Genomic DNA, 49,463 nt, shown 5'->3' with positions numbered 1-49,463 from the left:
TGGTGAATAGTGTTCTCTCGATTTCATTCAATACCCCCGATTGTCTCATCGTAACAATCGGGACTGTCTGTGAAAATCAGGATACCTCATTGCCAGTTACAACCGGCTGATCGGTCGCCTGCAACTGGACCAACAACAGAAAGAGGGGCAGCTGTCAGCTGTATCCCTCAGTCTGCAAGGGATGGTCAGTCAGGTTGACGAGATCCACCACAGCACCCGCACCACCGAACAGGTGGTCGACGAGAGCGGACTGATGATGGATGAGCTGAACCAGCTGGCCGGAGAGGTCCATCAGGTCGCCGCCGACATCGCCCAGCATGCCCACCATAACGAACAGGCGATGAGCCAGAGCGAAGATCTGGTGGGGAGCATGCTACACGCCACTCATCAGACAGGACTGGCGATTGACGAAAGCGATGAGGCGCTGCAAGCCCTCACCCGCTCGGTTGCCGATGTGACGGCCATTGTCGATGTGATCGGTCATATCGCTCAGCAGACCAACTTGCTGGCCCTCAACGCCGCCATCGAAGCGGCCCGCGCAGGGGAACAGGGACGCGGTTTTGCCGTGGTTGCCGATGAAGTGCGCCACCTCTCGGCCAATACCCAGCAATCCCTCAACCAGATCACCGATATTCTGGGGCGTCTGACCCAATCCGGTGAACAGCTTGGCACCGTGCTGAACCGGATCACCAGCGAATCAAGCCGCCAGCGGGCGCAGGCTGAACAACTGCGCCAGACTACCCAGGCAGTGAGGGAGATCGCCCGCAACACCGCAGTGATCGCCCTGCAGGGGGCCGACAACGCCAAAAGTCAGGAACACAAACTGGCCAGTTTTGCCGATCTGATCACCCGCATCCATCAGCATGCCCGTCAGGTGAGTCAGCTCTCGGTGCAGGTCTCCTCCCATATTCACCATCAGGCGCAGCAGATCCCCCGCATCCTCGGCCAGCAAGGCTGAACCCTATTCGCCCCACATCTTTGCCAGATCACTTTCCCTCAACCAGAGGGAAAGTTTTTTTGTGGCACAAAATTATCTGTTATCGGCAGGTTAACTGACACCTCTTCCCCCGTACCGGATGAAAACCCACACTGGCGCTGGCTGCGGTCTCAAGAAAACGCTCTCATCACCGTGATACCTGCCATGAGGCTATTTACGACCTTGCCCATGATTATTTGCACTCGGTCATACTTTTGAAACGTTGAGGGAACTTTTCATTGATATTTCGCACCGCGAACGTACTCTTGGGGTTGTCCGATAGCCAAGAATCGGAACATAAAAAAACAACATGTGATGATCAGGACTGCGAACGATGAGATGTGCCAAGACATCCGGGTTCGCAGGTAACCAAGACAAGATTTTTTGCCCTTCGGGGTTTTGATTGCAATGCCAATACCGAGCGGTAGGCCCGATGCCAACTGCCGGAAAAAAAGCTAAGTCCATAAAATCAGGAGCAATAAAAATGGAAAAAGTGATCTTCAAGCGCGCCGCTTTGAGTGCCGCTGTGGTAGCCGCTCTGGTCGCCCCCGGTATGGCGTTGGCAGCTCAGGATATGATGAGCCCTACCTATGGCAAATCCTATGAGGCCTTTGCCGATGATGCCAAGCTGACCGGCGGTCTGTTCTACTTCCAGCGTGATCGTCAGCGCATCGATGGTGACCCGACTGCAGCCAAGAAAGAAGGCAAATACCAGTCCAACCTGAGCCATGCCACCGTTCAAGCCGCTCTCAACTTCAACTCCGGTTATGCCTGGGACACCGTAGGTCTGGATCTGGGCGGCTTCGGTGCCTATGACCTGGCCGTTACCGAAAATCACCCGGTCAACCAGGAAAACGAATTCTCCTTCGCTGGCCGTTCTTGGGGCAACAACGCCAAAGATGGCTCCCCTGAAGGTGGTTTCAGCCTCTCCAACGCAGCGATGAAGCTGAAATTCCTGGACGGAGGCATCACAGCCAAGGGTGGTTATACCCAGCTGTATGTCCCTGGCCAAATCGGTGTTAACTGGTCTTATCAGCCGGGTACCTATCGTGGTGGTCAAGTTGAAGGTAACTTCGGTGGCCTCTACCTGACCTACGCCATCGCTGACGAGTACAAGGCCCCCTGGTACAAAGAGACTCAGGTCTTCTCCCGTGCCAAAGCGTGGATGGATCCGTTCGCTGACGAAAACGTCATCGACTACATCCACGGTATTGCAGCCCGTTACACCTTCGAAAATGGCACTGCTGTGACCGGTTCTTTCGGTCAGTCCGAAGGCTACATGGATAGCTACCACTTCAAACTGGCTCACAAGTTTGACGTACTGGGCGGCCTCTCCACCAGCTACCAGTTCTACGGTTCCGAGACCGAGACCTACACCAAGGGCGCTTCCCAGATCGAGACTTATGACGGTCTGGCATGGCAACAAGCTCTGACAGCTGCCTGGGGCATGGGCCCGTACGGCTTCCGTCTGGAAGGTCTGTGGACCAAAGCTGAAGGTGCGGAAGGTAACTACCTGCCCCGTCTGACCCGTGGCTACGCCAACTCCCAGGGTGCCAACGAAATTTGGTGGGACTCCCGCTCTGACTGGAACGCCAACAACGAGAAAGCGCTGTTCTTCGGCGTGACCCGTTCTCTGGATGACCTGGTTGGTGCTCCTGGCTGGTCCGTCGGTGTATCCGGTGCTTACGGTTGGGATATCGAAACCGGCCAAGGCAAGAAAGCAGCCAACGGTGAAGATACCGAATGGGCAGCCAACTTCGATGTCACCTATACCGTGCAGGATGGCAAGCTGAAAGGCACCCTGTTCAAACTGCACTACACCGACTACAACAACGACATCAGCCAGGGCGGCGGTTGGACCGATTACCCCAACATCTTCGCCTCCGAGCACGACGTCAAGTTCCACATCATCATGCCGCTTACCTTCATGTAATCAGGCAATACGATGTCAGCAAACCGGGCCACTTGGCCCGGTTTTCTTTTTGCCGGTTGGCAGGCTAACATGCGAGCCGGATAGGGATTTTATCCACTCACCAGCCCTCACGCTTTTGTCAGCAGTCACAAGGACGCCATCATGCCCCGTTTTGTTCTGATCACCGGTTGTTCCAGCGGTATTGGCCTCGCCGCCGCACAGGCGCTCGGGCAGCACGGTTTTACCGTGATCGCTTCGGCGCGCAAGGCGGAAGATGTGGCCCGTCTGCAGCAACAGGGATTGCTGGCGGTACAGCTGGATCTGGCGGATCCCGCTTCCATCGAACTGGGGGCCAGTGCGGCGCTCCATCTGGCAGGAGGGCGCCTCTATGGCCTGTTCAACAATGGCGCTTATGGCCAACCCGGGGCGCTGGAAGATCTGCCCACCGAGGCGCTCAGGGAGCAGTTCAATACCAACCTGTTTGGCTGGCACCATCTGATCCGTCAGGTGCTGCCGCCGATGCTGGAGGCCAAAGAGGGACGGATAGTGCAGAACAGCTCGGTTCTGGGACTGGTTGCCATGAAGTATCGCGGCGCCTATAACGCCAGCAAATTTGCGCTGGAAGGTTACTCGGATACTCTGCGCCTCGAACTGGCGGGTAGCGGGGTACATATCAGCCTGATAGAACCGGGTCCCATCGATACCCGTTTTCGTGCCAATGCCCGCAGCGCCTTCTTGCGGCACATCGATCCGGCCCAGAGCCGTCATCAGTCGGCCTACCGCCAGACCCTGACGCGGCTGGAAAAAGAGGGGGCCACCAGCGGCTTTACCCTCCCAAGCGAAGCCTGCATCCCGCCGCTGCTCCATGCGCTGACCCACGCCCATCCCAAGGCACGCTATCCGGTGACCACTCCGACCCGGCTGTTTGCCTTCTTGCGACGGGTATTGCCCACTCGCTGGCTCGATAAACTGCTAGCAAAATCGGCCTGATCCCGTAATTGACGGTGGGTATCAGGTGGCCCATATAGAGTTAGCTGCGTAACGGCATCACCCGTCCCGCCAACCTGGTTTGTCCCTCTCTTCAATAGTGCTCGCCATTGCTGTAGTAGGCGCTCTTGACCAAGGGAATCACCTGCACCACTACATAGGTCTGCTCCCCCAGCACCCGTTTCAAATGGCGCGTGATAAGGCGCGCGGCGGCGTCCTGCATCTCCTGCGGCCGTTCGAACCAGTGCAACTCGACAAACGGAAATCCCGCCTCTGGCTCGCCGTTGCGGATCCAGCAGCTCTCCACCCACTCCATGGTGACAAACTCCGGCTTGCCGCCGGTCAGCTCGCAAAGCTCGGCCAGCAGCGGGCCGCTCACCTGTTGCAGGGTCTCAAGCGCCACGGCGCGAAAACGAAGATGGGGCATGGCAAACCTCTTGGTTATCTGAAATGAGGACTTATCATAGGAGTTATTGTCAGCAAGAGAAGTCACCCGGCGCACATTAAGGATCCCCATGAGATTTCATCGCACCCTCTTTGCCTTCCTGCTCTGCCTGCTGCTACCACTGCACGCCTTTGCCGATCCCGCGTTCTATCGGGTGAGCAAGGGCAACCAGCAACACTGGCTGCTGGGCTCCATCCATGCGGGCAAGCCTTCCCTCTATCCTCTGCCCGAGCCGGTCGAGCGCGCCTGGCTACAGAGCCGCGCACTGGTGATGGAGGTGGACATGAACAGCATCACGCCGGATCAGTGGCAACAAACCGGCTCCCTCACCCGACTGGTGGATGGCAAATCACTCAAGCAATATCTGCCTGCCGAGCTCTATCAGCGCACCCTGATGGCAGGGGCCCGTTACGACCTCGATGAAGCAACCCTCGCCCCCCTGCGCCCCTGGTTTGCCGCCATTACCCTGACCCAGGCCGCTATGGCCCGCTCCGACTTCAACAGTGAACTCGGGATAGACCAGCACTTTGCCACCCGGGCCGCCAAAGAGGGCAAGCCGGTGGAGGGCTTTGAAACCCTGCTGGAGCAGCTCGGTTATCTGGCCAGCGTGGGTGACAACCAGACCCTGATGCTCGCCAGCACCCTGGATGAGCTACCGATGCTGGAAAGTGGTTTCGCCGCCGTGATGAAGGCGTGGCAACAGGGGGATGAGGCGACGCTGATCAATCTGCTCAAGGAGGAGATGGCTCCCCCCCCGCTGCAAAGCTGGATGGAGCAGACCCTGCTGGCCGAGCGCAACCACAACTGGCTGAAAAAATGGTCCACCCTGCCCAACGAGAGCTTTATCGTGGTAGGCGCCCTGCACCTTTACGGCGAACAGGGGTTGCTGGCGTTGCTGGAGCAGCAGGGGTGGCGCATTACGCCGCTCACCACACCGGGCCCTGTGCAGGCTCGGTAGCAAGGAGTCCAGTGAGAACGATCACAGATCGCGCTGGTTATTAAACAACCTACAAGGGAGTTGATCGGGATCATCCCGGACGGGGCAAAGAGGTATTTATCATGCCTGTCATCAACCGGGTGACAGGAGCAATAAAATGGACTTTTGGCTGAACCTGATGTTTGGCAACAGCGTGGGATTGATGTCGATGCTGGTGATTATCGGCACCTTCTTGCTCATCAGCTCTTACGCGGCCTACTTCATCTACAAGGTGATGCACTCGCAACCGCCTCATTCACAGCAACCCCATTCTCAACAACCCAAAGAGGGAAAATAATCCTCTGACCACAGGCGGCAGTTCACACTGACCGCCTGTGCTGTTTTATGGTTCGCGACTGTGATTCCCGGGCCAGACTGCACCAGTGTCCATGCTGGGTGCCCGTTATCCCCTGCCCCTTTCCCCGTTTTCTGTGCCAGTTGCGGCCGTTATAATGGCCCCCACTTTTTCTTATGGGGAGCCTGCCGTGTCTCATAACGACGAACTCTCGCTATTTATGAATGAAGTGGCCGACGTGCGGCCCATTCGCAGCGACAACATCCATCCCCATGCGGCCAAATCCGCCCCGACCGAGGCGCAGCTCGCTCGCCGTCAGGCTGCCACCGCCGAGCAACTCGCCCTCGACCACCTCACCATGGAGGCCATCGAGATGCGCGATCCGCACGAAATCGTCGGTTTCAAGCGCGATGGGGTGCAGGAGGGGGTCTACAAGAAGCTGCGGCTCGGCAAATACGAGCTGCAGGCCAGCCTGGACTTGCACCAGAAAACCCTCAACGAAGCGCGCCAGACGCTGGTGCAATTCATTGCGGATTGTGAAGTCCGGGATATCCGCTGCCTGCTGATCCTGCACGGCAAGGGGGAGCGCAGCACCCCGCGCGCCCTGCTGAAAAGCTATGTGAGCGCCTGGTTGCCGCAACTGCCCGCCGTCATGGCGATCCACAGCGCCGAGCGTCGCCACGGCGGCAGCGGTGCTCTATACGTGCTGCTGCGTAAAAGCGAACGCAAAAAAGCGGAAAACCGCGAACGGCACCAGAAGCGGCTCGGCTAATCCGCGTTTCGCCCCCACGCCTTTGGCCCGCCTGCATGAAGGTGGTCAACGATGCGGCGGCGGTGTTAGCATCGAACGGCCCCGATCATGCCAGGTACGGGGCGGCATACCATCAGGGACGATAACAAGGACAATCCCATGTCATATCAAAAGCTTGAACAACATCAGCAACAGATCCACCGTTTTAGCCACCTCGCCGCCATCTGCGGCTGGGATCAGGCGGCCATGATGCCGGAAGGGGGCAACGATGCCCGTGCCGAAGCAATGGCCGAACTCGGTCTGCTGATCCACCAGAAGCGCACCGCCCCCGAGCTCGGCGACTGGATTGCCAAGGCCGAGAGCGAGTCACTCGATGAGGTGCAGCGCGCCAACCTCGGCGAGATCAAGCGCCAGTGGCAAGATGCCAGCCTGCTGCCCGGTGAGCTGGTCGAAGCGCTGTCGCTTGCTGGCAGCAAGTGCGAGCACGCCTGGCGCAGCCAGCGCAAGAACAACGACTGGGCCGGTTTTGCTCCCAATCTCGAGGAGGTGGTGACACTCTCCCGTGACGTGGCGCAATTGCGGGCCGATGCGCTTGGCGTGCGCCCCTACGACGCCATGCTGGCGCTCTATGAGCCGGGCATGACCAGCGCACGGCTCGATCAGATCTTCGGCGATCTCGCCAACTGGCTGCCCGGTCTTATCCAGACCGTGAGCGAGCAGCAGAAGGGCGATGCCCTGCTGCTACCGCAAGGCCCCTTCCCCATCCCCACCCAGCAAGCCTTCGGTCAGGAAGTGATGGGGGTGCTCGGCTTTGATTTCGCCCACGGCCGCCTCGACGTGAGCAGTCACCCCTTCTGTGGCGGGGTGCCGACCGATGTGCGGATCACCACCCGTTACAACGAGCAGGAGTTTGTCTCGAGCCTGATGGGCATAGTGCACGAGACCGGCCACGCCCGTTACGAGCAGGGGCTGCCACGCCATCTGCTGGGCCAGCCGGTGGCCGAGGCGCGCTCCATGGCGATTCACGAGAGCCAGAGCCTGTTTTGCGAGATGCAGCTGGGACGCAATCCGGCCTTCCTGGCACTGCTTGCACCCTATATTCGTCATCACTTCGGCGAGCAGGAGGCATTTTCACCGGCGAACCTGGCCAAACTCTACAGCCGGGTCGAACCGGGCTTTATCCGGGTCGATGCCGACGAGGTGACCTATCCGGCCCACGTTATCCTGCGCTACGAGCTGGAGCGCGATCTGGTTGAAGGGAAGATCGAGGTAGCCGACATCCCCGAGCTGTGGGACGCCAAAATGCAGCAATGGCTGGGGCTCTCCACCCGGGGCAACTACCGCAATGGCTGTATGCAGGATATTCACTGGACCGATGGGATGTTTGGCTACTTCCCGAGCTACACGCTAGGTGCCATGTATGCCGCCCAACTGCGCTTTGCTCTCGAAAAAGAGTTGGGCAACATGGGTGAGCTGATCACCGCAGGCCGCCTGCCGGAGATCTTTGGCTGGCTCGGTCGCCACATCTGGTCACAGGGGAGCCTGCACAGCACCGACGAGCTGGTGCGCCGAGCCACCGGTGAAGCGCTCAATCCGCACTGGCTGCGCCAACATCTGGAACAGCGCTACCTGAAGTGATGCGTGCAACAAGCTAACAGCAGAGCGGGGCCCTTTTTAGTTGACCACTACAGGGTCCCGTTTTTATGGCGGTTCATTTTTATGACGGTGCATGGCACAGCACGCCCCACCACCATGCTGCAAAAAGAGAGCATTCAGAGAGGATCAGAGGAACCCAACAACTCGCGCAGTTGCAGGATATTGCCCTCCGGGTCAAAGGCATTGCGCACCACAAAGCCGGGCCCAGTCCACTGCTGTGGCAGCAGGCCACCGCCAAGATCCGCCGCCTTCGCTTCTGCCCAGGCGAGGCTGGAGACGGTGAAGAACAGCTTGATGGCCCCCTCTTCCCGCAGTGCCGGCGGCCGCTTGATAACGACTTGCCCGGCATAGGGCGCAGGAATGGCGTGGATCAGCAGCTGGATATCGCTGTTTTCCAGCACCACCAGCTGCTCATCCTGACTGCAGACCACCATCTGCAGCAATGTACGGTAAAACTGGGTCAGCAGGCCCGGATCCTTGGCATAGATCAGGGCACCGGCACGAGCGGGGCCTGGCATGGAGCACTCCTCAATGGTGAACGAATAGTGAACGGCTGGGTGGACAGATCTCCACCATCTCACAGTTGCGCGCCCCATTCGATCCTTTTTAGCGGCTCGCTAGCCTCACTGCACAAAGTGCCACTGCCGCAGTGCCAGTGTCGGAGGCGGCCCCTGATCTTCCCCCATATCCGCCATGCCCAGCGCCTCGTCGTAGTGCACACCGCCAGCACCGCTCTCGGTCAGATGCTTGGCCCGCACCGCCCCGTACAGACCGCCACTTCCGCTGATCTTCATCTCGGTCAGCGGGGCATAGAGGGCGGCATAGAGCGGCGTATTGCCCGACAGCTTGACCCCATCCTTGCCGCTATACGCGGAATAGATGGAGATAGCAGGCGTACCGCCAGTGGTCAGCCCCTGCTTGGCTGCCGTCACCTCGGCACCGGCACCGAGATCGATCTTGCCGCTGACGATCAGGGTCAGGCTGCTGCCCGGCTCGACGGTCAGCTGGTTGCTGCCGCCCATGGTGAAATCCTTGCCGATCAGCAGTACCACATCTCCCTTGATGGTGAGTGTGGCATCGGCCCCCATATTGAGGCTGTCGAGCTTGTAGACAGTCTGATCCTTACCAAACAACTCCCCTTTGCCAGGCAGCGGCAACCCGGGCTTGCTCTGGTTTTTGCTGGTCACCGAGCCGGTGGAGGGATCCGTGGTCAACACCATCTGCTGGGTCGCCCCGAGCGTCAGCGGGCCATTCGGCGGCAGATTGGCCAGCTTGGGGGAGTTGGGCAGTGCGGCCACATTGAGCGGGTCACACACCTGTCCGGCCACCGGTGGCAACTTGGGATCGTTGCGGTACTTGGAATCCAGATACTTCTGGTTCTCCTGATCTTTAAAAAAGCCAGCACCACCATAATTGAGCTTGCCGCTGTCGATGCTGGTTCCCCAATCCATGGAGACATTACCGTTGACCGCCACCTGACCACCGATGCGCCCCCCTTTCAGGGTCAAACTGCCGCCCCCTTTCACATTGCCGGAAACCCGGACAATCTTGTCAGAAGAGGGGGAGATAATGACGTCACTCCCGGCATTCACGTTGCCGGAGATGGGAGAAGATCCGTTGAGGGTCACGGTACCGGTCGCCCGCACATCACCCCAAATTGGCGAATTGCCGTCGAGCACTACATTGGCCTTGTCGCTAACGGTCGCCACCTTGGCATTCTGGTTAATGTTGGTGCCGCCATATTTGCCCTTGCGCGAATCATAGCTGTCGATAAGACCGCTGCCGGAGAGGCTCAATCCTTCGCACGCCACCACCGAATCCTGAAAGATCAGATTGCCCGGCTCGCGCTTGAGCGCAAACAGCGCGTTGAGGCTGGCATTGCCCTCCAGATAGCGGCCATTGCTCTGCAACGCCAGCTTGCTGTCGGCGGAGGCATTAAGCTGCTCGATGCTGAAGCGGCTGCCCGCCATCGCCCCTTCGCCCTTGCCCGGCACCTTCTGTACCAACTGATCCCACGCAATGCGCGGTTCGGCCCCGAGCGCCTGATGCAAAGCGCGATAACTGTCGTTCATCCCCTGCTCGGCACTGAGCTGAGCGTTGATCTTCTTGTGAAAATTACCGCTCAGGCGCGTCTGCAACTGGTTCTCCTGAATACTGGTAAACACCAGCAGCCTCGACAACAGGCTCACCACCAGTACCACCAGCAGCACGGCGCCCCGCTGCCCGCACAATCCCTTGTTCATCCCGCTTCCCCTGTTGTCGCTTTGGCCCCGGATGTGGCCAGCGCTGCCGCCCAGACCGCCTTGCGGCGGGCTACCTGCACCTCTACCCCCGGCTCCAGATAGCTGGGCAACCCTTCGGGCAAGATGCGGATATTGACCAGCGTCCCCTGCTGGCCGAATTCAAGGTCCTGAAGATTGGCCAGCAACAGGCGCGGGCCATCTCCGTCATCGCAACTGAGTATCGGCGGCGTGAAGCGGTACTGCTCGGTAAAATCTGCGGTTTTCTGGTTGCCAAGGCAGGAGAGCACCTGACTGCCCCCCTCTACCTTGAAGGCCAGCGTCAGGCGATCAGGGGTGACCGCTATCAGCTGATCTGCCTGCTTGATGCTGTTGGTAAAGGTGAGAGTGGCAAAGCGCAACACGTCGTTCGCCTGCTCCAGCGCCTTGCTCTGCTCGACCGTGCTCTTGATCGGGGCGTAACCGGCAAAAATCGCCAGCATCAGCATCAGACCGAGCACCATGGAGATCATCAGTTCGACGAGGCTGACGCCTCGCTGTCGGGAGGGGACGCTCAGCATAGGGGCGGAAATCCTGCGTTCAGCTCAACGCGCTTGGCACCGGAGACTCGCTCATCCTGCCACTCGACGGCGACCACAAAGTTGTCGCTATAGCGGTTCGGTAGCACCAGTCGGTGGCCATCCTGCAGGGTGAAGCGGGCAAGAAAATCGGCCTGGGTGAACCGCTCGGGCTTGCGCTGCACTTCACACAGCGAACTCCAGATCTGCTCCACGCTGTTGCTCGCCTCGATCGTGGCCAGCGTGCTCTGCAAGCTGTAATGCGCCTGCTGCAACGAGACCACCTGCCCCTTGGCGAGACCGAGAAACACCATCACCGCCAACACCATGGAGACCATGATCTCCACCAGATTGAAGCCCTGCTGGCGGGCAAGTGCGGCGTGTCTCATGAGCAGCTCCCTTGCAGCAGCTGGCCGCTCGGTGCCACACAGAGCACCCTCTGCTCACCGAGGCGATTGGCCAGAATGATCTCGGCGTGGCTGCTACTGCCGGTTGGCGCGATCTGGATGGGGTCAAACGGCTTGATCACCACTCCGCCAGCAGGTGCTGCTGCCTGACGCAGCAACTTGCTGTCAGCCATCACCTCCCAGCCACCGTTCTCGGTGCCCTGCAGTACCACCGGCAGGGTCAGCTTGACCGCTTCGCTGCGGGCAAAGCGGTAGGCTGAAGCGAGTTCGGTCGCACTGCGATCGAGCCGTTCGGCCGCGAGGCGCTGACTCATGGAGGGCAACCCGACCAATAGCAAGATGGCGGCTATACCGACCGTGATCATCAACTCAATCAGAGTAAATCCGCGCACGTTCATCTTATGATCCCCAGCAGTCATGACGATTGGCCGCGCGGTAACCGGTCTGATCGAGCGTCAGAGTGCCGCACTCATCCTGTTGTCGCGTCGTTGGAATGGCTTTGAGCAGGTAGTCGCCAGCGTCTTGCTGGCTGTAGCTGAACTGGTAGAAGTCCGTTCTGGAAGGAGTGGCAAATGTGTCGGGATAGCGGCCCTGTTGGGTATAGATACGTTCGAGGGCGAGCGCCTGCTCCAGCAATTGCTGCTGCGCTTCGTAACGACGTCCCTGTTGCAGATAACCCTGATACGCTGGCAACGCGATGGCCGCGAGAATGCTGACAACCGTCATGGCGATCAACAACTCGATCAGACTAAAGCCCCGGCAATGGGGCCATGCCTTACAGTCGTTCACTTATCATCCTTGGCAAGTGTTGTTGTTATTGGTCGGCCTAAGGCCGCAGATGTGATGACTTAATAATCATCAAAAATTAACTGACTCGATTGAACAACACAAAATCGCCACTCTCAATGTAAAAAAGATAATTATGTGATCTGTTATTAATTTTTAAGCAGTTTTCACCGCCACTAATCTCGCTAAGCAAATAAAGCTAGGCCAATCGTGCCTCCGACCCGTCCGTTATGCCCCCTTCTGTCGAGCCGCCATACATGAATAACAACGGAGCGAAGAGTGAAACCCGGCCGAGCAATGAAAGAGCAAAAAAACCTTTGGCCAATTTTTGCTATCCCTGTCCGTTTCTGGCTAGTCACGGCCCCCGAGCCCCCTTACTCTCTTGCCATCTATTCCAGCAAAGCCGCCAACACCATGAATGCAAAGCACAGCCCTGAGTCGTCACCGGATGAGGTGATCAACACCCTCAGCCGCGAACAGTGTCACGCCGCACGGCTCGCCCGCGATGCGCGCTTCGATGGCCGCTTCTTTACTGGCGTGCTCTCGACCGGCATCTACTGCAGGCCAGTCTGCCCGGCACGGCCACCCCACGAGCACAATGTGCGCTACTTCCAAAGCGCCGCGGCCGCCGAGCAGTATGGGCTGCGACCCTGCCTGCGTTGCCGCCCAGAACTGGCCCCCGCCGCCCGTGGCGATCTGCCGGTTGAACTGGCTCGTCTGCTGGCGCGTATCGATCGCGGCGAGCTGGCAGACAGCACGCTCGCCGAACTGGCAGCAGAGAGCGGTATCAGTGAGCGCACGCTACGCCGCCAGTTCGAGGCATACCTTGGCGCCTCGCCAAAACAGGTGGAGCAAACACGCCGCCTGCTGCTCGCGAAACGGCTGCTGACTGAAACCCGGCTGCCCATCACCGATATCGCGTTTGCCGCCGGTTTTGCCAGCATCCGCCGCTTCAATGACGCCTGGCTGAACGCCTACGGACTGGCCCCACGCTCCCTGCGCCAACAAGAGGATCATGCGCCAGAGCACATGAGCGCGCAGCCGCGCGGCGCAACCCTGGCGCTGCAACTGCCCTACCGCCCCCCGTATGACGTGGCGGCCATGCTGGCGTTCTATCGGCTGCGGGCGATCCCCGGGCTGGAGCGGGTAGATGGCGAGGGGTATGAGCGACGCTACCGGGTCGGCGATCAGGTCACGCTGGTGCGTATCGCGCAGGGCAAGGGGCATAGCCTGCAGCTCACCGTCCATGATCTGCCGCTCGCAGCACTGCCCGACCTGCTCTACCGGGTGCGCCGGATGTGGGATCTCGATGCGGATATGCAGCGGATCGGTGATCTGCTCGGTCAGGATCCGCTGCTCGCCCGCTTGCAGGGGCGCTGGCCCGGCGTACGGCTGCCGGGTGGCTGGGACGAATACGAGGTGATGCTGCGCGCCATCGTCGGCCAGCAGGTCTCGGTCAAGGGGGCCATCACCAGACTTGGGCGGCTAGTGGCGCGCACCGAGGCCCAATTCGGGGTGGCGCAACTACCGACCCCCGCCCAGTTGTGCGAACTCGATCTCGACGGCATCGGCATGCCCGGCAGTCGCATTCGCACTCTGCAGGTGCTCGCTGCCGCGCTCGCGAGCGGCACACTTTCCCTGACCACTGCGAGCGATGAACAACTTCTGGCGCTACCGGGCATTGGCCCCTGGACGGTTTCTTACTGGCGGCTTCGCTGCGGGATGGATACCGATGCCTTCCCCGCTTCCGATCTGGTGCTGCAAAAGGCACTCGGAGGCGGTGCCAAGCTGCCGGTAAAAGAGGTGTTGGCGCAAAGCGCAGCATGGCAGCCATGGCGCAGCTATGCGGCCAGCTGGCTGTGGCACGCCATGAGTGAAGCGCCCGATTTGCTGCGCCATGCCACCGGCAACGAACAACAACCAGATACCCAACAACAGGAGATAACCCCATGATCCGCTACGATATCCTGCCGACCCGCTGCGGCGATCTGCTGGTCGCCATCAATGAATCCGGTCTGGTGCACGTGGACTTTGTGGCGGGCCTGCGGGCGCTGCCCGATATGAGTGGCTGGCAGCAAGATCACGAGACTCTGGCCCCCTTCCTCGCCGAATTTGACGCCTATTTTGCCGGTCGCTTGCAGCGCTTCTCCCTGCCCCTTGCCGCCCGTGGCACTGCTTTTCAACAAGCTGTGTGGCAAGCGCTGTGCGACATCCCCTACGGCGAGACCCGCAGCTACAGCGATATTGCCCGAGCCATCGGCAAACCGGATGCGGTGCGGGCAGTGGGCGCGGCAAACGGCCGCAATCCGCTCTCGATCATCGTCCCCTGCCATCGGGTGATCGGCCAGAACGGCAGCCTGACCGGCTATGCGGGGGGATTGGAGATCAAAAAAGCGCTGCTGGCGCTGGAGAGTGGCTATTAAAGGAGGGTAGGCAGAGAGCCTGCGATAAAAATTGCCCCTTTCCGGACGGAGAAAGGGGCTCATTGATCAGCGTTTCAGGCTGCCCATCACATGCATTTCGCAGCGGTTGCAGTCAAAACGCAGGCGGAAGGTGTCTTTGCCCATTTTGAGCTCCAGCGGCTCGGCCTTGAGACCGGGCACCTCGTTCGGACAGAGGTTCTGGCTGTAGCGGATGCAATGCTTGGTGATCATCAGCACCACTTCCCGCTCCTCCTTGTTCGCCTCATAGGCGGGAGCAATCCGCTCCACCCCGTGTTCGCGGAAGAACTGCTCGGCCGCGCTGTTCAGCACATTGCCAAGGTAGGAGAGACGGTGCTGGGGATAGTTGATATCCCGCAGGGCGATGCGTCGCTCGGGGCGCTGGTAGCTCGCCACGCGTGCGGCCTCCAGCGCAGCGATGCCATCCCGGCGCAAGCCGTTGAGCTGTGATGCGGCGATAAATAGCGGGTGAGTGAATCCCAACTCAATCTTGCGCGCCACAAACAGGGTATTGCCGAGCTTGCCAAGTTGATCCCGCGCCTGTTGCAACGCCCGCTCCGGGTTCTCGGCAGGCTGTTTGTCGCAAGGCAGGGTCACCGCGGCGCTGATGCCCTGCTCGTCGGTGAGCGTGAGGCACAAGCCCTCATCGCACTCTGCAAGCACCATATCGACCCGGATGCGGCGATCCGCGCTCGCCTTCTCCAGCATCTTGCTGAACGCCTGATCGTGGTTGCGGTAGATTTCTGTCCCCACCTTTAGCCCCGGCATGCGTTCTGACAGGAGTAACTGCTTACCTTCGACCTTGTTGAGGCGCATACCCACCAACTCGTTATTCGGCTTGAAGAAGCCCAAACCGTCGCCGTTGTTGAGGGTGACCGGTTTGCCATCGATCTCTATACCGTCACGGGTCACCTTGGTCACGCGCCCCAGCGGTTCGCCCACATATTTCGGGCTCTTGGTGGAGTCGATCCCCTGCTGGCGGCCATGGAGGAAGTAGTCTGTGCTGCCGCGATTGAAGCTCTTTTTGGGGTCAGGCGTGAAGCCGTAGCTGCAACGACCCGCAGAGGCAGCCACCAGATCGCTGCGGCTATCCAGAATGGCGTCCAGCTTCTGGCGATACCAGGCGGTGACATTCTTGACGTAGTCGAGCCCCTTGAGGCGCCCCTCGATCTTGAAGGAGCGGATTCCCGCCTCGATCAAGGCCTCCAGGTTGTCGGTCTGATCCATATCCTTGAGGGACAACAGGTGGCTGTCGGCCACCAGCACTTCACCGTCAGGCTTTTGCAGCGAGCAAGGCAGACGGCAGAGCTGGGCACACTCACCGCGGTTGGCGCTGCGACCGGTACGGGCATGGCTGATGTTGCACTGGCCGCTGTAGGAAACGCAGAGCGCGCCGTGGATAAAAAACTCCAGCTGCACATTGGTCGCTGCACTGATCTCGCGGATCTGCGCAAGAGACAGTTCGCGCGCCAGCACCACCTGAGAGAAACCCACATCCTGCAGAAACTTCACCTTCTCCGGCGTGCGGTTGTCAGTCTGGGTACTGGCATGAAGGGCGATGGGTGGCAGATCGAGGGCCAGCAGCCCCATGTCCTGGACGATGAGCGCATCGGCACCGGCTTCATAGATTTGGTGGGTCAGCCGCCGGGCCTGTTCCAGCTCGTGATCGTGCAGCAGGGTGTTGAAGGCGACAAAGACCTGGGCTCCGAAGCGATGGGCGTGGCGCGCCAGCGCTTCGATATCCTCGATGGAGTTGCCCGCCGCACTGCGGGCGCCAAAGGCAGGGCCGCCCATGTAGACGGCATCGGCACCATGGTTGATGGCCTCGATGCCGTAGGCGAGGTTCTTGGCCGGAGCCAGCAGCTCCAACCGGTTGTTGTGGCTTAACGGGTGCTTGTTCTGGTGCATGGTCTCGGGATCAGGGCGGACAGCAAATGGGCGCTACTCTAGCCCATTCACCACCCCCGTGCCTTGATCCCGCTTAAGGTATCCGCAAAATGCAGGATTAGATAACCACCTTAAGTGCCAGTCCAAGCAGCACCAGGCCGCTCACCTTATCGATCACAAAGGATTTGGCTTTAAGCCACGCCAGCACAGGCCCGCGGGAGAGCACCAGCGCCACCAGCACGTACCAGACGGCATCGATCCCGCCCGCGGTGAGCATCATGATGCCCCCTTCGCTCCAGCCGGTATCGGCCCGCACAAACTGGCTGAACAGGGCGATGAAGAAGACCGCCAGCTGGGGATTGAGAAAGGCCACCATAAAACCTTCAAAGGCTCCCTGCCGACCACGCAGCTGGTGAACCTCTTCACTCGCTTCACCACTGGCTGGTTTTGCCAGCAGGGCTTTCACCCCAAGCCAGGCAAGAAATGCGGCGCCGCCGTAACGGATCAGATCAAACAGGATCGGGGTCTGGGTGATCAGGATGGAGAGGCCAAGCGCGGTAACCAGCGCATAGATACCAACCCCGAGGCCGTGGCCAAGCGCAGTGGCGACGCCATGCCCCTGCCCGCCCTGCACCGTGTTGCGGATGATCAGCGCCAGACTCGGCCCCGGGCTGATGGCGCCCATCACGCAGATTGCGGCGAGTGCCAGCCAACTCGTCAGTTCCATGCTTTTCCTCTTTATATGCTCGATATGATGCCCTGCATTCAGGGTACGGGCTGAGCAATTATGCCAGTAGTGAAAGTTATGAATAGATTCCATAACCAATGGCTATGGCACCACACAACTGACTGCGGCTAACCGCCGAGATCGAGCTGCTTGCGACTCTCGCCGACGGTACGTTGCAGGTGATCCCGCAGGAAGGGGTAGGCCAGCTCGCGAAACCAGCGGTGGGCCGGATCCTGATGATGGCGCTGGTGCCACAGCAGATGATACTGCTGGTCGCGGGTAACAAATGGCAGATCGACAAAGGTGAGCTCATGGCCGCAGGAGAGCTGCCAGGCGATATGAGCCGGGGTGGTCATCAGACAATCAGTGCGCAGCAACACCTCTACTGCCGCCTGAAAGAAGGGAACTCTGGCAAACCAGCGCCGACTCAGTCCCTGCGGCGCCAACACCTGCTCAACCGGACTGTCTTTGTCGCCTCCCCCGCTCACCTGCAGGTGAGGCCAGGCGAGATAGTCATCGAGATTAAGCGTCTTGCCTGCCAGCGGGTGATGACGTCCCATCAGCACCGCCAGCCGATCTTCCCCCTGATGCAGACCACGGATCTGATCCGGTACCTGTTCGGTGATGGTAGAGACCAGATCCAGCTCGGACTGCCACAACTGCGGCAGCTGACGTTTGTCCCACAGGCTGTACTCCAGCGCCGCCAACGGCGCCTCGTTGGCGAGCGCGGCACAGATATCGGGCAGGATATGCTGGGCAACATAATCGGAAGAGGCGAGCCGAAATACCCGCTCGCAGCGGCTCGGGTCAAATCCGGGCGCCTCGTAGAGCCGCTCCAGCGCACCGAGAGAATCCGCCAGTTGAGCGGCCAGCGCTTCGGCCCGGGGCGTCAGTAGCCAGCGTTGCCCCTCTCGCACCAGCAACTCGTCATCAAACTCGCTGCGCAACTGGGCAAGCTGCTTGCTGATGGAGGGCTGGCTAAGGTGCAGCAGCTCGGCGGCGCGGCTGATATTGCGGGTCTCCAGCAGTACCTTGAGGGTCGGCAACAAGTTGAGATTGGCTCTGAGCAAGGAGATCCCCTCATCGGTGGTGAAACGCCTATCTTAGGGCAGAGGAGTCCCGCGTTTTAAGCAAAATTTCCAGCCATGCTCAGCACGTTGCAGCCCTTTGCGACCAGATGGCACAGCTGAGCCCCCCGCACATAACCATGACCACAAGATGACAGTGGTTGTCTCGTACGGCATAATTGCACGATTTTCCGCCCGCGGGCGATCCACTTTGAGAAGCGGTAACAAGATGAAATACGCCAATATCACCGGCTGGGGCAAATGCCTGCCTCCCTCCGTGCTGACCAACGATGACCTCAGCACCATCATGGATACGTCAGACGAGTGGATCTATCCGCGCACCGGCATCAAGGCTCGCCGGATCTCCCACGTCAGCACCTCGGATCTCGCTACCCTGGCCGGTCGCCGCGCGCTGGCCTGCGCCGGTCTGGAAGCGAGCGACCTCGATGGCATCATCCTGGCGACCGCTACCCCGGACAACCTGCTGCCAAGCGCCGCCTCTGCGGTGCAGAAGAAGCTCGGGGCCGTCAATGCCGCCGTGTTCGACCTCAACGCAGCCTGCACCGGTTTCGTCTACTCCCTCGCTGGTGCAGACCGGCATGATGAAGAAGGTGCTGGTGATCGGCGCCGAACGCCTCACCTACCTGCTGGATTGGGCGCGCCGCGATACCGCAGTGCTGTTTGGCGATGGTGCCGGTGCCGTAGTGATCGAGGCGAGCGAGCAGGAGTGTGGCCTGATCGCCAACAAGCTGGGCTGTGACAGTGAAGCGCGGGAGATCCTGCACGTACCGAACTTCGGTACTGATCGGGTGCGTTTTGCCGATATCGACGGCCTGTTCACCTTCAACTTCGAAGGCCAGGAGATCTTCAAACGCGCCGTGCGCGGCATGGGTGAAGCCACGAGCACAGTGCTGGCGCAGGCTGGCATTGCGCCGGAGCAGGTCGAGCTGATCGTCCCCCATCAGGCCAACATCCGCATCATCGAAACCCTTGCCAAGCGGATGAACGCGCCGATGGAGAAGGTGATGGTCAACATCGAAAACTACGGCAACACCTCCGCCGCCACCGTGCCCATCGCCCTGTGCGAAGCGCTGGAGCAGGGTCGCGTCAAGCCGAACTCCTATCTGCTGACCGCCGCCTTCGGTGCCGGTCTGACCTGGGGTGCAGCCATCATCAAGTGGGGCGCTCGCGTCACCCCCCTCAAGGCGTGCGATGCCGAACTGCCCCCGTGCGACAAGAGCGCGCTGGAGCTGATTGCCCACGCGGTGGAAGGGTGCCAGAAGGCCCACGCCAACGAGGCTTGATCCTCATCAGGAGCCTGAATCGTCAGGCTCCTTCTCTCCTTTTAATCCCCACCTAGCTCTTCCCACCACTTCGCAAGCCGCTTGATACGGCAATCGCTGATACAAACAAATCCTGTTTGCAGCCAATTTGTTTTTTTCCGCTAACCTTATTGTGTCAACTATAAATAAAGAAAAGAGCTTCAAGGGGCACCATGACTGTTGCAGTCCAGCGCCTTTACCTCTTACCAAATAATTGCACAGGGATAAGCTACGTATGGCACAACACAAAAGTGGCGTGAACACACCGCTTTGGGAACCGGTTTGCTGGATTTGCTGCATCGGGCTTGCTCTGCTCAACTGCCTGTTGCTGCAACTCGCCGATGCGCTGTCACCACTCTACCTGCTGCTCAATGTGCTGGTTGGTATTGCCGCCGCGCTCTGGACATCGAGTCACTTCCACCAGCACACACTCCGACATAGTGCAGGAGAGGAACAAACCGTCGCTACCGATCATCTCGCCCACTCCATCATCGGGCTCGAACAGGTGTGCGAGAAGGCTCTACCTATCTGGTCCCAGCAGATTGAAAACTCTCGTCAACAAACCGAAGCCGCGATGATTGACCTGACTCAACGCTTCAGCGGTTTGGCCAACAAGCTGGAGGAAGCAGTCAATGCTTCTCATCTGGCAGCCGGAGAACTGGGTGATGCCAATTCCCGTGGCATGGCAGGAGTCTTGAGCGAGAGCCAGCTGCAACTCAATGAGGTAGTGGCCATCCTGCACTCCGCCCAGGCCAATCGGGACGCCATGCTGGGTGAGATAAAAAGCCTGACCACCTACACCATAGAGCTCAACACCATGGCCATGGATGTGGCCAAAATCGCCTCCCAGACCAATCTGCTGGCCCTCAACGCCGCCATTGAAGCGGCTCGCGCAGGGGAAGCAGGCCGTGGTTTTGCTGTGGTCGCTGATGAAGTGCGCAACCTCTCCCGCCTCTCCAGCGAAACCGCCCAGAAGATGACCGACAAGGTTGATACCATCAATACTGCTATCGGTCGCGCCTTCCAGATTTCCGAAAATGCAGCCGCACGGGATCACGCCTCGGCGATCAATTCGGAGCAGACAATCGAACAGGTAGTGGCCCGTTTTCGCCATGCCACTGACAGCCTGGCGGAATCCGCCTCCCTGCTGCAAAACGAGAGCACAGATATCCATCGCGAAATCTCCAGCGTCATTGTCTCGCTTCAATTTCAAGACAGGGTCAGCCAGATCCTCAGCCACGTCAGACAAAACATGGAGAGCCTCTCCAGCCATCTGGTTGCTTCGGAGCAGAGCAGCAACGCGACAGGGCCAATCCAGATCGATGCCAATCGCTGGCTGGCAGAGATGGAGCTCTCATACGCCACCGACGAACAGCGCAATATTCACCATGGTCGCACCACCCGTTCTGTCAACGCGCAACCAAGCAGCGCCGACATCACATTTTTCTAGGAGAGAGATATGGGCAAAACGATCCTGATCGTGGATGACTCGGCAACTATTCGCCAAGTCGTGGGCATGACCCTCAAGGGAGCCGGTTATGAGGTCATGGAAGCCTCTGATGGCAAAGATGCGCTCAACAAACTTGATGGCAAGAAGATCAACCTGATCATCAGTGACGTCAATATGCCGAACATGGATGGCATCACCTTCGTCAAAGAGGCCAAAAAGCTGGCCAACTACAAATTTACCCCTGTCATCATGCTGACCACGGAGTCTCAGGACAGCAAGAAGCAGGAGGGACAAGCCGCAGGAGCCAAAGCCTGGGTGGTCAAACCCTTCCAGCCCGAACAGATGCTGGCCGCAGTCGCCAAGCTCATCATGCCGTAATCCGGAGCGCATCATGCAACTACAGAGTGAGCTACTCGACAACAAGGTGGTGGTGACCATGCCGGATGAGATCACCATCTATACGGTCAGCGAGCTGAAAGAGGCCCTTTCGCCCTTATTGCATCAAGGGAGCGAACTGGAGCTGGATCTGGCGGCGGTATCCGAGATAGACAGCTCCGGGCTGCAACTGCTGCTGGCGGCAAAAAAAACCGCGCTGCAGCAGGGCTCCTCCCTTTCGCTGGTCTGGCACAGCCATGTTGTGCTTGAACTGCTGGAGCTCTGCCAACTCTCGGCCTTTTTTGGCGACCCCACCCTCATCACCCATGGCGAACGGCCCTGAGCCAGCATGACAAGGAGTCACCGTGAGCATCGATCTTGATCAGGCTTTACAAACCTATATCGCCGAGGCACGCGAGTTGCTCGAAGAGATGGAGTCAGCACTGCTCTCACTGGAAGCTGACCCTGACAATAGCGAGCTGATTGGCGCTATCTTCCGTGCAGCTCACACCATCAAGGGGTCTGCTGGCCTGTTTGGTCTGCAGCCCATCGTCGGGTTTACCCATATCGTCGAGGATCTGCTAGACCAGATCCGCAATCAGCAGCTCACCGTCACCTCTCCTCTGATTAAGGATCTGCTGGAGAGCTGTGACCATATCCAGACGCTCATCAGTGTCGTTGCAGAACAGGGCAGCACGTTAAGCGAGGGCGATGCCAACCAAGATGAACGGCTGAGGCTCACCCTCACCCGTCATCAGTGCATCCCCCATGCCACGCTGCCAGATACTGTGCATACGCCGGAACCCAAGATCGAAAAAGAGGGAGGAATTACCAGCTCCGCCTCCCTGTGGCATATCTCCCTGCGTTTTGGCCCCGATGTGCTGCGCAATGGCATGGATCCGGCCGCATTTCTGCGCTATCTCAGCACACTAGGAACGATATGTTCGGTGGAGACCATCCATCAGGCGCTACCGGATTGGGAGCAGTTCGATCCGGAGAATTGCTACCTAGGCTACGAGATAGACTTCGACTCGCAGGCAGACAAGACGGCCATCAGCGATGTTTTTGAATTTGTTAGAGATGACTGCCAGATCACCATCTTGCCGCCCCACAGCAAGATCGCCGAGTTCATCAACCTGATCGAGTCGCTGCCGGAAGATAACGCCATGCTGGGGCAGTTGCTGGTCAACACAGGCGCTTTGACCGCAGAGGAGTTAGCAAACGGTCTGCAGGCACAGCAAGCGACCCCGGCAGAACAAGCGCCCAAACTCGGAGAAATCCTGATTGCGCAGGGTGCCGTCAACGAAGCCGTCGTCGATGCCGCCCTGAAAAAACAGAATCAGACCAAGGAGAGCAAGAGCAAAGAGGGCCGTTACGTCAGGGTGCATGCCGACAAGCTGGACGATCTAATCAATCTGGTCGGGGAGTTGGTAGTCGCCAGTTCAGGAGCCAATCTGCTGGCCCAACGCACCCGCGAAAGCCAGCTGCAGGAAGCCACCTCGGTCATTGCCATGCTGGTGGAAGAGATCCGTGACAGCGCGCTGCGCCTGCGAATGGTGCCTATCGGCGATACCTTCAACCGCTTCCAGCGGGTTGTGCGCGATGTCAGTCAGGAGCTGAACAAGGATATCACTCTGGTGATCTCCGGAGCCGAGACCGAACTGGACAAATCGGTGGTAGAGAAGATCGGCGATCCGCTGATACATCTGGTCAGAAACGCAATGGATCACGGTATCGAATCGGCAGAACAACGGCTGCTGGCAGGCAAACCCCCACGTGGCACCCTGAATCTCAATGCCTATCACGACTCCAACAGTATCGTCATCGAAATTCGGGATGACGGCGCAGGTCTCAACAAAGCCAGGATCCAGCAAAAAGCCATCGAGCGCGGTCTAATCAGCCCAACCATCACGCTGACGGATCAGGAGATATACAACCTGATCTTCGAGCCGGGGTTCTCCACCGCCGAGGCGATAACCAACCTCTCCGGTCGCGGGGTGGGCATGGATGTCGTCAAACGCAACATCACTGCCCTGCGCGGCACGGTCGATCTCGACAGCATCCCGGGAAAAGGAACCCGTGTACAGATCCGCCTGCCGCTTACCCTTGCCATCATCGACGGCTTCCTGGTGCGAGTCTGCGACACCCACTACGTCATTCCCCTCGATATGGTGATCGAGTGCGTTGAATTGACCCAGAGTGCACTGTCCGATACCCAGGGTCGCAATTACATCAATTTGCGTGGCGAGGTGTTGCCCTTTATCCGCCTGCAACACTACTTCGATACCAATGGCAGCAAAGGGCGGCGCGAGAACATTGTCGTGGTCAGCCATGCAGGCAAAAAATCCGGACTGGTGGTGGATGAACTGCTGGGAGAATTCCAGACCGTCATCAAACCTTTGGGGAAATTGTTCCAGCGCCTGCAGGGCATCAGTGGTTCAACCATTCTGGGGGGGGGAGAGGTCGCCCTGATCCTCGACATTCCTTCGCTGATCCAGCACGCCATCACTCAGGAATCCTGTCAGCTCAACAGGTTGACAGTGTCGCGCAACCTGCCTCAATCCAGCATCAACTGAGGGGACCATCATGTTAAAAAATTCCACCATCAAATTGCGTCTTATTGTACTGCTCTGCATGCTCTGCCTGCTGCTGCTGGCCGTTGGCAGCCTCGGGTTATACAACATGCAGAGCAGCAATACCGGGTTGCAGCGCGTTTACAACGACAGGGTGGTACCCCTCAAGCAGTTGAAGACCATCTCCGACAGCTATGCCGTCTCGATCATCGACAACCTCAACAAGGCCAATGCGGGGCTGATCCCGGCAGAAGAGGCGTTGAATCAGATCAAACAGGCCCAGCAGACCATCAAGAGCGAGTGGCTGCACTACCAATCCACCACTCTCACCCCGGAGGAGCAGCGTCTGTCAGCCGAGGCGAGCTCCCTGTTCAACGCGGCCGATACCGATATTGGCAAGCTGGAGAAATTCCTCGCCACCCAGCACGGCATAATTGCCGGCATGCTGAACAATTTTGACGGCACCCTCTATGGATCCATCGACCCGATAGGCAACAAGGTCACCGAGCTGGTGAACCTGCAGCTCAATGTAGCCAAGTCGGAATATACCTCTGCACAATCCTGGTATGACGTGATGCTGATAACCATGGCGGTGGTTATCGCAGTCGGCATCGCGCTCGCAGGCTGGTTTGGCACCCTGCTGATCAAAAGCATCATTACTCCCATTGAGCAGGCCCTGCGTGTGGCCAATAGTCTGGCCGATGGCAATCTGGATGTATCGATCAAGATAGAGTCCAACGATGAAGCGGGTCAGCTCTTGATGGCGATGGACAACATGGTCAAGAAACTGGGGGCCTTGATCACGGATATTGAAACGCTGGTAACCGCCGCTGTCGAACAGGGCGACTTCAGCCACAAGATTGCGCTGGAGGATCGTCAAGGCTATATCAAGCGGGTATCCGAGCTGCTGAATCGCCTCTCCCATGTGACAGATACCAGCCTGGAAGATGTGATGCGCATCGCCACCGCGCTTTCCAAAGGGGACCTGACTCAGCGGATCGATGAACCCTACCCCGGGGTTTTTGGCCAGACCAAAGACGGCCTCAACCAGACCATCACTGCACTGACCAATATCATCGAAGAGGTTCGCAACGCCGCCGACAACCTGACCAATGCCTCCAATCAGGTGAGCAATACGGCGCAGGCATTAAGTCAGGCCACCAGCGAGCAGGCGGCCAGTGTGGAGGAGACCAGCGCCTCTATCGAGCAGATGAGCGCCAGCATCAATCAGAACACCGAGAACGCCAAGATCACCGACAGCATGGCCAGCAACTCGGTGCTGGAGGCAACCGAAGGGGGCCAATCCGTTCAACAGACGGTGACCGCCATGCAGCAAATCGCCAAGAAAGTCAGCATCATCGACGACATTGCCTACCAGACCAACCTGCTTGCCCTCAACGCCGCCATCGAGGCGGCTCGCGCCGGGGAGCATGGCAAAGGCTTCGCGGTGGTTGCTGCCGAAGTGAGAAAACTGGCAGAGCGCAGCCAGATCGCAGCGCAGGAGATTGGCGAGCTCTCCTCCGACAGTGTCAGCAAGGCAGAGCGGGCTGGCAACCTGCTGGAGAGGATCGTCCCCTCCATTCGCAAAACCTCTGACCTGGTACAAGAGATCAATGCCGCCTCAGGTGAACAGGCCAGCGCAGCCAACCAGATTAGTCTGGCCATGAACCAGCTTAATCAGGTGACACAACAGAATTCGGCCAGTAGCGAGGAGCTGGCGGCCACGGCCGAAGAGATGAGTTCACAAGCCAGCGAACTGCAGCAAACCATGGCCTTTTTTGCTCTGGAAAAAAGTGCGCAGCTCAACACCTGGTCCCATGAAACCGGCCACAAGGGCATGCCTCCCAGAGGCAGTTTCATCGCCCCCCCACAACGGGCCAGCCAGCCCAATCAACCATCATCCCATTCCATTGATGACGCGGATTTTGTCCGTTTTTAACCGGAGGCGACCATGCATACATCCACCGACATCACGGTGCCATCAGCGGCCGCTGACGAGAACAGTGGCGATGCCCAGTACCTGACATTTCTGATCAACAACGAGATGTTCGCCATCAATATTCTGGGGGTCAAAGAGATCATCGAATACGGCAATATCACTCCGGTTCCGATGATGCCGGGTTTTATTCGTGGCGTAATCAACCTCAGAGGAGCGGTAGTGTCGGTCGTAGACTTGAATGCCCGTTTTGGCAATGCTCCTTCGGTCATCACTCGCCGCAGTTGCATCGTCATTATTGAGGGGATGGCCCCGCAGGGCGATGAACCTGTAGGTCAGGATATTGGCGTTGTGGTGGATTCCGTATCGGAAGTACTGGGTATCCCACAAGCAGATATCGAGCCCCCACCCAGTTTTGGTGCCCGCATCCGGGCCGATTTCATCAGCGGCATGGGCAAGGTCAACGGCAAATTCGTCATCCTCATCGATACCGGGAAAGTGTTGTCACTCGATGAGATGGCTCAACTCAGCGAACTGGCCCAGCCACAGGCAAGGTTGCCACAAGGCAACCTGCAACCCTCCTGAACAGGCCTCCATACTCCACGACATGCAGCATAAGGAAACGCTCATGACCCAATCACTCTTAGGAAAACTCTTCGGAGACAATGCCACCGAAGTGAGGCAGCGGACCCAGTTACTCGGCGCAATCGGCCAGCTGCAACACGCAGTCCTGGCAGAGCAGGTTCCAGCACCACTCGATCTTTCCGGTATGGATAGCCCCTTGCGTGAAGTAGGACATGCCATCAACGAGGTGGTCACCTTGCTCAGTGACAAACTGGAACAGAGCCGCAACGACATTAAAAAGAACCAGGTGTTGCTCCATGAGAATCAGCTGGTTCGCAAAGCCCTCGATTGTGCCAGCACCAACGTGATGATTGCCGATACCAACCTCGACATTATCTATATGAACGAGGCTGTGACCGGCATGCTCAATCAGGCTGAGACCGACATCAAGAAAGAGCTCTACAGCTTCAACGCCAATCAGCTGATGGGCGCCAACATCGACAGCTTTCATAAAAATCCCGGCCATCAGCGCGCCATGCTGGCCAAACTCAACAGCACCTACCGTACCCAGATCCAGCTGGGGGGGCGTACCTTCTCCCTGATCGCCAATCCGGTCTTCAACGATACCGGTGAACGGTTGGGGTCCGTGGTCGAATGGGCCGACAGAACCAAGGAAGTGATGATAGAGAAAGAGATGTCCGATATCGTGCATGCCGTGATCAATGGCGAGCTGCACCGCAGGATGGAACTTGCTGGCAAGAGCGGCTTCTTTCAGGCGATGGGAGAAGGGATCAACCAGATTGCCGACGTTATCGACAGCACCCTCAACGACGTCATCCGGGTCGTGCAATGTCTGGCAAAAGGTGACCTGACCCAACAGATTGAGGCGGACTACCCCGGCGTGTTTGGCACCACCAAGGATGCGCTCAACAAGACCATCGCATCGCTCACCAACATCGTCACCGAAGTACGCGGCGCCTCTGACAACCTCTCCAGTGCCGCCGAGCAGGTAAGCGCGACCGCCCAGTCGATCAGCCAATCCAGCAGTGAACAGGCCTCCAGCATGGAGGAGACCAGCGCCTCCATCGAGCAGATGAGCGCCAGCATCAACCAGAATACCGACAATGCCCAGGTCACCGATGGCATGGCCAGCAAGGCAGCCAAAGAGGCCGTAGAGGGGGGAGAAGCGGTCAAACTGACTGTGGATGCCATGAAGCAAATCGCCAGACGGATTGGCATCATCGATGACATCGCCTACCAGACCAATCTGTTGGCACTCAACGCAGCTATCGAAGCAGCGCGCGCAGGCGATCACGGCAAAGGCTTTGCCGTAGTGGCGGCGGAGGTGCGCAAACTGGCCGAACGCAGCCAGGTGGCAGCACAAGAGATTGGCGAACTGGCATCAAGCAGCGTCGAGATGGCGGAAAAAGCCGGTCGCCTGCTCGATCAGATGGTGCCCTCCATCAACAAGACCTCGGACCTGGTGCAGGAGATCAGCGCGGCCTCCAATGAACAGTCTACCGGCGTCAGCCAGATCAACCTGGCCATGAATCAGTTGAGTCAGGTTACCCAGCAGAACGCCTCTTGCAGCGAAGAGTTGGCTGCCACAGCGGAAGAGATGAGCAGCCAGGCCGAGCAACTGCAGCTGGCCATGGAGTTCTTTACCCTAGAGGCCCACACCAAAGAGGGCAAAGCCACCTCGCACCTTCACCCCACTACCCGAGGGCGCTTCATGAACGAGAACAATGCCAACAGTCGGGAGCGGGCCGCCACCACACAACGCCCCATCAACGACGGCGATTTTGTCCGGTTCTAGTCACGGGAGAGGCATTGCCTCTCCCACATCCGACAACACAGGTAGAGGGACAGGGTTTTGTATCAAACCCAGCTGCATGATGATGAGTTCTCCCGTTTCCAACGCTGGCTTCATCAAACGGCGGGGATAGAGCTGTCTCCGGCCAAGAAGGCGCTGGTTGCCAGCCGCTTGGCAAAACGGCTCTGCCACTATGAGCTGGATAGTTATGACGACTACTTCCAGCTCATCATGAACGATCGCAGCAGCGAACTGCAGCTGGCGCTCGACCTGCTCACCACCAACGAAACCTACTTTTTCAGGGAGCCCAAACACTTCGAGTTTCTGACCCGGGAAGTGCTTGCACGCTTCCCGAGTGAACGCACCTTGCGGATCTGGAGCGCAGCCAGCTCATCCGGAGAGGAGCCCTACAGTCTGGCCATGACCCTCTCGGAGAAACGCGGCACCCTCAACTGGGAGATCCTAGCTTCCGATATCTCGTCCCGGGTGTTGGAACAGGCGATGGGCGGTCGCTACCCCATCGAGCGGGCGCAAAATATTCCACTGCCCTTTTTGATGAAATATTGCCTCAAGGGTGTGGGCCTACAGGAAGGTATCTTCATCATCGATCGCAAGTTGCGGGACAAGGTGCAGTTCATGCAGATCAACCTCAATCAGGATCTGCCGGACATCGGCATGTTTGACGTCATCTTCATCAGAAACGTGATGATCTACTTCAACAAGGAGACCAAAGGGCAAGTATTGCAGCGGCTGGTACCCAGACTCAAACCCGGTGGCTACCTGCTGGTGAGCCACGCCGAGAGCCTGCATGGCCTGCACCACGGCCTGCAGCTTGTCTCTCCTTCCATCTATCAGAAGAGATAAGTCATGGCTCGGGAGGTGATCCTGCAACCGGGAGAGCTCTTCTTTGGCAAGGAGGATGTGGTGGTCAGAACCGTACTGGGCTCCTGTATTGCCATCACCCTGTGGCATCCGGAGCAGAAGCAGGGAGGAATGTGTCACTACATGCTGCCAAGTCGGCGCAATCCCTCTGCCAAGCTGGATGGGCGCTATGCCGATGAGGCCCTCGCCTTGCTGCTGCAAGCGGCCAGTCACTATCCCGCCCCCATCCATGAATATGAGGCCAAGTTGTTCGGGGGTGGCAACATGTTTACCGAGCCTCAATACGCACAGAGCGACAACAATGTCGCCACCAAAAATATTCAGGCAGCCTGGCAGCTGACCCGACACCTTGGCCTTGATATCAAGGCTCATCATCTTGGCCATAGCGGCCACCGAAGCTTGCTCTTTGAGCTCAGCAACGGCAGTGTCTGGCTCCGCCATCATCGTCTGCCACATCAACGGGAGTCGCGAGAATGAAGCAGATCCGGGTCATGCTGGTGGATGATTCCGCCGTGGTCAGACAGGTATTGCAAGCGGTGCTGGAGCAGGAGCCTGATATCCGGGTGATCGCCACGGCATCGGATCCCCTGTTTGCCCAGGAAAAACTGAAGAAAGAGTGGCCTGACGTCATCGTGCTCGATGTGGAGATGCCCCGTATGGATGGCATCACTTTTCTCTCCAAGATCATGGCAGAGCATCCAACCCCGGTGGTGATCTGCTCCTCCCTCACCGAAAAGGGGGCCGAGACAACCCTGCAGGCGATGGCTGCCGGCGCGGTGGACATCATCACCAAGCCGACCATGGGGATAAAAAGCTTTCTGCAAGAATCTGCCCACGACCTAGCCATGGCGGTACGTGCTGCGGCCCAGGCCAACCTCAAGCGCGTGGGCAAGTCCTCATCTGTGCCGGTCAGCACCAAGCTCAACGCGGATGCCATGTTGGCGCCCAACCAGCACGCCATGGCACAAACCACCGAGCGGCTCATCGCCATCGGCACCTCGACCGGCGGCACCCAGGCGCTGGAAGCCGTGCTGACAGCCTTGCCCCGGGTCAGCCCCGGCATTGTCATCGTGCAGCACATGCCGGAAAAATTTACCGCCATGTTTGCCGAACGCCTGAACGGGGTCTGCCAGATAGAAGTTCGGGAGGCGAGGAACAATGACCGGGTGATCCCGGGGCTGGCGCTGATTGCCCCCGGAGGCAAGCATATGCTGCTCAAACGCAGCGGTGCCTACTATCACGTCGAGGTAGTCGACGGGCCGCTTATCAACCGCCATCGCCCCTCGGTGGATGTGCTGTTTCGCTCCGTCGCCAAATATGCCGGCAAGAATGCCACCGGCATCATCATGACCGGCATGGGGGATGATGGTGCCCGAGGGTTGCGCGAGATGCTGGATGCGGGTGCCAACACCTATGCCCAGGATGAGGCCTCCTGCGTGGTCTTCGGCATGCCCAAGGAGGCGATCAAGCTGGGAGCTGCCCGCCATGTGCTCCCCTTACAAGAGATGCAATACGCCATCCTCGGCAAGTAATCCCTTATCGCGCGTTTTGAACATAAAAAAGTCCGGCTCCCCAAGGGGCGCCGGACTTTTTACATCAACCGGAACCAATCCGGTATCAGGCGAGCAGATTACTCTGCAGCAGGCGCCTCTTCAGCGGCCGGAGCGGCGTCAGCAGCAGGTGCAGCTGCTTCGGTCGGGGCGTTCGCTTCCTTGATGGAGAGACGTACGCGGCCCTGACGGTCCACTTCCAGTACCTTCACCTTGACCACGTCACCGATGGTCAGGTGGTCAGCCACGTTCTGCACGCGAGCGTCGGTGATCTGGGAGATGTGTACCAGACCATCTTTGCCCGGCAGAATGTTGACGAATGCACCGAAATCGGCCAGACGGACAACTTTACCTTCATAGATGCGGTTCACTTCGATCTCGGCGGTGATGGCCTCGATGCGACGGATCGCTTCCATGGCGGCTTCGTTGGCCACGGCGGAGATACGTACTGTACCGTCATCGTCCAGCTCGATGTTGGTGCCGGTCTCTTCGGTCAGCGCACGGATCACGGAACCACCCTTACCGATCACGTCCTTGATCTTCTCAGGATTGATCTTGATGGTGTGGATACGCGGTGCGAAATCGGAGATCTGGGCACGGGGAGCCTGAATAGCTTCATCCATCACTTTCAGGATGTGCAGACGAGCGCCACGAGCTTGCTTCAGGGCAATCTCCATGATCTCTTTGGTGATGCCTTCGATCTTGATGTCCATCTGCAGCGCGGTCACACCTTCGGTGGTACCGGCTACTTTGAAGTCCATGTCGCCCAGGTGATCTTCGTCACCCAGAATGTCGGACAGTACGACGAAACCTTCTTCTTCCTTCACCAGACCCATGGCGATACCGGCAACGGAGGCCTTGATCGGCACACCGGCATCCATCAGCGCCAGAGAGGAACCACAGACAGACGCCATGGAGGAGGAACCGTTGGATTCGGTAATTTCAGACACCACGCGCACCACGTACGGGAACTCGGCGGCGCTCGGCATCACGGCAGCAACGCCGCGCTTGGCCAGACGGCCGTGACCGATTTCACGACGCTTCGGGCTACCCATCATGCCGGTCTCACCGACGCAGTATGGCGGGAAGTTGTAGTGCAGCATGAAGCGATCGGCACGGTTACCGGTCAGCTCGTCGATGTTCTGGGCGTCACGCTCGGTACCCAGAGTGGCAACCACGATGGCCTGAGTTTCACCACGGGTGAACAGGGCAGAACCGTGAGCACGGGGCAGGATGCCGGTGCCAACAGAGAGGGCACGGATCATTTCCGGATCGCGACCATCGATACGTGGCTCACCACGTACAACGCGACCACGCACGATGCGGCTTTCCAGGCTGTGGAACTCTTCGCCGATCTTCTTGGCATCTTCTTCCACGCCAGAAGCGATGACAGCTTCAACCACACGGCCCTTGATGGCAGCGATGGTTTCGTAACGCACAGCCTTCTCGGTGATGCGGTAGGCTTCACCCAACTCGGCGCTTGCCAGCTCGGCAACCTTGGCTTTCAGCGCTTCGTTGATGGCAGGAGCAGTCCAATCCCACGGCTTGGTGCCGACGGCAGCAGCAAACTCGTTGATCGCATTGATCACGGTCTGCATCTGGTCGTGACCGTATACCACGGCGCCCAGCATTACCTCTTCGGAGAGGATGGCCGCTTCGGACTCAACCATCAGTACCGCGTTGGCAGTACCGGCAACCACCAGATCCAGATCGCTCTGCGGCAGTTCGGTGGTGGTCGGGTTCAGCACATACTGACCGTTCATGTAACCCACGCGAGCAGCACCAATCGGGCCGCCAAACGGGATACCGGAGATGGCCAGTGCAGCAGAGGCACCGATCATGGCAACGATGTCGGGGGATACGGCCGGATTCACGGACATGACGGTCGCAACGACCTGAACCTCATTGAGGAAGCCTTCCGGGAACAGCGGACGAATAGGACGGTCGATCAGACGGGAGATAAGGGTCTCGCCTTCGCTCGGACGGCCTTCACGACGGAAGAAACCACCCGGGATACGACCAGCAGCATAGGTACGCTCCTGATAGTTGACGGTCAGCGGGAAGAAATCACGGCCGTGATCGGCCTCTTTCTTGCCAACTACGGTCACAAATACGCAGGTATCGTCCATGCTGACCATTACGGCCGCAGTGGCTTGACGGGCCATCACACCGGTTTCCAGAGTGACGGTGTGTTGACCGTACTGGAATGACTTTACAATAGGATTCACGTGAATTTCCTTTTTACAATTTGGCTCTTTAAATTCGCGCACAAGTATACTTGATTCGATGCAAAAGGTAAGCGGCGACGCGAATTCTGTGAGGCAGGCAACGGCTTGAAGAGCAATAAAAAAGGGGAACCTGACGGTTCCCCTTTTTCGCGAAATCTGATGGTCGATTAACGACGCAGACCCAGCTTGGCGATCAGAGCAGCGTAACGCTGAACGTCTTTACGCTTCAGGTAGTCCAGCAGCTTACGACGCTGGGAAACCATGCGCAGCAGACCGCGACGACCGTGGTGGTCCTTGGAGTGCTCTTTGAAGTGACCTTGCAGATGGTTGATCTGGGCAGTCAGCAGGGCAACTTGCACTTCGGGGGAGCCAGTGTCGTTGGCGCAACGAGCGTTGTCAGCAACGATGGAAGCTTTGATCTCAGCATTTAGAGACATGGTATTACTCCGGTAGAGTGTTTAAAGGTTCACAGCCAATCTCTAATTCAGCCGTGAAATGAGGGCGGTATCATAATCGTCCCGGACGCTTTACGCAATCATAAAGCGTCCGGGTACCGCCAGAGGAGGATCACTCCTCGTCGCGATCGTCGTGATAACGCACCAGTCGCTTGGGCGCGACGCGGCCATCATCATCAATCTCGCCAACCCCGATGAACTCGCGCTCCGGGCCGACCGTCATGCGAACCTGACCGCTTTGCGGCGCGCCGGCCACCTGCACAGCCTGGCCCTGATTCACATAGGCAGCCACAACGGCCAGCATGTTCACCTCGGGCAGGGATGCCACGGCGGTATCCATCGGCAGCAGCAGCGGATCCAGCTGCTCGCGCGGCGGGATGCTCTCGGCCTTGGCCTGCTCGAAGATGCACTCGAGCTGCTCCAGAGTCAGCATCCGATCATATGGATAGCTGGCAACCTGGGTACGACGCAGTTGGGAGACGTGAGCACCACAACCCAGCACTTCACCCAGATCATCCACCAGAGAGCGGATGTAGGTGCCCTTGCTGCAGTGCACTTCGAGGCGCACTTCATCACCTTCAAAGCTCAGCAGTTTGAGCTCGAAGACGGTGATGGGACGGGCTTCACGCTCGATCTCGATGCCCTCGCGGGCATATTCGTAGAGCGGACGGCCGTTGTGCTTGAGCGCGGAGTACATGGACGGTACCTGCATGATCGGACCGCGGAACTGGTCCAGCGCCTCGATCAGGGTACCGACAGCCACGTTCACCGGACGGGTGGAAACCACCTCGCCGTCGGAGTCGCTGGTGTTGGTGCGCTCGCCCAGTTTGGCGGTCACCTCATAGCGCTTGTCCGCTTCCAGCAGATACTGGGAGAACTTGGTGGCCTCGCCGAGGCAGATCGGCAGCATGCCAGTTGCCAACGGGTCCAGGGCGCCGGTGTGACCGGCCTTGGCGGCGTTGTAGATGCGCTTGACCTTCTGCAACACATCGTTGGAGGTCAGGCCGGTAGGCTTGTCCAGCAGCAGAATGCCGTGCACATCACGGCCCTTGAAACGACGTCTTCGGGTCATCTCAGGCTTTATCCTCAGTCGTGTCATCCGGTGCAGATTCAGCTTCTTCGTCACGGCCGGATTCGGCCATGCGACGCTTGTCTTCACGCACAGTGTTGGTCACCAGGTTGGAGAGACGCATCCCCTCGACCAGGGTCTGGTCGTAGTAGAAACGCAGCTCTGGCACTACGCGTAGACGCATGGCGCTACCCAGCAGGCTACGGATATATCCGGCTGCTTCGGTCAGACCCAGCAAGCCTTCCTTGATGCGCTCGGCATCATTTTCCAGCTGCAAGAAGGTGACATATACCTTGGCATAGTTGAGGTCACGGGACACTTCCACATCGGAAACAGTCACCATGCCAATGCGCGGGTCTTTCACCTCGCGCTGCAGGATCAGCGCGATTTCACGCTGGATCTGCTGTCCGACCCGACGGGTCCGGCTGAATTCTCTGGCCATATTCTATCCTGCGATAAAAGGGGGCCGCGGCCCCCTATTTTGTCTAACTCTCGGCTTACAGAGTCCGTTTGATTTCAACAGTCTCGTAAACTTCAATCTGGTCGCCTTCGCGCACGTCGTTGTAGTTCTTGACCGCGATGCCACACTCGTAGCCATTGCGAACTTCGTTGACGTCATCCTTGAAGCGGCGCAGGGATTCCAGCTCGCCTTCATAGATAACCACGTTATCACGCAGAACACGGATACGGTTGGAACGCTTGACCACACCTTCGGTAACCATACAGCCGGCAACAGCGCCGAACTTCGGAGACTTGAAGACGCTACGCACTTCAGCCAGACCGATGATCTCCTGACGATACTCAGGGGCCAGCTTGCCGCTCATGGCCTGCTTGACTTCGTCGATCAGGTCATAGATGACGGAGTAGTAACGCAGATCCAGGCTCTCGGATTCGATGACCTTGCGCGCAGATGCGTCGGCACGGACGTTGAAACCAACCAGGATGGCGCTGGAAGCAGCAGCCAGGGTCGCGTCGGTTTCGGTGATACCACCTACGCCAGAACCCACGATCTTCACCTTCACTTCGTCGGTGGAGAGTTTGACCAGCGCATCGCAGATTGCTTCCACAGAACCTTGTACGTCAGCCTTGATCACCACGTTCACTTCGGACACTTCGCCCTCGGTCATGTTGGCGAACATGTTTTCCAGCTTGGCCTTCTGCTGGCGAGCCAGCTTGACTTCGCGGAACTTGCCCTGACGGTAGAGCGCAACTTCACGTGCTTTCTTCTCGTCACGAACAACGGTGGCTTCGTCACCGGCAGAGGGAACACCGGACAGACCGAGGATTTCCACCGGCAGGGATGGACCCGCTTCCTTGATCTCGCGACCCAGTTCGTCACGCATGGCGCGAACACGACCGTACTCGAGACCACACAGAACGATGTCGCCCTGACGCAGAGTACCTTCTTGTACCAGTACGGTAGCAACCGGACCACGACCTTTATCCAGGAAGGATTCGATCACGACGCCGTTGGCCATGCCATCAACCACCGCAGTCAGTTCCAGTACTTCGGACTGGATCAGAATGGCTTCCAGCAGATCGTCGATGCCTTCACCAGACTTGGCTGAGACGTGCACGAACTGGCAGTCTCCACCCCAATCTTCGGACATGACGTTGTAACGGGCCAGTTCGGTCTTGACACGATCCGGATCCGCTTCAGGCTTGTCGATCTTGTTGACCGCAACAACCAGCGGCACACCGGCCGCCTTGGCATGCTGGATCGCTTCGATGGTTTGCGGCATCACGCCATCATCGGCAGCAACAACCAGAACCACGATATCGGTCGCCTTGGCACCACGAGCACGCATGGAGGTAAACGCCGCGTGACCCGGAGTATCCAGGAAGGTGATCATGCCACTGTCAGTTTCGACGTGGTAAGCACCGATATGCTGGGTAATACCACCGGCTTCGCCAGCAGCAACCTTGGCTTTACGAATGTAGTCGAGCAGCGAGGTCTTACCATGGTCAACGTGACCCATGATGGTAACGACCGGTGCACGCGGCTTGGCTTCGGAGGTCTCGTCACGATCGGACAGTACCGCCTCTTCCAGCTCGTTCTCACGACGCAGCACAACCTTGTGACCCATCTCCTCGGCGACCAGCTGAGCAGTCTCCTGGTCAATCACCTGGTTGATGGTGGCCATGGCACCCATCTTCATCATCGCCTTGATGACTTCAACACCCTTGACGGCCATCTTGTTGGCCAGTTCGGCCACAGTGATAGTCTCGCCGATGACGACGTCGCGGTTCACCACGGCAGCCGGCTTGTTGAAACCGTGTTTCATGGCGTTCGGGGTAGCCACCTTGCCACGCTTGCCTTTACGGGCACGCGGATCACGGGAGTTGCGATCATTGCGATCATCATCGCGACGACCCGCCTTTTTCGGGGCCTTGACAGCGGCGGCTGCAGTACGGCGGCTGGTCTCTTCTTTCCGATCCAGCTCGTCTTCTGCGGCCTGCGCATGCTTGTTGGTGGTCAGATGGTAGTCGCTGCTCTCTTTGGCGCGAGCGGCCTCTTCTTCAGCCCAACGGGCCGAGTTCTGTTCCGCCATGATGCGAGCCTCTTCGGCTTTCTTCGCGGCGAGTTCTTCAGCTTTTTTCAAAGCTGTTTGTTCCTGTTGGCGCTTCAGTTCTTCTGCTTCGCGCTTGGCCATCTTTTCTGCCTCTTGCTGAGCTGTGCTACTGGCTGCTTTGGCGGGCTGTGAAGCCTGTCGAGCCTTTGATTGTGCCTCGATCCGCGCCTTTTCCTCAGCTTCACGACGAGCCTGCTCAGCCTCACGGCGAGCCTTCTCTTCAGCGTCGAGGCGAGCCTTCTCTTCGGCCTCGCGACGAGCTTTTTCTTCTGCTTCCAAACGCGCTGTTTCCTCGGCTTCCGCCTGACGCTGTTCATCTTCCAGCGCCGAGCGTCTTACATAGGTGCGAGACTTGCGCACTTCTACCTGCACTTCCTTGTTCTTGCCGCCAGTCCCCTGAACACTGATGGTGCTCTTGGTCTTGCGCTGCAAGGTCATGCGGGCAGGAGCGGCGACCTCGTCACCTCCATGCTGTTTCTTCAGGTGTGCCAGCAGAGCCTGTTTCTCAGACTGGCTGACCATGTCGTCGGCCTTGCTCTTGCTGATACCGGCATCGACAAACTGCTGGAGAAGACGATCAACCGGTGTGTCGATGTCAGTGGCAAGTTGTTTGACTGATACTTCTGCCATTCATTTTCCTCCGTTTGATCTTACTCGGACTGCTCTTCTCCGAACCAACAGATATTGCGAGCAGCCATAATGAGCTCACCTGCCTTCTCGGCAGTCAGCCCTTCAATATCAGCAAGGTCATCGATACCTTGCTCAGCCAAATCTTCCAGGGTGCCCACGCCACGGCCCGCCAGAGCGTAAGCCAGTTCGCGGCTCAGACCGTTCAGATTGAGCAGCTCTTCAGACGGCTCAACGCCATCGAAAGACTCTTCTTTGGCCAGTGCCTTGGTAGTCAGGGCATCTTTGGCGCGCTTGCGCAGCTCTTCGACCATGTTTTCATCCAGACCGTCGATAGCCAGCAGCTCGTTGACCGGTACAAAGGCGATCTCTTCCAGGGTAGAGAAGCCCTCTTCCATCAGCAGACCGGCGAAATCGTCGTCGATGTCCAGGGTGCTGGTGAACAGGTTCATGATGCGGTCGTTTTCGGCCTGGTGCTTGGCACGCATGTCCTCAACGGTCATCACGTTCAGCTCCCAACCGGTCAGCTGGGAGGCCAGACGCACGTTCTGACCATTGCGACCGATGGCCTGAGCCAGGTTGGCAGCTTCCACGGCGATATCCATGGTGTGGTTGTCTTCATCAACGATGATGGAGGCCACATCGGCAGGTGCCATGGCATTGATCACGTACTGGGCCGGGTTGTCATCGTACAGCACGATGTCGGCGCGCTCACCGCTCAGCTCGGCGGAGACAGCTTGCACACGGGCACCACGCATACCGATACAGGCACCGATCGGGTCGATACGACGATCGTTGGTCTTCACCGCGATCTTGGCGCGGGAACCAGGATCACGGGCTGCGCCCATGATTTCGATCATCTCTTCACCGATTTCCGGTACTTCGATACGGAACAGCTCTTTCAGGAAGTCCGGGCTGGAACGGCTGACAAACAGCTGGGAACCACGGGCTTCCGGACGCACTGCATAGAGCAGGCCACGGACACGGTCGCCCGGGCGGAAGGTTTCACGCGGCAGCATGTCATCACGGAAGATCACGGCTTCAGCATTGCTGCCCAGATCCAGGATGACGTTGTCGCGGTTGCTCTTCTTGACCACACCACTGATGATGGTGCCTTCTTTATCTTTAAACTGATCAACTACTTGTGAACGCTCGGCTTCGCGCACTTTCTGCACGATAACCTGCTTGGCGGTCTGGGTAGTGATACGGTCGAAGGTCACAGAGTCGATCTGGTCTTCAACATACTCACCGATCTGGATTTCCGGCTGATCAATCTGCGCCGCTTCCAGGGTGATCTCAGCATAGGGGTTTTCCATCGCGGCTTGATCCGCAATGACTACCCAGCGGCGATAAGTGTCGTAGTCACCGGTCTTGCGATCGATTTCGACCCGAACTTCAATCTCGCCTTCATATTTCTTCTTGGTCGCAGTCGCCAGCGCAGTTTCCAGAGCCTGGAAAATCTTCTCGCGGGGTACCGCCTTCTCGTTGGATACTGCGTCAACGACCAGCAAAATCTCTTTATTCATATCCGATAGCCTCGTTAACCAAAGTTCGGCACTATGTTCGCTTTTTGGATATTGGTGAAAGCCAACACGTCGTCCTTACCATCTACTGTCAGGGTGATCATGTCGCCTTGCACAGCTTTGATTACGCCTTTGAACTTGCGGCGGTTATTTGTTGCCATCCGAAGCGTTACCGCCGCCTCTTGGCCAACGTATTTTTCGAAATGGGCAACCTTGAACAGCGGACGATCCATGCCGGGGGAGGATACCTCGAGGTAGTACTCCTCGGTGATGGGATCTTCGACGTCCATGATGGCGCCAACCTGATGGCTGACCTCAGCACAGTTCTCGACAGTCACACCCTGCTCGCCGTCGATATAGACACGCAAGGTGGAGTGTTTACCCGCACGGATAAACTCAATACCCCAAAGTTCAAAACCCAAGGCAACGACCGGAGCCTCGAGCAGATCGGTCAAACGTTGTTCCAACGTAGCCAAAGTCACCCTCCGAAAAACAAAAAAAGGGCATAAAGCCCAGATAGAGATCGATACAGAGTAAATTGCACATAACAAAAAGCCCCGATGTCAAATCGGGGCTTGGCGCTTTACCCTGATTGTCGCCTCGCAGCGACCGCCTTCCTGAGCGTAGGAAATGCGTGAAATTTGGTTGCGGGGGCCGGATTTGAACCGACGACCTTCGGGTTATGAGCCCGACGAGCTACCATGCTGCTCCACCCCGCGTCCGAAATCGTGCGAGATTATAGCCACTTCACTCTCTCGATACAAGACTGACTGGCTATAATACACTCGGCTTCCCGAGCTCACTGCTTAATTGGTGCCGTGGGCGGGACTCGAACCCGCACACCCTAGAGCACTACCCCCTCAAGATAGCGTGTCTACCAATTCCACCACCACGGCAAAACTCTTACTCGGGAACGTCAGTATCTTTCTTCACTGGCGCTTTGGTCTGCTCAACCTGTTGGGTTTGTTGCAGATTTTCCCACTCACTACCCTGCTTTACCTTGTTGCTGGACATAGATCCAAGCACCAGGCTGATAACGAAAAACAGAGTAGCCAAAATTGCTGTTGTTCGGGTCAGGAAACTGCCTGAACCACCGGAGCCGAATACTGTGTTCGATGCCCCTGCGCCGAAGGAGGCGCCCATATCAGCCCCTTTACCTTGCTGAATCATCACCAGACCAATCAGAGCCAGTGAAACCAGCAGATAAACGACTAAAAGAATCTCGTACATTTAACTTGCACCCTTTGCCGCTTCAACAATTCCTAAAAACGCATCGCTATCGAGGCTTGCTCCGCCAATCAGTCCGCCATCAATGTCGGGCTGTGCAAACAAATCTCTCGCGTTGCTCGGCGTTACGCTCCCACCATAGATGATTCTAACTTTCTCACCTATTACCGGAGTATCCTCCGCCAAGCGACCACGTATAAAGGAATGAACCTCTTGTGCCTGCTCGGGTGTGGCGCATTTACCTGTACCTACAGCCCAAATCGGCTCGTAGGCGATGATAGCATTATCGAAAGCCATCGCGCCATTTTTCTCTATGACGATATCCAGTTCTTCGGCGATCACCTCGAAGGCTCTTCTCGCCTGCCTTGCTGCACCTGACTCACCTAAACAGAGGATGGGAATCAAACCTGCCGCTCTGGCTGCCGCAAACTTCTCTGCGACGATAAAACTGGTCTCACCAAAGAGACGCCTGCGCTCGGAGTGCCCTACCAATACGTAACGACACCCTGCCTCAACTAGCATCTGACACGAGATTTCTCCTGTGTAAGCGCCAGCATCGTGCTGACTCACATTCTGAGCCCCCAACTTTATTACTTTCTGCTCATTGAGCAGTGAAGCGGTAAAGTCGAGATGCACATGGGAAGGACAGAGAACCACATCTACTTTTCCGTCAACACCGTTCAGGCACTGACTCGTAAACTGCTCTAACTGCGACCTACTACCGTGCAACTTCCAGTTGGCTGCTACAAACGGCTTGCGATGTCCCATCGGCAACTCCCTTGCGAAAGCGGGGCTGATAATATCCAGAGGATGCTCAGCTGACAAGTGCTATTTTTAAATTTTCGAATCGTTTGAACAAGATACAACCAGGACGGCTAAAAAGCCGCCCTAGCTGTTCATTAAAACGCCGACTCAACCTGCTTGGCGATGCGCTGAGCCATATCACGCACCTGCTGTTCATGCTCCCCTTCGACCATGACCCGGATCAGCGGTTCGGTACCGGATTTACGCAACAGCACGCGGCCACGACCAGCCAGTTCCAGTTCTACCTTGGCAACCTCATCCATGACAGCATCAGCCGCCAGCGGATCCTTGCCTTCGGCAAAACGAACATTGACCAGAACCTGCGGGAACTTGCTCATGCCGGAGCGCAGCTTGGCCAGCGGCATCTCGGCGCTGCGCATGGCGGTAAGCACCTGCAAGGCGGCTACGATACCATCACCCGTAGTGGTCTGATCTAGGCAGATAATGTGGCCAGAGTTCTCGCCACCGATGCGCCAGCCCTTCTCTTCCATCATCTCCAGCACATAGCGGTCACCCACCTTGGCGCGGGCAAACGGAATGCCCAGGGTTTGCAGCGCCAGCTCCAGACCCATGTTGGCCATCAGGGTGCCGACGACACCGCCTTTGAGGCGACCATTGCGCAGGGCATCGCGCGCGATGATATAGAGCACTTCATCACCGTCGATGAGATAGCCGGTATGGTCGACCATGATCAGACGGTCACCATCACCATCAAAGGCAACCCCCAGATCGGCCTTGCACTCCAGCACCTTGGCAACCAGTGCGTCAGGTGCAGTCGAACCGACACCATCGTTGATGTTGAGACCATCCGGGGCACAGCCCATGGTGATCACTTCGGCACCCAGCTCGCGGAAAACCGACGGCGCAATGTGATAAGTAGCGCCGTGGCCACAGTCGACCACCATTTTCACCCCATCCAGATTCATGTGGGAGGGGAAGGTGCTCTTGCAAAATTCGATATAGCGACCGGCGGCATCATCGATACGCACTGCTTTGCCAAGTTCGGCCGACTCGACGCACTTGAGCTCGTGATCCAGCTCGGCTTCGATAGCCATCTCGACATCATCGGGCAGCTTGGTGCCGTCGGCGGAGAAGAACTTGATGCCGTTGTCATAGAAGGGGTTGTGGGAAGCGCTGATGACGATGCCAGCTTCGGCACGGAAAGTGCGAGTCAGGTAGGCAACCGCCGGTGTGGGCATCGGCCCCATCAGAATGGCTTTAAGGCCTGCCGCAGAGAGCCCCGCTTCCAGCGCGGATTCCAGCATGTAACCGGAGATGCGGGTATCCTTGCCAATCAACACCTTTTTGGTGCCCTTCTTGGAGAGCACCTTGCCGGCAGCCCAACCCAATTTCATTACAAAATCAGGAGTGATCGGGTATTCGCCAACCTTGCCGCGCACACCATCGGTACCGAAATACTTTCTTGCCATTGTCTGTTCTCTTTATTATCTGGAAATAAAATCTTGTCCCGTCATTGCCAGCCAACCGACGCGCAATGCGTCCATGGTCTCCCTTACATCGTGTACCCTGATGATGCGAGCCCCATGCTGCATACCGATAAGGGCGCATGCCAGACTGCCCGCCAGACGCTCATCCACCGGACGGCCCAGCAGGTTGCCTATCATAGACTTTCGCGACATCCCCACCAATAGCGGCAAGCCATAATCAAGCAGTTCCTTTTGAGCCGCCAACAGCTGATAGTTGTGTGCAAGGGTTTTGCCAAAACCATATCCCGGATCCAGCAACAGCTCTTCACGACGGATCCCGACCGCCAGACAAGCCGCAATACGCTCATCAAAGAAGGCGCGCACCTCCCCGATCAGGTCGTCATAGTGCGGCTCGACTTGCATGGTTCTCGGCTGCCCCTGCATATGCATCAGACAGACAGGGACAGCAGCCTCAGCCGCGGCTTGCAGTGCTCCAGGTGCTTGCAGCGCCCGCACATCGTTGATCAAATGGGCACCCACCTTGCAACCCTCCCGCATCACCGCCGCTTTGGAAGTATCGAGGGAGATCATCACATCCAGCTCACGGACCATCTGTTCCACGACAGGAATGACCCTGTCCAGCTCCTCCTGCTCGCTCACATCGGGCGCACCAGGGCGGGTTGACTCGCCACCGATGTCGATGAGGGTCGCACCGTCAGAGACCATCTGCCGCGCATGGGCCATCGCACGTTCAAACTGATTGAAATTGCCGCCATCGGAGAAGGAGTCGGGCGTCACATTGAGGATCCCCATCACATGGGGACGATCGAGGGAGAGGCTAAGCCCCTTGCTGGTTAACTGCATTTTCACGTCCATCTGATAAAGAAAAACCCCGGGCAAGCCCGGGGTTTGGAGAGTCACGATTATTTGGCCGGGACGTCGTTGGCTTTGTCGATAGTGACATCCGCCACCGGTGCCGCCTCATCGGCCGGTTTGGCCTCGGCAGCCACAGTGGAACCACCTTGCGGGGTATCACCGTGCTCGTCATGCCAGTTGCTCGGAGCACGAACCTCGCGACGGGCCATCAGATCATCGATCTGTTTGGCGTCGATGGTCTCGTACTTCATCAGCGCATCTTTCATGCTGTGCAACACGTCCATGTTATCCAGCAGGATCTGCTTGGAACGGGCGTAGTTGCGGTCGATGACCTGCTTGACCTCGGCATCGATGACGCGAGCGGTATCGTCGGACATGTGCTTGGCCTTGGCCATGCTGCGACCGAGGAACACTTCACCATCTTCTTCCGCATAGAGCATTGGGCCGAGACGCTCGGACATGCCCCACTGGGTCACCATCTTGCGGGCGATATCGGTAGCACGCTCGATGTCGTTGGACGCACCGGTAGAGACCCTCTCGGCACCATAGATCAGCTCTTCTGCCAGACGACCGCCGTACAGACTGGAGATCATGGACTCCAGATGCTGCTTGGAGTGGCTCCAGCGATCCTGCTCAGGCAGGTACATGGTCACACCCAGCGCACGGCCACGCGGAATGATGGAGACCTTGTAGACGGGATCATGATCCGGAACCACGCGACCGATAATGGCGTGACCCGCTTCGTGATAAGCCGTCATCTCCTTCTCAGACTCTTTCATCACCATAGAGCGGCGTTCCGCGCCCATCATGATCTTGTCCTTCGCCTTCTCGAACTCGGCCATGGAAACTACACGGCGGCTCTCGCGAGCAGAGAAGAGGGCTGCCTCGTTGACCAGGTTGGCCAAATCCGCACCGGAGAAACCGGGAGTACCACGGGCAATCAGTGCCGGATTGACGTCATCCGCCAGCGGAACTTTGCGCATGTGCACTTTCAGGATCTGCTCGCGACCACGGACATCCGGCAGACCGACCACAACCTGACGGTCGAAACGGCCCGGACGCAGCAATGCCGGATCCAGTACGTCGGGACGGTTGGTCGCAGCGATGACGATGATGCCTTCGTTGCCCTCAAAGCCATCCATCTCGACTAGCATCTGGTTCAGAGTTTGCTCACGCTCATCGTGCCCACCGCCCAGACCGGCGCCACGCTGGCGACCGACCGCATCAATTTCATCGATGAAGATGATGCAGGGGGAAGATTTCTTGGCCTGTTCGAACATGTCACGCACCCGGGAGGCACCGACACCGACGAACATCTCCACGAAATCGGAACCTGAGATGGTGAAGAACGGCACCTTGGCCTCGCCCGCAATAGCCTTGGCTAGCAAGGTCTTACCGGTACCGGGAGGACCAACCAGCAGCACACCGGTCGGGATCTTGCCACCCAGTTTCTGGAATTTGCTCGGGTCGCGCAGATAGTCGACCAGCTCCTTCACCTCTTCCTTGGCTTCATCGCAACCAGCTACATCGGCAAAGGTGGTCTTGATCTGATCTTCGCTCATCAGGCGAGCCTTGCTCTTGCCAAACGACATGGCACCTTTGCCACCGCCGCCCTGCATCTGACGCATGAAGAAGACCCAGACACCGATCAGCAGCAGCATCGGGAACCAGGAGATGAAGATAGAGGTCAGCAAAGACGGCTCTTCCGGCTTCTCGCCCATCACTTTGACATTGTGATTGAGCATGTCGTTGAGCAGCTGGGGGTCCGGCGCCGGGATGATGGTGGTGAATCGTTCACCAGTACGCTTGACGCCATTAATGACCTTACCATCCATCCGCACTTCACGGATCTGCTCTTGGGTCACCTCTTTAACGAAGCTGGAATAGTCCAGCTGGCGACTGGTGGTATCGCTGGGGCTGAAGCTATTGAACACCGACATCAACACGACGGCGATGACCAGCCACAGGATTAAGTTTTTCGCCATGTCACTCAAATCAGTAACCTCGCAGACTGACAGTTAACGATGAAGGTTAGGGTACTACAGTTTAAAACCGGTAGCCACAATGTAGACTTCCCGTGATCTGGCGCGGGATGAGTCTGGTTTACGAATTTTGACAGCGGAGAAAAGTTGACGAATTTCATTGAGATAGGCATCAAAGCCCTCTCCCTGAAACACCTTTACCACAAAACTGCCGTCACTGCGCAATACCTGATTGCACATATCCAGCGCCAGTTCGACCAGATACATGGAACGTGCCTGGTCCACCTGCTGGGTACCGCTCATATTCGGCGCCATGTCGGACATGACGACATCTACCTTGTCCGGGCCGACCCGTTCCAGCAGCGCGCCCAGTACAGCTTCCTCCCGAAAGTCTCCTTGAAGGAAATCGACACCGGCGATGGAATCCATCGGCAGAATATCACAGGCGATCACCCGCCCCTTGTCACCGACCTGGTCGATGGCAAACTGGGACCAGCCACCGGGAGCCGCCCCCAGATCCACCACCGTCATGCCCGGCTTGAGCAGTTTATCCTTGCCCTGGATCTCGTCGATCTTGAACACGGCACGGGATCTCAGTCCCAACTTTTGGGCTTTTTTGACGTATTGATCGTCAAAATGCTCTTTTAACCAGCGGGTTGAACTGGGGGAATGTTTTTTCTGGGTCATGATAATCGACTTTAAAAAACCACAAGGGTTATTAGTATTAAGGGCTAAGTGGGGGTAGAATACGCCCCTTTCAACCCTGACTTATGAAGAAATTGCGATGATTCTCAACAACAAACAGAAACAGTACCTCAAGGGCCTGGCCCACAGCCTCAAACCTGTCGTCCTGCTGGGTCAGCATGGTCTGACCGAAGGCGTACTGGCCGAGATCGATCTGGCACTGAACCATCACGAGCTGATCAAGGTTAAAGTTGCGTCTGAAGATCGTGAGATGAAACAACTGGTTATGGATGCCATCGTCCGTGAAACCGGTTCAGTCAAAGTACAGAGCATGGGCCATGTGCTGACCATTTATCGTCAGGCCAACGAACCCAAGATCCAGCTGCCCCGCAAATAAAAGGAAAGAGCGCAGCTCTTTCCTTCTTCCACTTCTTCCCGAGTCGCTTGCCAAAGTAGTCGCCAACCCCTTAACCTGCGATGAATACTTCCGGACACGCGCTATGGCTCACCATCAAATTCTAACCGACGATGAGCTGGCCATGCTGCGGGACTTGGGGAGCAATCAGGAGAGTCATCTCCTGAGTGGTCACCTCGATGGTCCCATGCTTGGCTTGCTGCAAAAAGCCGACAACCTCGTACTCGAAGCCCGCTTCGCAGGACACCAGCTACGCTTTCCCCTCACCTTTACCCAAAGAGAAGATGGCTTCGTCGAGCCCCGCTTATCTGCACCGGTCATCAGGGAGTTGGGGTTTGCGCAACCGCGCGCCTGGCGTCTCACCCAAAAAGCCAAGCTATGCAGCGAGCTGGGCCTGTTTCAGGTTCTCAGCCTCTCCCTCAACGGGCTCATCGTCGAGAACATGCCTCTCGGCATGGTGGCGGATACACAGCTCAACGGCGAACTCTGTCTCGATGAGGAAGAACCTCTGCCACTGCAGGGACGATTGGTCAGGTTAATCAAATCCAACCCGGCCAGCGCCACCTGGGCGATCAGCTTCCAGATGAGCGAAAGCGACATAGAGCGCCTGCGCCACTGGCTGTTTCAACGTCATCAGGATGCCTTTACCGAGGCCTATCAGGCCGGGTAAAGAGAAACAGGGGAGCACCAGCTCCCCTGTCCCATCAAATACTGCAGCGCTTAGAGATAAGCAACGTCCAGCACTTCATATTCCACATCGCCAGCAGGCGTCTTGACGATCGCAACATCGTCCACTTCCTTGCCGATCAGGGCGCGGGCAATCGGTGAATTGACGGAGATAAGGTTCTGTTTGATGTCGGCCTCATCATCACCCACGATGCGGTAAACCACCTCTTCCTCTGTCTCGCTTTTGAGCAGAGTCACCGTCGCGCCAAAAATCACGCGGCCGTTGTTGGTCATCTTGGTGACATCGATCACCTGCGCATTGGAGAGCTTGGCTTCAATCTCCTGAATGCGGCCTTCACAGAACCCCTGCTGCTCGCGAGCGGCATGGTATTCGGCGTTTTCCTTCAGATCGCCGTGCTCACGGGCATCGGCAATCGCTTCGATAATCTGGGGACGAAGCTCGGTCTTGAGATAATCGAGCTCTTCGCGCAGCTTCTCAGCGCCGCGAACAGTCATCGGAGTATGATTCATAGTCGAAACCTGGGTTGCTTGAAAATAGAAGCTGCGACCATCTGCAAGGAGGCCGCAGCAATCGGTTCGGATGGGGCATCTTAATATGAAGCCGACACAAAATCCACGTCAGCCCCCTGATGCAGATCCCACTTGCATCATCACAATTACACTCGCTTACTTCCCTTCCGGCACCGAAATGGGAGCCGAAACGGTCGGCTTGCCCTGCATGATGGAAATCTCGACCCGCCGGTTCATCCGGCGATTATCGGGGGTGGTATTGGGCACCAATGGCTGGGAATCCGCCATTCCCTGCACCACCAGACGCCCCGGATCAAAACCGGGGACCTTGATCATCTGGTGCGCGACCGCCACCGCCCGCTGTGACGACAGCTCCCAGTTGGACTGGAACAGCTCATCTTCGGTTGCCACGTTGTCAGTGTGACCGGAAATAGTGATTTCACCCGGCACATCCTTGAGCAGGGTCGCAACTTTGCGAATAACCGGCCAGAACTGGGGCTGCAGAAACGCCGAACCGGCCGGAAACGACGCTTTTTCCCTGATCCGGATAATGATCTGCTGGCCCAACGCCTCGATCTCGATGGCACCATCCTGGATCTGCTCTTTCATCTGTTCAGCGAGCGCTTTTGCCAAGGTATTGGACTGCTGCTGCGCCTTCTGTGCATCCTGCGCGGTATCGCCTCCTGTCTGCTTGCCATCACTCTTGTCCTGACCACCGGCCTGATCCGCCTCGCCGGGCAGAAACTCCAGCTCGGTCTGGGTCATATCGATAGTCTGCTGCATCACAGTATCAATCGGCGTGGGCTCGGGGCGACCGGGCCTGAACTCCTGGGCAATCACCGAGGTTCCCTTCGGAATATCTTTCACCTCGAGGATGTTCTGTACCCCGAACGCCTTGTCCATGGAACCGGCTATCTGCTTGAACTTCTGTACGTCCATCTCGGCAAAGGAGAGCAGCAGCACGAAGAAGCACATCAAGAGCGACATCAGATCAGCAAAGGTTCCCATGTAACCGGGCAACCCTGGCGGCGGGCATTTGCAATCAGACATAGTGCCCCCTATTCGGTGCCGGTATTACGTTTGGACTGGTTGAGATAATTCTGCAGCATGGACTGGATCACCCGCGGATTCTGACCATCCTGAATCCCCATAATGGCATCAAGGATCAGGGTACGACTGAGCTTTTCCTCCCCGCTGCGCAGCTCCAGCTTGTCTGCTATCGGGATCGCCAACATATTGGCCTCAATAGCCCCGTACAGAGTGGTAAGCAAGGCCACCGCCATCGCCGGGCCGATCGACTTGGGATCACTCATGTTGGCCAGCATGGCCACCAGACCCACCAACGTACCTATCATCCCCATGGCAGGGCCCAGATCCCCAAGGGTACGGAATACCTTGATGGCAATGACATGGCGTTCGGCTGTCAGGTCGATATCCTTTTCCATCACGGCACGCACCACATCGGCATCGTGACCATCCACCAGCATGTCGATCCCTTTTTTCATAAATGCATTGGGGATCTCTGCGGCCTCCAGCGCCAGAAAGCCCCCTTTGCGAGCCGCATCAGCCAGCTCGACGGCTTTGGTAATCAGGTCTTCAAGCTTGTCGCCTTTGTACATAAAGGCTTTGCCCGCCACCTTGAATGCCATCAGGAACTGGCCAAGGTTGAACTTCATCATGGCGATGAAGATGGAACCAAAGATGGTGATGTAGACCGATGGCATATCCACATACATGCTCATGGGCCCACCCAGCAGCATGCCGTACACCACCACCCCGAAACCCAGCACTATCCCTATCA

General features: G+C 57.8%; 46 protein-coding genes, 2 tRNA genes and 2 pseudogenes (1 of these 50 only partly in view). 22 read left to right on the top strand and 28 right to left on the bottom strand.

The window, feature by feature from the left end; all coding sequences use genetic code 11:
- Positions 1 to 85 precede the first annotated feature (85 nt).
- The 3 genes and pseudogenes from ACW5W8_RS04280 to ACW5W8_RS04270 all read left to right on the top strand — a co-directional run.
- Positions 86 to 958: pseudogene (locus ACW5W8_RS04280) on the top strand (methyl-accepting chemotaxis protein); the annotation flags it as partial.
- A 502-nt stretch (positions 959 to 1,460) separates the two neighbouring features.
- Entirely contained in the window at positions 1,461 to 2,909 is a 1,449-nt protein-coding gene (locus ACW5W8_RS04275; RefSeq protein ID WP_498626561.1) for an OprD family outer membrane porin, read from the top strand.
- A 141-nt stretch (positions 2,910 to 3,050) separates the two neighbouring features.
- A complete protein-coding gene (locus tag ACW5W8_RS04270; RefSeq protein ID WP_042054211.1) occupies positions 3,051 to 3,878 on the top strand; it encodes an SDR family oxidoreductase in 828 nt (275 codons plus the stop codon).
- Between the two features lie 91 nt (positions 3,879 to 3,969).
- Here ACW5W8_RS04270 and ACW5W8_RS04265 read toward each other — a convergent pair whose 3' ends face one another.
- Positions 3,970 to 4,302, bottom strand: a complete 333-nt coding sequence (locus tag ACW5W8_RS04265) for a DUF1904 family protein (protein WP_498626560.1) — start codon at positions 4,300 to 4,302, stop codon at positions 3,970 to 3,972.
- 88 nt (positions 4,303 to 4,390) lie between these two features.
- Here ACW5W8_RS04265 and ACW5W8_RS04260 point away from each other — a divergent pair, with 88 nt between their 5' ends.
- From ACW5W8_RS04260 to ACW5W8_RS04245, 4 genes are all read left to right on the top strand, one after another.
- Positions 4,391 to 5,278 carry a TraB/GumN family protein gene (locus ACW5W8_RS04260; RefSeq protein WP_498626559.1) on the top strand — a complete coding sequence of 296 codons (888 nt, stop codon included), beginning with the start codon at positions 4,391 to 4,393 and terminating at the stop codon, positions 5,276 to 5,278.
- A gap of 136 nt (positions 5,279 to 5,414) precedes the next feature.
- Positions 5,415 to 5,594: a DUF3149 domain-containing protein gene (locus ACW5W8_RS04255; protein WP_216949555.1), complete on the top strand. Its 180-nt coding sequence runs from the start codon at positions 5,415 to 5,417 to the stop codon at positions 5,592 to 5,594.
- 187 nt (positions 5,595 to 5,781) lie between these two features.
- The gene (gene smrA / locus ACW5W8_RS04250; protein WP_005338734.1) at positions 5,782 to 6,363 is read left to right on the top strand and encodes a DNA endonuclease SmrA; all 582 of its coding nucleotides are present in this window, start codon (positions 5,782 to 5,784) and stop codon (positions 6,361 to 6,363) included.
- 138 nt (positions 6,364 to 6,501) lie between these two features.
- On the top strand, positions 6,502 to 7,980 hold the full coding sequence (locus ACW5W8_RS04245) for a carboxypeptidase M32 (RefSeq protein ID WP_498626557.1): 1,479 nt from the start codon (positions 6,502 to 6,504) through the stop codon (positions 7,978 to 7,980).
- A 134-nt stretch (positions 7,981 to 8,114) separates the two neighbouring features.
- Here ACW5W8_RS04245 and ACW5W8_RS04240 read toward each other — a convergent pair whose 3' ends face one another.
- The 6 genes from ACW5W8_RS04240 to ACW5W8_RS04215 form a co-directional block, all read right to left on the bottom strand.
- Complete coding sequence (locus ACW5W8_RS04240) at positions 8,115 to 8,516, bottom strand: VOC family protein (protein ID WP_498626556.1); 402 nt, start codon at positions 8,514 to 8,516, stop codon at positions 8,115 to 8,117.
- 105 nt (positions 8,517 to 8,621) lie between these two features.
- On the bottom strand, positions 8,622 to 10,241 hold the full coding sequence (locus ACW5W8_RS04235) for a DUF7305 domain-containing protein (protein ID WP_498626554.1): 1,620 nt from the start codon (positions 10,239 to 10,241) through the stop codon (positions 8,622 to 8,624).
- Positions 10,238 to 10,798: a PilW family protein gene (locus tag ACW5W8_RS04230; protein WP_498626553.1), complete on the bottom strand. Its 561-nt coding sequence runs from the start codon at positions 10,796 to 10,798 to the stop codon at positions 10,238 to 10,240. The genes ACW5W8_RS04235 and ACW5W8_RS04230 overlap by 4 nt, the downstream gene beginning before the upstream one ends.
- The gene (locus ACW5W8_RS04225) at positions 10,792 to 11,184 is read right to left on the bottom strand and encodes a type IV pilus modification PilV family protein (protein WP_498626552.1); all 393 of its coding nucleotides are present in this window, start codon (positions 11,182 to 11,184) and stop codon (positions 10,792 to 10,794) included. The genes ACW5W8_RS04230 and ACW5W8_RS04225 overlap by 7 nt, the downstream gene beginning before the upstream one ends.
- The gene (locus tag ACW5W8_RS04220; protein WP_005338751.1) at positions 11,181 to 11,600 is read right to left on the bottom strand and encodes a GspH/FimT family pseudopilin; all 420 of its coding nucleotides are present in this window, start codon (positions 11,598 to 11,600) and stop codon (positions 11,181 to 11,183) included. Before ACW5W8_RS04220 ends, ACW5W8_RS04225 begins: the two co-directional genes overlap by 4 nt.
- A gap of 1 nt (position 11,601) precedes the next feature.
- Complete coding sequence (locus tag ACW5W8_RS04215; protein ID WP_498626551.1) at positions 11,602 to 11,991, bottom strand: type IV pilin protein; 390 nt, start codon at positions 11,989 to 11,991, stop codon at positions 11,602 to 11,604.
- A 411-nt stretch (positions 11,992 to 12,402) separates the two neighbouring features.
- Here ACW5W8_RS04215 and ACW5W8_RS04210 point away from each other — a divergent pair, with 411 nt between their 5' ends.
- Both ACW5W8_RS04210 and ACW5W8_RS04205 read left to right on the top strand, forming a co-directional pair.
- Positions 12,403 to 13,941 (top strand): AlkA N-terminal domain-containing protein, encoded by a 1,539-nt coding sequence (locus ACW5W8_RS04210; RefSeq protein ID WP_498626549.1) that lies wholly within the window; start codon positions 12,403 to 12,405, stop codon positions 13,939 to 13,941.
- Complete coding sequence (locus ACW5W8_RS04205) at positions 13,938 to 14,411, top strand: methylated-DNA--[protein]-cysteine S-methyltransferase (RefSeq protein WP_498626548.1); 474 nt, start codon at positions 13,938 to 13,940, stop codon at positions 14,409 to 14,411. The genes ACW5W8_RS04210 and ACW5W8_RS04205 overlap by 4 nt, the downstream gene beginning before the upstream one ends.
- A gap of 66 nt (positions 14,412 to 14,477) precedes the next feature.
- On the opposite strand, the gene ACW5W8_RS04200 is transcribed toward ACW5W8_RS04205, so the two are convergent.
- From ACW5W8_RS04200 to ACW5W8_RS04190, 3 genes are all read right to left on the bottom strand, one after another.
- The gene (locus ACW5W8_RS04200) at positions 14,478 to 16,337 is read right to left on the bottom strand and encodes a peptidase U32 family protein (protein ID WP_498626547.1); all 1,860 of its coding nucleotides are present in this window, start codon (positions 16,335 to 16,337) and stop codon (positions 14,478 to 14,480) included.
- Positions 16,338 to 16,434: 97 nt separating this feature from the next.
- Positions 16,435 to 17,043, bottom strand: coding sequence for a LysE family translocator (locus ACW5W8_RS04195; protein WP_041207998.1), 609 nt, complete (start codon positions 17,041 to 17,043; stop codon positions 16,435 to 16,437).
- A 128-nt stretch (positions 17,044 to 17,171) separates the two neighbouring features.
- The gene (locus ACW5W8_RS04190) at positions 17,172 to 18,113 is read right to left on the bottom strand and encodes a LysR family transcriptional regulator (protein ID WP_498626546.1); all 942 of its coding nucleotides are present in this window, start codon (positions 18,111 to 18,113) and stop codon (positions 17,172 to 17,174) included.
- 226 nt (positions 18,114 to 18,339) lie between these two features.
- Between ACW5W8_RS04190 and ACW5W8_RS04185 the strand changes: the two are divergent.
- The 11 genes and pseudogenes from ACW5W8_RS04185 to ACW5W8_RS04135 all read left to right on the top strand — a co-directional run bounded on the left by ACW5W8_RS04185 (position 18,340) and on the right by ACW5W8_RS04135 (position 30,557).
- A pseudogene (locus ACW5W8_RS04185) lies at positions 18,340 to 19,414 on the top strand (ketoacyl-ACP synthase III).
- A gap of 253 nt (positions 19,415 to 19,667) precedes the next feature.
- On the top strand, positions 19,668 to 20,882 hold the full coding sequence (locus ACW5W8_RS04180) for a methyl-accepting chemotaxis protein (protein WP_498626545.1): 1,215 nt from the start codon (positions 19,668 to 19,670) through the stop codon (positions 20,880 to 20,882).
- 9 nt (positions 20,883 to 20,891) lie between these two features.
- Positions 20,892 to 21,260 carry a response regulator gene (locus tag ACW5W8_RS04175; RefSeq protein ID WP_005338778.1) on the top strand — a complete coding sequence of 123 codons (369 nt, stop codon included), beginning with the start codon at positions 20,892 to 20,894 and terminating at the stop codon, positions 21,258 to 21,260.
- A gap of 13 nt (positions 21,261 to 21,273) precedes the next feature.
- Positions 21,274 to 21,600 (top strand): STAS domain-containing protein, encoded by a 327-nt coding sequence (locus ACW5W8_RS04170; RefSeq protein ID WP_498626544.1) that lies wholly within the window; start codon positions 21,274 to 21,276, stop codon positions 21,598 to 21,600.
- Between the two features lie 22 nt (positions 21,601 to 21,622).
- Positions 21,623 to 23,833, top strand: a complete 2,211-nt coding sequence (locus tag ACW5W8_RS04165) for a chemotaxis protein CheA (RefSeq protein WP_498626543.1) — start codon at positions 21,623 to 21,625, stop codon at positions 23,831 to 23,833.
- Positions 23,834 to 23,843: 10 nt separating this feature from the next.
- A complete protein-coding gene (locus ACW5W8_RS04160) occupies positions 23,844 to 25,769 on the top strand; it encodes a HAMP domain-containing methyl-accepting chemotaxis protein (protein ID WP_498626541.1) in 1,926 nt (641 codons plus the stop codon).
- Positions 25,770 to 25,781: 12 nt separating this feature from the next.
- Positions 25,782 to 26,351: a chemotaxis protein CheW gene (locus tag ACW5W8_RS04155; RefSeq protein ID WP_376901563.1), complete on the top strand. Its 570-nt coding sequence runs from the start codon at positions 25,782 to 25,784 to the stop codon at positions 26,349 to 26,351.
- Between the two features lie 43 nt (positions 26,352 to 26,394).
- On the top strand, positions 26,395 to 28,146 hold the full coding sequence (locus ACW5W8_RS04150; protein ID WP_498626539.1) for a methyl-accepting chemotaxis protein: 1,752 nt from the start codon (positions 26,395 to 26,397) through the stop codon (positions 28,144 to 28,146).
- A gap of 57 nt (positions 28,147 to 28,203) precedes the next feature.
- Complete coding sequence (locus tag ACW5W8_RS04145; protein ID WP_498626538.1) at positions 28,204 to 29,007, top strand: CheR family methyltransferase; 804 nt, start codon at positions 28,204 to 28,206, stop codon at positions 29,005 to 29,007.
- Positions 29,008 to 29,010: 3 nt separating this feature from the next.
- A complete protein-coding gene (gene cheD / locus ACW5W8_RS04140) occupies positions 29,011 to 29,502 on the top strand; it encodes a chemoreceptor glutamine deamidase CheD (RefSeq protein WP_113739041.1) in 492 nt (163 codons plus the stop codon).
- The gene (locus tag ACW5W8_RS04135; protein WP_498626536.1) at positions 29,499 to 30,557 is read left to right on the top strand and encodes a protein-glutamate methylesterase/protein-glutamine glutaminase; all 1,059 of its coding nucleotides are present in this window, start codon (positions 29,499 to 29,501) and stop codon (positions 30,555 to 30,557) included. Before cheD ends, ACW5W8_RS04135 begins: the two co-directional genes overlap by 4 nt.
- A 98-nt stretch (positions 30,558 to 30,655) precedes the next feature.
- Here the strand turns inward: ACW5W8_RS04135 and pnp are convergent, their stop codons facing one another.
- The 15 genes from pnp to rlmE form a co-directional block, all read right to left on the bottom strand.
- Positions 30,656 to 32,803 (bottom strand): polyribonucleotide nucleotidyltransferase, encoded by a 2,148-nt coding sequence (gene pnp, locus ACW5W8_RS04130; protein ID WP_498626534.1) that lies wholly within the window; start codon positions 32,801 to 32,803, stop codon positions 30,656 to 30,658.
- A gap of 167 nt (positions 32,804 to 32,970) precedes the next feature.
- The gene (gene rpsO, locus ACW5W8_RS04125) at positions 32,971 to 33,240 is read right to left on the bottom strand and encodes a 30S ribosomal protein S15 (protein WP_005326646.1); all 270 of its coding nucleotides are present in this window, start codon (positions 33,238 to 33,240) and stop codon (positions 32,971 to 32,973) included.
- A 130-nt stretch (positions 33,241 to 33,370) separates the two neighbouring features.
- Entirely contained in the window at positions 33,371 to 34,330 is a 960-nt protein-coding gene (truB, locus tag ACW5W8_RS04120; RefSeq protein ID WP_498626533.1) for a tRNA pseudouridine(55) synthase TruB, read from the bottom strand.
- A 1-nt stretch (position 34,331) separates the two neighbouring features.
- Positions 34,332 to 34,769 (bottom strand): 30S ribosome-binding factor RbfA, encoded by a 438-nt coding sequence (rbfA, locus tag ACW5W8_RS04115; RefSeq protein ID WP_498626532.1) that lies wholly within the window; start codon positions 34,767 to 34,769, stop codon positions 34,332 to 34,334.
- Positions 34,770 to 34,824: 55 nt separating this feature from the next.
- Complete coding sequence (infB, locus tag ACW5W8_RS04110; protein ID WP_498626531.1) at positions 34,825 to 37,530, bottom strand: translation initiation factor IF-2; 2,706 nt, start codon at positions 37,528 to 37,530, stop codon at positions 34,825 to 34,827.
- A 20-nt stretch (positions 37,531 to 37,550) separates the two neighbouring features.
- A complete protein-coding gene (gene nusA / locus ACW5W8_RS04105) occupies positions 37,551 to 39,053 on the bottom strand; it encodes a transcription termination factor NusA (RefSeq protein WP_498626530.1) in 1,503 nt (500 codons plus the stop codon).
- Positions 39,054 to 39,067: 14 nt separating this feature from the next.
- Positions 39,068 to 39,526 carry a ribosome maturation factor RimP gene (gene rimP / locus ACW5W8_RS04100; RefSeq protein WP_042060102.1) on the bottom strand — a complete coding sequence of 153 codons (459 nt, stop codon included), beginning with the start codon at positions 39,524 to 39,526 and terminating at the stop codon, positions 39,068 to 39,070.
- Between the two features lie 166 nt (positions 39,527 to 39,692).
- Positions 39,693 to 39,769, bottom strand: a tRNA-Met gene (locus ACW5W8_RS04095).
- Between the two features lie 92 nt (positions 39,770 to 39,861).
- Positions 39,862 to 39,946, bottom strand: a tRNA-Leu gene (locus tag ACW5W8_RS04090).
- A gap of 7 nt (positions 39,947 to 39,953) precedes the next feature.
- Positions 39,954 to 40,280, bottom strand: a complete 327-nt coding sequence (secG, locus tag ACW5W8_RS04085; RefSeq protein WP_005338811.1) for a preprotein translocase subunit SecG — start codon at positions 40,278 to 40,280, stop codon at positions 39,954 to 39,956.
- Positions 40,281 to 41,045 (bottom strand): triose-phosphate isomerase, encoded by a 765-nt coding sequence (gene tpiA / locus ACW5W8_RS04080; protein ID WP_498626529.1) that lies wholly within the window; start codon positions 41,043 to 41,045, stop codon positions 40,281 to 40,283.
- Between the two features lie 131 nt (positions 41,046 to 41,176).
- Entirely contained in the window at positions 41,177 to 42,511 is a 1,335-nt protein-coding gene (gene glmM, locus ACW5W8_RS04075) for a phosphoglucosamine mutase (protein WP_498626527.1), read from the bottom strand.
- A 15-nt stretch (positions 42,512 to 42,526) separates the two neighbouring features.
- Complete coding sequence (gene folP, locus ACW5W8_RS04070) at positions 42,527 to 43,372, bottom strand: dihydropteroate synthase (protein ID WP_498626526.1); 846 nt, start codon at positions 43,370 to 43,372, stop codon at positions 42,527 to 42,529.
- Positions 43,373 to 43,431: 59 nt separating this feature from the next.
- Positions 43,432 to 45,378, bottom strand: a complete 1,947-nt coding sequence (gene ftsH / locus ACW5W8_RS04065; protein ID WP_498626525.1) for an ATP-dependent zinc metalloprotease FtsH — start codon at positions 45,376 to 45,378, stop codon at positions 43,432 to 43,434.
- Between the two features lie 45 nt (positions 45,379 to 45,423).
- Positions 45,424 to 46,053: a 23S rRNA (uridine(2552)-2'-O)-methyltransferase RlmE gene (gene rlmE / locus ACW5W8_RS04060; RefSeq protein WP_498626523.1), complete on the bottom strand. Its 630-nt coding sequence runs from the start codon at positions 46,051 to 46,053 to the stop codon at positions 45,424 to 45,426.
- Between the two features lie 97 nt (positions 46,054 to 46,150).
- On the opposite strand from rlmE, the gene yhbY reads away from it, so the two are divergent.
- Both yhbY and ACW5W8_RS04050 read left to right on the top strand, forming a co-directional pair.
- Positions 46,151 to 46,447, top strand: coding sequence for a ribosome assembly RNA-binding protein YhbY (yhbY, locus tag ACW5W8_RS04055; protein ID WP_033114153.1), 297 nt, complete (start codon positions 46,151 to 46,153; stop codon positions 46,445 to 46,447).
- 103 nt (positions 46,448 to 46,550) lie between these two features.
- The gene (locus ACW5W8_RS04050) at positions 46,551 to 47,135 is read left to right on the top strand and encodes a PilZ domain-containing protein (protein WP_498626521.1); all 585 of its coding nucleotides are present in this window, start codon (positions 46,551 to 46,553) and stop codon (positions 47,133 to 47,135) included.
- A 50-nt stretch (positions 47,136 to 47,185) separates the two neighbouring features.
- Here the strand turns inward: ACW5W8_RS04050 and greA are convergent, their stop codons facing one another.
- The 3 genes from greA to pomA form a co-directional block, all read right to left on the bottom strand.
- On the bottom strand, positions 47,186 to 47,662 hold the full coding sequence (gene greA / locus ACW5W8_RS04045) for a transcription elongation factor GreA (RefSeq protein WP_498626519.1): 477 nt from the start codon (positions 47,660 to 47,662) through the stop codon (positions 47,186 to 47,188).
- A gap of 156 nt (positions 47,663 to 47,818) precedes the next feature.
- Positions 47,819 to 48,712: a flagellar motor protein MotB gene (locus ACW5W8_RS04040; protein WP_498626517.1), complete on the bottom strand. Its 894-nt coding sequence runs from the start codon at positions 48,710 to 48,712 to the stop codon at positions 47,819 to 47,821.
- A gap of 8 nt (positions 48,713 to 48,720) precedes the next feature.
- Positions 48,721 to 49,463, bottom strand: the 3' portion of a protein-coding gene (gene pomA, locus ACW5W8_RS04035) for a flagellar motor protein PomA (protein WP_431360741.1). 16 nt of this gene lie beyond the right edge of the window; 743 of the gene's 759 nt are visible here — the last part of the coding sequence; its start codon lies beyond the right edge, outside the window; the stop codon is at positions 48,721 to 48,723.

It is taken from the genome of Aeromonas aquatilis (assembly GCF_054052405.1).
The sequence above is the reverse complement of the archived record's forward strand: the minus strand, read 5'-3'. Positions and strand labels throughout refer to the sequence as shown.

Coding starts and splice junctions, on each gene's coding strand:
- ACW5W8_RS04135 (WP_498626536.1), top strand. CDS start 29,499: ATGAAGCAGATCCGGGTCATGCTGGTGGATGATTCCGCCGTGGTCAGA.
- tpiA (WP_498626529.1), bottom strand. CDS start 41,045: ATGGGACATCGCAAGCCGTTTGTAGCAGCCAACTGGAAGTTGCACGGT.
- ACW5W8_RS04275 (WP_498626561.1), top strand. CDS start 1,461: ATGGAAAAAGTGATCTTCAAGCGCGCCGCTTTGAGTGCCGCTGTGGTA.
- rpsO (WP_005326646.1), bottom strand. CDS start 33,240: ATGTCTCTAAATGCTGAGATCAAAGCTTCCATCGTTGCTGACAACGCT.
- rlmE (WP_498626523.1), bottom strand. CDS start 46,053: ATGACCCAGAAAAAACATTCCCCCAGTTCAACCCGCTGGTTAAAAGAG.
- rbfA (WP_498626532.1), bottom strand. CDS start 34,769: ATGGCCAGAGAATTCAGCCGGACCCGTCGGGTCGGACAGCAGATCCAG.
- ACW5W8_RS04270 (WP_042054211.1), top strand. CDS start 3,051: ATGCCCCGTTTTGTTCTGATCACCGGTTGTTCCAGCGGTATTGGCCTC.
- ACW5W8_RS04150 (WP_498626539.1), top strand. CDS start 26,395: ATGACCCAATCACTCTTAGGAAAACTCTTCGGAGACAATGCCACCGAA.
- cheD (WP_113739041.1), top strand. CDS start 29,011: ATGGCTCGGGAGGTGATCCTGCAACCGGGAGAGCTCTTCTTTGGCAAG.
- ACW5W8_RS04210 (WP_498626549.1), top strand. CDS start 12,403: ATGAATGCAAAGCACAGCCCTGAGTCGTCACCGGATGAGGTGATCAAC.
- secG (WP_005338811.1), bottom strand. CDS start 40,280: ATGTACGAGATTCTTTTAGTCGTTTATCTGCTGGTTTCACTGGCTCTG.
- ACW5W8_RS04200 (WP_498626547.1), bottom strand. CDS start 16,337: ATGCACCAGAACAAGCACCCGTTAAGCCACAACAACCGGTTGGAGCTG.
- ACW5W8_RS04050 (WP_498626521.1), top strand. CDS start 46,551: ATGGCTCACCATCAAATTCTAACCGACGATGAGCTGGCCATGCTGCGG.
- ACW5W8_RS04240 (WP_498626556.1), bottom strand. CDS start 8,516: ATGCCAGGCCCCGCTCGTGCCGGTGCCCTGATCTATGCCAAGGATCCG.
- truB (WP_498626533.1), bottom strand. CDS start 34,330: ATGACCCGAAGACGTCGTTTCAAGGGCCGTGATGTGCACGGCATTCTG.
- ACW5W8_RS04195 (WP_041207998.1), bottom strand. CDS start 17,043: ATGGAACTGACGAGTTGGCTGGCACTCGCCGCAATCTGCGTGATGGGC.
- ACW5W8_RS04235 (WP_498626554.1), bottom strand. CDS start 10,241: ATGAACAAGGGATTGTGCGGGCAGCGGGGCGCCGTGCTGCTGGTGGTA.
- ACW5W8_RS04155 (WP_376901563.1), top strand. CDS start 25,782: ATGCATACATCCACCGACATCACGGTGCCATCAGCGGCCGCTGACGAG.
- ACW5W8_RS04255 (WP_216949555.1), top strand. CDS start 5,415: ATGGACTTTTGGCTGAACCTGATGTTTGGCAACAGCGTGGGATTGATG.
- ACW5W8_RS04245 (WP_498626557.1), top strand. CDS start 6,502: ATGTCATATCAAAAGCTTGAACAACATCAGCAACAGATCCACCGTTTT.
- ACW5W8_RS04225 (WP_498626552.1), bottom strand. CDS start 11,184: ATGAGACACGCCGCACTTGCCCGCCAGCAGGGCTTCAATCTGGTGGAG.
- glmM (WP_498626527.1), bottom strand. CDS start 42,511: ATGGCAAGAAAGTATTTCGGTACCGATGGTGTGCGCGGCAAGGTTGGC.
- ACW5W8_RS04205 (WP_498626548.1), top strand. CDS start 13,938: ATGATCCGCTACGATATCCTGCCGACCCGCTGCGGCGATCTGCTGGTC.
- ACW5W8_RS04180 (WP_498626545.1), top strand. CDS start 19,668: ATGGCACAACACAAAAGTGGCGTGAACACACCGCTTTGGGAACCGGTT.
- greA (WP_498626519.1), bottom strand. CDS start 47,662: ATGAATCATACTCCGATGACTGTTCGCGGCGCTGAGAAGCTGCGCGAA.
- ACW5W8_RS04040 (WP_498626517.1), bottom strand. CDS start 48,712: ATGTCTGATTGCAAATGCCCGCCGCCAGGGTTGCCCGGTTACATGGGA.
- ACW5W8_RS04220 (WP_005338751.1), bottom strand. CDS start 11,600: ATGAACGTGCGCGGATTTACTCTGATTGAGTTGATGATCACGGTCGGT.
- infB (WP_498626531.1), bottom strand. CDS start 37,530: ATGGCAGAAGTATCAGTCAAACAACTTGCCACTGACATCGACACACCG.
- ACW5W8_RS04170 (WP_498626544.1), top strand. CDS start 21,274: ATGCAACTACAGAGTGAGCTACTCGACAACAAGGTGGTGGTGACCATG.
- nusA (WP_498626530.1), bottom strand. CDS start 39,053: ATGAATAAAGAGATTTTGCTGGTCGTTGACGCAGTATCCAACGAGAAG.
- ACW5W8_RS04175 (WP_005338778.1), top strand. CDS start 20,892: ATGGGCAAAACGATCCTGATCGTGGATGACTCGGCAACTATTCGCCAA.
- ACW5W8_RS04265 (WP_498626560.1), bottom strand. CDS start 4,302: ATGCCCCATCTTCGTTTTCGCGCCGTGGCGCTTGAGACCCTGCAACAG.
- yhbY (WP_033114153.1), top strand. CDS start 46,151: ATGATTCTCAACAACAAACAGAAACAGTACCTCAAGGGCCTGGCCCAC.
- ACW5W8_RS04260 (WP_498626559.1), top strand. CDS start 4,391: ATGAGATTTCATCGCACCCTCTTTGCCTTCCTGCTCTGCCTGCTGCTA.
- ACW5W8_RS04230 (WP_498626553.1), bottom strand. CDS start 10,798: ATGCTGAGCGTCCCCTCCCGACAGCGAGGCGTCAGCCTCGTCGAACTG.
- ACW5W8_RS04160 (WP_498626541.1), top strand. CDS start 23,844: ATGTTAAAAAATTCCACCATCAAATTGCGTCTTATTGTACTGCTCTGC.
- folP (WP_498626526.1), bottom strand. CDS start 43,372: ATGCAGTTAACCAGCAAGGGGCTTAGCCTCTCCCTCGATCGTCCCCAT.